Source organism: Paraburkholderia sp. A1RI_3L (genome assembly GCF_048957895.1).
In the GTDB taxonomy this organism is placed as follows: Bacteria; Pseudomonadota; Gammaproteobacteria; order Burkholderiales; family Burkholderiaceae; genus Paraburkholderia; species Paraburkholderia kururiensis.
Genome location: NZ_JARCHA010000002.1, coordinates 400187 through 457406 on the forward strand (window position 1 = coordinate 400187; position 57220 = coordinate 457406).

Here is a 57220-nt window from a genome sequence, read left to right on the forward strand (position 1 = left end):
AGAACGACAGCTGCTTGTCGCGCATCTTCTTGTAGATGCTGAAGATGGTTTTCTCGCGGCCCGTAACTTCGGCCGAAATTTTCGCCTCGGCCAGTGCGCGTTGCACCGACTCCAGAATCTTGCTGACCACCTCGCGCCGATTGCCGCGAGCCGCCTTCACGGCCTTTTCGAGCGTGGCGTAGCGATTCGGATTGAAGTTCGCGAAGCTCAGGTCCTGCAACTCGCGATACGTATTGTTCAGCCCCAGCCGGTGCGCAATGGGCGCATAGATGTCCAGCGTTTCGCGCGCCACGCGGCGGCGCTTTTCCATGGGCACGGCGCCGAGCGTACGCATGTTGTGCAGCCGGTCGGCGAGCTTCACGAGAATCACGCGCACGTCGCGCGCCATCGCGAGCAGCATCTTGCGGAAGTTTTCCGCCTGCGCTTCCTCGCGATTGCGAAACTCCATCTTGTCCAGCTTCGAGAGGCCGTCCACCAGTTCGGCCACCTTCGCGCCGAAGCGCTCGGCAAGCTCGGCCTTGGTCACGCCCTGGTCTTCCATCACGTCGTGCAAAAGCGCCGCCATGATGGCTTGGGCGTCGAGCTTCCAGCCGGCGCAGATTTCCGCGACGGCAACAGGATGGGTGATGTAGGGTTCGCCGCTCTGGCGATACTGACCGAGGTGAGCTTCGTCGCTGAAGTGGAACGCAGCCTTGACTTCCTTGATCTCGTCAGCGGCGAGATACGTGGAGAGCGCGCTCGTCAGGTTCGCGATGGAAACGACGCCGTGCTTGCGTGGCTGCTCCGGCGTGGCAGTCGGTCCGAAGAGGTGACGGAACGACTGTTCGAGGACTGCGTCGATGTAGTTGCGTGCAGACGAGCTCGTCTCGGTTTCCTGTTCCACTTCCGTGGCGGCGGGCGACGGTGTCGTGCTCATGTTCGCCTCCGTATCAGGTGAGTCGCAGTTTAGCCGCAGCGTGGCGCTCGAATGTCTGCACGCGGTGTGAATCAAATGGCAATCGCGGGTGCGATCAACGCGAGTGCCTGCGAGTGCCTTATACCGGCACCTTCTTCAGCATTTCGATCCCGACCTGGCCGGCCGCGATTTCGCGCAGCGCAACCACGGTGGGCTTGTCGCGGCTTTCAATCTTCGGCGTATGGCCTTGTGCCAGCTGACGGGCACGATAAGTGGCGGCGAGCGCCAGTTCAAAGCGGTTCGGAATCTGTTTGAGACAGTCTTCGACGGTGATGCGGGCCATGTTGGTCTTCCTTCTCGATATGGTGTCTATTCTACCTTATGTGCCGGATGCGCCGGGCTGAGGCAGGTGAATGCCGAGCTGAACGAAGAGCTCCGTATGGCGTGCGTACTGGGACGCAAAACGCAGCCGCGTGGCAGCGACGAGGCAACGCAGTTCGGCAAGCGCGCGATCGAAGTTTTCGTTGATCACGACGTACTCGGCTTCGGCCGCATGCGCCATCTCGCTGCCCGCTGCAAGCAGGCGCCGTGTGATGACGTTGGGCTCGTCCTGGCCACGCTTTTTCAGCCGTTCTTCAAGCGCTTCCAGCGACGGCGGCAGGATGAAAATTTCCACCGCGTTGCGAAACTGCTTCTTCACCTGCTGCGCGCCCTGCCAGTCGATTTCGAGCAGCACATCGTGGCCGATCTTCATCTGCTCTTCGATCCACACGCGCGAGGTCGCGTAGTAGTTGCCATGCACCTCCGCGCTCTCGAGGAACTCGCCGGCCGCGTGGCGCGCGAGAAAGTCGTCGACGGTCGTGAAGTGATAGTGCTCGCCGTCGCGTTCTTTCGAGCGGGGGGCACGCGTGGTGTACGAGATCGACAGACGAATCGCTTCGTCTTCTGCGAGAAGCGCGTTCACGAGCGTCGACTTGCCGGCGCCCGAGGGCGCCACCACCATGAAGAGATTGCCCGGATAAACGCCCGCGTACGGGTTGCGGCGCTTGCTCGAATCGGGGCTTTCGCTGCTTTGTCCGGTCATTGCCGAAGTCCTTCCGTCTATATCTGATTGTGTTGGCTACCTGCTGTTACTCGAGGTTTTGCACCTGTTCGCGCATCTGCTCGATGAGGAGCTTGAGCGTCATCGACGCATCCGCGAGTTCCTTGGCCGCCGCCTTCGAGCCCAGCGTGTTCGCCTCGCGATTCAGTTCCTGCATCATGAAGTCGAGCCGCTTGCCGACCTTGCCGCCCTTCTCGATCACGTGACGCGTTTCGTTCAGATGCGCGGTGAGCCGCGAGAGCTCTTCCGCGATATCGATGCGGATGCCGTACATCGTCACTTCCTGGCGGATGCGCTCGGCGATTTCCTCGCGCGACACGATGGTCGCCGGCTGGTCCGCCGCCGCGATACCCAGTGCCTCCTGCAGCCGCTCGACGATCTTCTGCTGATGCTTGGCAATCAGCTCCGGCACGAGCGGCGTGATGCGCGCGACGATCGCTTCCATTTCGGTGACGTTGCCGAGCAGCATCGTGGCCAGTTGCGCGCCTTCGCGGGCCCGCACGTCGATCAGATCGGCAATGGCGCGCTTGCCGCATTCGAGCACCGCCTCGCGCAGCGTGTCGGTAGAGATCTCGCTTTCCGTCAGCACGCCGGGCCAGCGCAGGATTTCGCCCGTGCGCAGCGGCCCCGCGTCGGGGAACGCCGCGAGCACGGTGCGCTGCAGCACGGCCAGTTGTTCGAGCGAATCGCGGTTCAGCGCACCGGCGTTGGCGGCTTGCTCGCTGCGCTGCAGGTTGATGCGGATATCGACCTTGCCGCGCGAGAGCTTCGTCATGAGCATTTCGCGCAGCGTGGGCTCGCAGGCGCGCACGTCTTCAGGCATGCGAAAGTTCAGGTCGAGAAAGCGCGAGTTCACCGTGCGCAGTTCGACAGACACGCTCACGCCGCCGTTACCCTCGCCCGAGGTGAGTTCGCGCGTCGCGCTCGCATAGCCGGTCATGCTGTAGATCATCGTTCGCCTCGCGAAAAGGCCGATGCGCGACGCCAGGATCGCGCATGGCGTTGGATGTGAGGCGCCCGGCGTGTACGAGACGCGGGGCGCGCAAGACCGACATTATCCCATTTTTGGCTACGAAGCCCGGCGCAGGCGGCACGCCGGGAAAAGGCCCGCGGTGGGGCGCCATTGCGCTTCTCCGAACGGCGCTAAAATGCGCAGTTCCCCTTCGCTTTCACACTCCCCACGATGAACGACACCACGAAACGCCCGAGCGGCCGCCGTCCCGACCAGTTGCGCGACGTACGCATCACGCGCCACTACACGAAGCACGCCGAAGGTTCGGTGCTCGTCGAGTTCGGCGACACGAAGGTGATCTGCACGGCCAGCGTGACGGAGCGCGTCCCCGAATTCCTGCGCGACCGCGGCCAGGGCTGGCTCACCGCCGAGTACGGCATGCTGCCGCGCGCCACGCACACGCGCAGCGACCGAGAAGCGGCACGCGGCAAGCAGACGGGGCGCACGCAGGAAATCCAGCGGCTGATCGGCCGCGCGCTGCGCTCGGTGTTCGATCTCGAACGGCTCGGCGCACGCACCATTCATCTCGACTGCGACGTGATCCAGGCCGACGGCGGCACGCGCACCGCGAGCATCACAGGCGCATTCGTCGCGGCGCATGACGCCGTCGCGAAGCTCCTCGCCACGGGACGCATCGAAGCATCGCCCATCACAGATTACGTCGCGGCCATTTCGGTGGGCGTCTTCGACGGCGTGCCGGTGCTCGATCTGGACTACGACGAAGACTCGCAATGCGATACCGACATGAACGTCGTCATGACGGGCGACGGCGGTTTCGTCGAAATTCAGGGCACCGCTGAAGGCGTACCCTTTACGCGCGACGAGATGAACGCGCTGCTCGATCTCGCGCAGTCCGGCATCCGGTCGCTGATCGACATGCAAAAGGCCGCGCTGGAGAACGCTGCGTGACGAACCAGAACGCTCAGACGCCGCACGCAACGAGCGACAGCACGCTCACGCGCGTGGTGCTCGCCTCGAACAACGCAGGCAAGCTGCGCGAATTCTCCGCACTGCTCGGCGCGGCCGGCATCGAGCTGGTGCCGCAAGGCGAGCTGGGCGTGCCGGAGGCCGAGGAGCCGCATCCCACGTTTGTCGAAAATGCGCTCGCCAAGGCGCGTCATGCGGCGACGCTGACCGGCCTGCCCGCGCTCGCCGACGATTCGGGCCTGTGCGTGCGTGCCCTGCGTGGTGCGCCCGGCGTGTACTCCGCGCGCTATGCGCAGCTTGCGGGCGGCGAAAAAAGCGATGCGGCGAATAACGCCCGGCTCGTCGATCAATTGAAGGGACACGACGACCGTCGCGCCTACTACTACTGCGTGCTCGCGCTCGTGCGGCACGCTGAGGACCCGGAGCCGCTGATCGCCGAAGGCCGCTGGCACGGCCTCGTGCTCGATACGCCGCGCGGCGCGAACGGCTTCGGCTACGATCCGTACTTCTTCGTGCCGGCGCTCGGCGCCACGGCGGCAGAGCTGGAGCCGGCCATCAAGAACGCGGCGAGCCATCGCGCCATGGCGTTGCGTCAACTGCTCGCGCGACTGAAGGAGGAAGCGTGAGCGCCGCGTCGACGGGCGCGAACGTCGTAGGCGCGTTCACGATGCCGGGCCGCATTCGCCTCACCTCGCTGCCGCCACTGGCGCTGTACGTGCACTTCCCCTGGTGCGTGCGCAAGTGCCCGTATTGCGACTTCAATTCGCACGAATGGAAGGGCGACCAGTTTCCCGAGAACGACTATCTCGACGCCCTGCGTGCCGATCTCGAACAGGCGCTGCCGCTCGTATGGGGCCGTCAGGTGCATACGGTGTTTATTGGTGGCGGCACGCCAAGTCTGCTGTCGGCCGCCGGGCTCGACCGGCTGCTCTCCGACGTGCGCGCGCTGCTGCCGCTGGACGCCGACGCCGAAATCACCCTCGAAGCGAACCCCGGCACGTTCGAAGCCGCGAAGTTCGCGCAGTTTCGCGCGAGCGGCGTGAACCGGCTCTCGGTGGGCATCCAGAGCTTCAACGAGGCGCACCTCAAGGCACTGGGGCGCATTCACGATGCCGCGCAGGCGCGCCATGCCGTCGAAGTGGCCGCGAACACGTTCGACAATTTCAATCTCGACCTGATGTTCGCCCTACCGCAGCAGACGCTGGCCGAATGTCAGGCCGACATCGAAACGGCACTCGCGTTTGCGCCGCCGCATCTGTCGCTGTACCACCTGACGCTCGAGCCGAACACGCTGTTCGCGAAGTTTCCGCCGGCGCTGCCCGACGACGACGCGTCCGCAGACATGCAGGACTGGATTCACGAGCACATGGCCGCCGCGGGTTACGGACACTACGAGGTCTCGGCGTACGCAAAACCGAACCGGCAGTGCAAGCACAACCTCAATTACTGGCGCTTCGGCGACTACCTGGGCATCGGCGCGGGCGCGCACACGAAGCTCTCGTTTCCGCATCGCGTGCTGCGGCAGGCGCGCTACAAGCATCCGGCCACGTTCATCGAGCAGGCGCGTGCCGGCACGCCGGTGCAAGAAGAACACGAGGTGGGCCCGCACGATCTGCCCTTCGAGTTCATGCTCAACGCGCTGCGCCTCATGGAAGGCTTTCCGGTGCATCGCTTCGTCGAGCGCACGGGGTTGCCCATGACGTCGATCGAACCCGCGCTTGAGGAAGCCGAACAACGCGGCCTCATCGCGCGCGACCACGAAACGATTGCCCCGACACCGCTCGGGCAGCGCTTCCTGAACGACCTGCAGGCGCTCTTTCTCAAAGACGACGCATAAGGCGCGGCGCTACGTTCTGGTGCCCAGCCTGACCACGCTGTCGGACGGCGGTTCCAGGTTACAATGCCGGGCTTCGGAGGTGTGGCAGAGCGGTTGAATGCACCGGTCTTGAAAACCGGCGAAGGGGCAACCCTTCCGTGAGTTCGAATCTCACCGCCTCCGCCAGAACGTCGACAACTACGGGCCGCCAGGCCCGTTTTTGCTTTCTGGCCTCGCCTCTTTCCGCTCTTTCCATCCGCGCTCGCACGCTCTCCAACCGTGGGCACGCGACGCATGCGGCTCCCCACTAAAGCGCCGCGCCTGCCCAGATCACATCGCGGCCATCCTTGAGCTTCGCCCCCGCCTGCTTCGCCGATATCCGTATTGCCCCGGTTTGAACATTGTCGAAATGCCGTGTGAAATGAGCCTGTTCCACAGGAAGTCCTTACAAACTTTTCGACAATCACAATCAAGAGGCCCACGTGTCAGAACAACAATCGGCGGAAATTGCTGCGCGCATCGACCGCCTGCCCCCCTCACGCACCGTGTGGACGATGGTGATCCTGATCTCCCTCGGCGGCGTCTTCGAGTTCTACGACCTGTTCTTCACCGGCTACGTGGCGCCAGGCATGGTGGAGTCCGGACTGTTCAAGCCGGAATCGCTCGGCTTCTTCGCGGCGCTCCAGCCGCTCGCGGTCGCGGGCTTCGGCACCTTTGTCTTCTCCACGTTTGCAGGCCTGTGGATTGGCGCCCTCGTCTTCGGTTTCGTCGCGGACCGCTTCGGGCGGCGCTTCATCTTCACCTGGTCGCTGGTTTGGTACATGGTCTGCACGGCGATCATGGCGTTCCAGACGACGGGTCTCGAACTCAACATCTGGCGCCTGATCGCGGGCATCGGTATCGGCGTCGAGCTCGTCACCATCGACTCGTACATCTCCGAGCTGATCCCGAGCGCCGAACGCGGACGCGCGTACGCCACCAACCAGTTCATCACGTTCCTCGTGGTGCCGGTGGTCGCGTTCCTCGCCTATGCGCTGAAGGGCACACACCCGTTCGGCCTCGACTACTGGCGCGTCGTGATCCTGATCGGGACAGTGGGCGCGCTCCTCGTGTGGATCATTCGCCGCAACGTGCCGGAAAGCCCCCGCTGGCTCGCCCGCCACGGCCGGTTCGAAGAGGCTGGACGCATCGTGGCCGACATCGAACGCCGCGTGGCCGCCGAGAAAGACATCACGCTGCCGCCGCCCCAGCCGGCGCGGCCCGAGAAGGAAGGCCGCGGCTCCTACGCCGAAATCTTCGGCCCGCTCTACCTGAAACGCACGATCATCCTCTCGGTGTTCAACATGGCCCAGGTGATCGGCTTCTACGGCTTCGCCGCGTGGGTGCCGACGCTGCTGATTCACCGCGGCATCCACGTGACGGCGAGCCTCGAATACGCGTTCATCATCGCCATCGCCAATCCGTTCGGACCGCTGCTCGGCACCTGGTTCGCCGACCGGCTGGAGCGCAAGACGCAGATCTGCGCGGGCCTCTTCGTGATGGGCATCGTTATCGCGATCTTCTCGCAGACGTCCGAGCCTTGGCTGCTGATCGCGCTCGGCGTGGTGTTCACGCTGGCCTCGAACATCATGTCGTATGCCTACCACGGCTACCAGGCCGAGCTGTATCCCACGCGCGTGCGCGCCCGCGCCGTGGGCTTCGTCTACTCGTGGAGCCGGATCTCCGCCGCGTTCGCGGGGCTCGCCATCGGCATCCTGCTGCATCTGTACGGCGTGCCGGGCGTCGCGGTGTTCATTGGGGCGTCCATGGTGGTTGGCATCTGCATGATTCTGCTCGGGCCGTCCACGCGGGGTCAGGCGCTCGAATCGATCAACCATTGAGAACGCATCGCACGGAACGCCGGACGGGCGTAAAGGCCCGTCCGGCGGGCGAACGGTGCAGAAACGGCACAGAAACACCGTTGGAATAGAACCGGCAAGCGCTGCAAGGACGCAACGGCGGCGCACGCACATCTAGGTGAAAACCCTTAGATCCGGTATCATGGCGGGCAGTCCTGGAAGATACCGCCATGCCCGCCCGTTTTCAGCTTGTTGAAAGAATCGCGTTTTCGCTCGTCGTGCTCGCCGCGCTTCTCTGCTCGGCCTTCATCGCGTACGAAAGTTCGCCCGAATTCCGCTTCGGTCTGCACGAAGGCAAGGAGCTCGTCCTGAAGAGCACGGAGTACTCGTACATGTGCGCCTCGGCGATGAGCCAGCCCTGCGCGCAGATGCCTGTCGAGTGATTCACGGCGTCGGCACGTCGCTTCTCGTCACGCGACGCTAATCATCCGCTCAAGCCATTCACGGCTGCGCTCAACACCCGATCTTTTTTGTTGCCTACAGGCGCACCTCGCCGAAGCGCAAGCCGCTCTGTACGTCATCGCTCATTGCGCACGCTTCAACGAAGTCGCGCAGGGCGAATGCGGATTGCAACCGCACGAATTTGACCTAGCATCGAATTACGTTCGGCACCTGAGCTTCTGGCGATGCGCCCTTGCGTACGTCACCTTCATTGCTTCATTACGGCTTGTGCGCGAGGCCTGCCGCGCGTCACCCGCGGCGCGACCGCCCTGGTATTCGCCCTCGCCGTGTCGGCCTGCAACTTTACGGTCACGCCACCGGGCCGTCCGGCACTCATCACACCGCCCGCCGCCGTCAACAGCCTCACGCTGGACCAGTACCGGTCCGCCGTCGCCCAACGCATTCTCGAACGCAATCCGTCCTACGTGCTGCATGGTTCGCCGCAAGCGATGCTGCGCTCACTCGTAGTGGTCTCGTTCACCGTGGATAGCCGCGGCGGCGTCGTGACGGAGTCGGTATATCGCACCAATGGCGACGACGAAGCGGAGAGCACCGCGCTCGCCACCCTCAAGCGCGCCTCGCCGCTGCCGCAGCCACCTTCGAAGCTGCTCAATACGCGCGGCCAGCTCGAACTGATGGAAGACTGGCTGTTCAACGACAACGGCAAGTTCCAGTTACGCACGCTCGCCTCGCCGCAGGCCCGAAATTTCAACTGACGCGCGGCCAGCACCCGTCCTCGGCACCCTCCGCGTGTGCCCGCATGCGCCTGGCACGCCTGTCGCACGCTCGTTATAATTTCCCGCGACTTCCCCGCCGGCGCGCCGGCACTTGCAGCGCGCCACCCCACTGCGCCAGCAAGCTCCAACCGCCATGCAGCCACGCCACCCGCGCAGGCCGCGCGTGCGGTCAGAAGCCTGGTCGAGCCTCCACACGCTTCATGCCACGCGAAGCGAGGCAGCCAAAGGGCCGACGAGAATCACAGCAACCGCCATCACGGCAATAACAACCGAACGACAACACACACCCTGCGCCTCGAGCGCGGGGCCGCCACGCCGCGGGCACAGCCGCCGCGTGCCGCCTCGAACAGGAGACACTGCATGTCCACATCGCCGCTTTCTTCCGCACGTGCGGACGCACAGAACGCCGCCGCATCGACCAGAACTTCGCACGTCATCTTCGCGAGCTTCATCGGCACGGCCATCGAGTTCTACGATTTCTATGTCTACGCCACCGCAGCCGCGCTCGTGATCGGCCCGGTATTCTTTCCGCACGGGTCGGCCACGGCGCAGGCGCTCTCGGCGTTCGTTACGTTCGGCATCGCCTTCATCGCGCGGCCGATCGGGTCGTTCCTGTTCGGCCACTTCGGCGACCGTATCGGTCGCAAGTCGACGCTCGTCGCGTCCCTGCTCGTCATGGGGCTCTCCACCACACTGATCGGCTTCGTGCCCGGTTACGACAGCATCGGGAGCCTTGCGCCGATTCTGCTGTGCGTGCTGCGTTTCGGCCAGGGCATCGGTCTTGGCGGCGAATGGGGCGGCGCGGCGCTGCTCGCCACCGAATATGCGCCAGCCGGCAAGCGCGGCTGGTTCGGCATGTTCCCGCAGCTTGGGCCATCGGTTGGCTTTCTCGCCTCGAACGGCCTTTTCTTCGGTCTCGCCCTGTCGCTCTCGGACGAACAATTCCGCAGTTGGGGCTGGCGCGTGCCGTTCCTCGTGAGCGCGGTGCTGGTCGCGCTCGGCCTCTACGTGCGGCTCAAGATCGCCGAAACCCCCGCGTTCAAGGCAGCAGTCGAACGCGAAGAACGCGTGCGCGTGCCGCTCGCGACGCTGCTGACCCAACACGGCGGAGCGACCGTGCTCGGCGCGCTCGCGATGGTGGTCTGCTACACGCTGTTCTATATCTCGACGGTGTTCTCGCTCTCGTACGGCGTCTCGACGCTGCACTTCTCGCGTCCGGCGTTCCTCGGTTTGCTGTGCGTGGCCGTGGTTTTCATGGGGCTCGCCACGCCGCTGTCGGCTTGGGCCAGCGACCGCTTCGGGCGCAAGCCGGTACTCGTCGTCGGCATCGTCGCGGCGATTCTCTCCGGCTTCGCGATGCAACCGCTGCTCGGCAGCGGATCGACGCCGCTCGTGCTGCTGTTTCTCGTAATCGAGCTGTTCCTGATGGGCGTGACCTTCGCGCCGATGGGCGCGCTCCTGCCCGAGCTTTTCCCCACGCGGGTGCGCTACACCGGCGCGGGCGTGGCCTACAACCTGGGCGGGATTCTGGGCGCCTCCGTGGCGCCTTATATTGCACAGTTGCTCGCGGCGCACGGCGGGCTTGCATGGGTGGGCGGCTACGTTTCCGCGGCGGCGGTGGTGAGCCTCGTGGGCGTGCTCTGCATGCGCGAGACCCGAGACGCAAATCTGATCTAGCGCAACCGGCGCGGGGAACGGCAGCCTGCGTGCTTTCCCCGAATTGCAGGGCTCATTGGCGTGCCTATACTCGAAACACGCGGTCCCTCACGCGCGGCGCGAAGCCGCCGCGCGGGATGCGAAGGGACGAAATGAGGGGCCTTGCAGGGAGCCGACCATGAAGTTTCACTTGAGCAATGCCGACGTCGTAGCTGTCATCGCGCTGGCGCTGATCGGGGCGCTGCTTCTCGCTATCCGCTTTCGCCCGTCTACGTGGAAGGGCATTCTGGCCGAGGCGGTCGCGGCGAACGTGGTAGCCATCGGCACGGTGGTTGCGCTGGAAATGCTGCTGGCATGAGCCGACGCGCGGTGCCTGCTTGCCGGCAAGTGTCGTGTAGATATCAGGCAGCGGCAACGGAGCCGAGGCTCATCGGCTCCTCGATACGCGGATCGCCATGCACATAGTCGATCGCATCGAGCACGTCCCTGACCTCGGGCATCTGCCCAGGACCGCCCAGGGAAGTGGAGCGGAACGGCGCATGCACGCCGCAATGGTCCTTCGAAGTGGCCGTGAAGATCATCACGGTGCGCTTCATCAATGCATGGGCGAGATGCACGAACCCTGTGTCCACGCCCACCACGAGCGACGCTTCCTCGATCTTGCGCGCGAGCTCCACGATCGAGAGCTGCGGCAAGACCGTTGCCCCGGGCACAAGGCTCGCAATCTGCACCGCGGCCGCATGTTCGGCCTGGGAGCCCCAAGGCAGGGCGATACGGTAACCGCGCCTTGCGAGTTCACGGCCCAGCTCGCCCCAGCGGGATACGGGCCACTTCTTCTCGTCCTTCGATGTGGCGTGAAAAAACAGCGCGAGCGGTTGTGTGCCTGACGCCATTGGCATGGCAGCTTCAGGCGGCATATTGCGCGGCACCCGAAGATCGTAGACAGGCGGCCCTTCCACCTGGTAGCCGAGCGCCTCACCCGTACTGATGCGCATGCCATGCCACGCGTCGCAATCGGGACGCGGACCGAAGCGACCGTTATAGGCGAACGCAGCACCGCGCTCGCCGAGATCCCTGGAGCGGTAGCCGAAACGCCGCGATGCACGTGCAAGCCAGGCGATGATGGCGCTCTTGTAGACACCGTGGATGTCGATCACGGCGTCATAGCGGTGCGCGCGCAGCTCGGCGATCGACGCTGCGATCGCCTTGAAGTCGGCCCACCGCCGCGCCTTCTTGAAACGCCGCAAGGGCGCACACAGTACGCGGTCCACGCCGCGGTTCCACCGCACGACGTCCGCGAACGCTTCGTCTGCCGCCCAGTCGACCTTGGCGCCCGGGAATGCGCGCTGAATATCGGCTACCACGGGCAGGGCCTGCACGATGTCGCCGAGCGAGGTCACCTTGACGATGAGAATTCGTTTCATTGTTGCGTTTCGTTTTATCGTTTGCCACGCAGATTTTAGCGGACGATCCTTTCATCGACCGAAGGAAATCAGGCTCCTGGATTAAGGGCGCGAAAGCCTTCGTATTACAAGATGTAAATGCGAAGGCTGCCAGAGCGGCCTTTACCGGCCTGCTTTCACATCATGGAAGAGCACGTTGGCACCGAGCACCGAAATGATGCGGCCGGTATACTTGCGCCTTTTCACGGCGGAATACCGATGCGCCGGACGCTGCCCTCCTTCCCTTCCCATGTCGGACGCCGTGCGCGGCGCCTCTGGCGCCAGTACGGCGTGTTCTGGCTAGGCGCCATCGCGGTGGGCTTGATCGCCGTCTTTTACGCACGCCTCATCGATTGGGGGTATGGCGTGTTCCGCAACGCGCAGCACGATCACGCGTGGCTTCCGTTCATCATCACGCCGACCGTCGCCGCGGCTTCCGTGTGGCTCACGCGACGCCTCTTTCGCGGCGCGGAAGGCAGCGGGATTCCGCAGGTCATCGCGACGCTCCACGCCAAACCAGGGGAGTCGGGTGCGCGCCTTCTTACGCTGCGCATCCTGTGCGGCAAGATCGCAGTTTCGTTCCTCGGCATTCTGGGCGGCTTCACGATTGGGCGCGAAGGCCCCACTGTCCAGGTTGGCGCCGCGCTCATGTTCAACTTGCGAAAGCTCTATCCGCGGTCCAACGCCTTGATCGAACGGCAACTCGTGCTGGCCGGCGCGGCGGCCGGGCTCTCCGCGGCATTCAACACGCCGCTGGCGGGCATCGTGTTCGCCATCGAGGAACTCACACGCAGCTTCGAGGCGCGCGCCAGTGGCGTGCTCATCACGGCCATCATCATTGCGGGCGTCATCGCGCTCGGTTTGAACGGCAACTACACCTACTTCGGCACCATTCAGATCGGGGCACATTTTCCGGATCTGCTTGCGGTAGCGGTACTGTTGACCGCCATCGTGACCGGCATCGCAGGCGGCGTCTTTGCGTGGCTGCTGCTCAATACGGCGCGCTGGATCCCGGCACCGCTGCGCAAGCTGCATGGAGAGCAGCCGATAGTGTTCGGCGCGCTGTGCGGACTCGGCATCGCGGTGATCGGCGCCGTGTCGGGCGGCACGACGTTCGGCAGCGGCTATGCGGAAGCGCGCGGACTGCTGGACGGTCACGAGCAGCTTTCTGTGCTCTACCCGTTCCTGAAGATGGCGTCGATGGTGGGGTCGTACCTGCCCGGCATTCCGGGCGGCATTTTCGCGCCGTCGCTCTCGATTGGCGCCGGCTTCGGCAATCTGCTGCACATGGTGTTCGGGAGTTTGCAGCTGCAGATGCTCATCGCGCTCGCGATGGTGGGCTATCTGGCCGCCGTGACGCAGTCGCCCATCACATCGTTCGTGATCGTGATGGAAATGATCAATGGCCACGCGCTGGTGATTTCGCTGATGGCCACCGCGCTCGTTGCAAGCCGCGTGTCGCGGCTCCTGGCACCGCCGCTATATGAATCGCTCTCCGAGCGCTATATGGCGCCGCTGCCGCAGCCGGCTCCAGCGCCTGTGCCGGAAGTTCCGGAGGCACTGAACGTCACCGAGCCCGAGCAGACTGCCGCCGCGTCAGACGCCGGGCCGCGCCGCTGACTCGTAAAGTCTCGATCGGAGACGGTGGGGAGTCGCGAAGAAACGCGATCGGGGCATAACCGGAATAACCCGTGCCCCGGCGCGCCCCAGGCATCAGGCCTGCGGAATCTCGATCTTGACCTCGAGCACTTCGAGGTTGTCCTGACGTTCCAGACTCACGCGAATATCGTCGTCCGAGATCTTCACGTACTTCGAGATCACCGCGACGAGTTCACGCTGCAACGCCGGCAGATAATCGGCAGGCGCATGGCCGCCGGCCCGCTCATGGGCAATGATCAGCTGCAGGCGTTCCTTCGCTACCGACGCGGACTTCTTCTTCTCGCCCAGCAAAAACGAAAGAATCGACATTAGGTGCGCCCCCCTTACTTGGTGCCGAAGAGGCGCTGCAACAGGCCCGGCTTCTGGTAATCGGTAAAGCGAAGCGCCTTGTCCTCGCCGAGGAAACGCGCAACCACGTCCTTGTACGCTTCGGCGACGTCGGTGCCGTCGAGATGGACGGCCGGCACGCCCTGGTTCGACGCGTGCAGCACGGCTTCGGATTCCGGCACCACGCCGATCAGCTCGATGCGCAGGATCTCCTGGATGTCGGTCAGCGAAAGCATCTCGCCTTCGCTCACGCGCTTCGGGTTGTAGCGCGTGATCAGCAGGTGCTCCTTGATGGGCTCCTTGCCTTCGATCGCGCGCTTCGTCTTCGACGACAGAATGCCGAGAATGCGGTCTGAGTCACGCACCGACGACACCTCGGGATTCGTCACGATCAGCGCCTCGTCGGCGAAGTGCATGGCGAGCAGCGCGCCCGACTCGATGCCCGCCGGCGAATCGCAGACGATGTACTCGAAGTCCATGGCGACGAGGTCGTTGATGACCTTCTCCACGCCTTCCTGCGTGAGCGCGTCTTTATCGCGCGTCTGCGAGGCCGGCAGGATGAACAGGTTCTCGCACTTTTTGTCCTTGATGAGCGCCTGGTTGAGATTCGCTTCGCCCTGGATCACGTTGATCAGGTCGTACACCACGCGACGCTCGCAGCCCATGATGAGATCGAGATTGCGCAGGCCGACGTCGAAGTCGATCACGGCGGTCTTGTGGCCGCGCAACGCGAGGCCCGACGCAAAACTCGCGCTCGTGGTCGTCTTGCCCACGCCACCCTTGCCCGAAGTCACCACAATGATTTTTGCCATTCCCTTACCTTGCGTTCGTCAATTTTCGTCTACCGGGTTCGCCGCCCACGCATCGCGCACGCTGCGGCGGCTTCACGTGAGCCGTAACGGTTCGAATATCAGTCTTTCCTCGTCGAGCCGGACCTGCACCGGCTTGCCCTGCACGTCCGCCGGCAACGGATTTTCGGTCGTGCGGTAAATGCCTGCGATCGAGATCAGCTCCGGTTCAAGGCACGTGCAGAAAATGCGCGCGTCGTGGTTGCCGTGCACGCCGGCGAGCGCACGACCGCGCAATGGCGCGTAGATATGGATGTTGCCTTCCGCGATCACTTCTGCGCCGTTGCTCACCATTGCGAGCACGACCAGATCGCCCTTTGCGTAGACGCGTTGCCCAGAGCGCAGAGGTTTGTCGATGACGAGCGTTTGGGCGGCTGCCGCCGAAACAGCGGCGGCGGCTTGAGACTCGGCTTGCGCAGCCGCTGCTGTCTCGCCAACGGCAGACGCGGCCGCGCCGGCCGGTCCCGGGACCTCAGCCACGACTGGCGCTTCACGTTCGTCGTCCGCAGCTTTCGCGCTGGCCGAACGGCGGTCGCGCGCTTCGAGGAACGGCAGCCCGGCTTCGGCCACCCATTCGTGCTGCGCGGCGTCTGCAACAACGCCGACCGGTTTCATGCGCACGCTCTCGAGCAACTGCGCGATTTCGGCAACCGGCACGCGCTCTTGCTCGCCGAGACGACGCACGTCGATCGCCACCACGTCGTTCGCGAAAAACTCGGGCGTCGCCTCGAAGCGCCGGGTGAGTTCGGCGCGCATTGCGTCGAGCTCGGTCGTTTTCACCACGAACAGGAGCGTATCGACGGTCCCGCTCTTCAGTTCAAAGTAAGGCGATTTCCTGGGCGACATGGCGTTCGGCAAAAAATTTTGCGTATTTTACAGGCGTCCTGACGCGCGATCAGTATTTTTAGATGAGCCGGGCCGCCGCGCGCACCGGCAGGCGAGCACGAGCGTCGTCACAGGAGGAAGTTTGCATGGCGGGCTGTGAAGCCACCACGCGCAGAGGCAGTCAGTGCTCCTGCATACCCGGCGCAAAGCGCACGTCGCGCACGAGCAGCGTTTCCCATTGATCGGGCGCCCGTGCAATGCGGACGTGGTCGCCGGTGGGTCCGAAGCCGAGGCGCTCGTAGAAGCGCATGGCGGTGCGGTTCTCGTCGGCCACCCATGCATGGATCTCGCGTGCCCCTTCGCTCGCGAGCCATTCGCTCGCGGTATTCACGAGCAACTCGCCACCGCGCAGGTGGCGCACAGCGGGCGCCACCCACAACTCGCGCACGAACGCGCGGCGCTGCGGTGTGTCGTCGAAGCACGCGCCGATGAGTCCGGCCGGATGACCTTCGGTATAGAGGATGAACGTTGCGGCAGTGCGGGAAACGGCATGCTCGCCTGCCGTGGCCTCGAAGACGGAAGCGTCCGCGCCCAGCGCTTCTTCCAGCGTGTCGCCGAAAGCGTAGGGCGCATCGCGCAATGATGCAGTGCGCAGTTCGCGAAACACGACGCCCTGATTAGCGGCGATGCGGCGAACGGTCAATGAAGGATTCATGCAGACGTGAACCTCGGTAGGACGCTTCCATATAGCTTTAACCGAACGGCGCGGAGAGTCAAATCCCCGCAGGCTCGATCATGAACACCATGCCGCGGCAGTCCGGCGCCAGACAGGCGCGGCCATGACGCGGTCGCCGCTCGCGTCGCCTTACGGCGCTTCGTAGCGGCCCGTGCCGTCCGGCCAGGGCGTAAGGAGTTCGAAGCCGTCGTCGGTTACGGCCACCATATGCTCCCACTGGGCGGAGAGCGAGCGGTCTTTCGTGACCACCGTCCAACCGTCGCGCAGCACGGTGGTACCGGCACGGCCCGCGTTGATCATGGGCTCGACGGTGAAAACCATGCCGGGGCGCAAGCGCACACCCTGCCCCGGTTGCCCGAAGTGGAGCACCTGCGGTTCCTCGTGATAGACCTTGCCGATACCGTGACCGCAGTAGTCACGCACCACCGAAAAGCCGTCGCGTTGCGCGCGCTTCTGGATCGCATGACCGATGTCGCCGAGCGTGGCGCCCGGCTTGACTTCGCGAATGCCGGCCACCATCGCATCGTAGGTGGTATCGATCAACACTTGCGCGACCGTGCTCGGTTGCCCGACGCAGTACATGCGGCTCGTGTCGCCGAAGTAGCCGTCTTTGATCACGGCGACGTCGATGTTGATGATGTCGCCTTCCTTCAGAATCTCCTTGCGATCCGGAATGCCGTGGCAAACCACCTGGTTCACGGACGTGCAGACGGTCTTCGGAAAGCCAAGATAGCCCACGTTCGCAGGCACGGCCTTCAGCGTGTTGACGATGTAGTCGTTACAGCGGGCGTCGAGTTCGTCGGTCGACACGCCCGGTTGCACATATTCGCCGATCATCGCGAGCACTTCGGCCGCAAGCCGGCCGGATAGGCGCAGCCGCGCGATGTCGTCAGGAGTCTTGTAGGTAATGGCCATCTGATGGACGCAAAGAAGTTCGGGCGGCGCCGCACGGCGCCCTGTGCCTGCCCGAGGCACCGTGGCGCATGGGGTGCGCCACGGTGCCTCGGGCAGCACGACAGGAGCAATTGTACAGGGCCGCTGAAGGGCCCTATCTCCTGGCCGATCGGCCATTTTTGCGTGAGATTCAGCACTTCCTCGTCCACCTGCGCTATAAACGAACGCGGGCCGGCACAAGCTTCGGCATAAACTTCGGGAATCCCATCCGCATCGTGGCGGCGCAGGCGACGCCCAACCCCGGCGACCCGTCGCGAAACACCGTTGGAGAATTCATGGCTTCACCCCAGGAAAGCGTCAGCATGGCCGTGTTCTGCGACTTCGAGAACGTCGCCCTCGGCGTGCGCGACGCGAAGTTCGACCGCTTCGACATCAAGCCCGTGCTGGAGCGGCTGCTGCTCAAGGGCAGCATCGTCGTGAAGAAGGCTTACTGCGACTGGGACCGCTACAAGACGTTCAAGGCGGGCATGCACGAAGCGAGCTTCGAGCTGATCGAGATTCCACACGTGCGCCAGTCGGGCAAGAATTCGGCCGATATCCGGCTCGTAGTGGACGCGCTGGACCTCTGCTATACGAAGTCGCACGTCGACACGTTCGTCATCGTGAGCGGCGATTCCGATTTTTCGCCGCTCGTCTCGAAGCTGCGCGAGAACGCCAAGAAGGTGATCGGCGTGGGCGTGAAGAACTCGACGTCCGATCTGCTGGTAGCGAACTGCGACGAGTTCATCTTCTACGACGATCTCGTGCGCGAGCAGCAGCGTGAAGCCGCGCGACGCGAAAAGAGCGAGAAAAGCGCAACGGCAAAGCGCTCCACCAACGACGAGCGCGCAGCGAAGCCCGATCAGGAAGATCGCAAGACAAAGGCCATCGCACTCGCGGTGGACACGTTCGACGCGCTCGCCTCCGAACGCGGCGACAGCGGGAAGATCTGGGCATCGGTGTTGAAAAGCGCGATCAAGCGACGCCGGCCGGACTTCAACGAATCGCGCTACGGCTTCCGTGCGTTCGGCAACCTGCTCGAAGAAGCGCAGGCGCGTGGGCTCCTCGAGATCGGACGCGACGAGAAGTCGGGGACGTTCGTGCAGCGTCCCGGGGGCCCCGACGCGAGCGGAAACGGCGATGCAGTTCATGACATGGACGACACGCACCGCGACGGCGAGCCAAGCGACGTCCAGAAAAGCGCACAACGGCGCCGACAACGCTCACGGTCCAACACCCACGATACCCACGCCACCGCTGGGACGGGTGCGAGCAACGAAGCGGCAGCACCCATGGAGGCGGCGGAACCGCAGCGGACCGAAATCGCCCCAGCCGAGCCGGCAAGGGAAGAACAGGCCGACACGCAAAGCGCGAAGCCCCAGGTCGCTACCCGCGACGAATTGAACGACGCTGCGAAATCCACTCGACGAGGCAAGCGTCCGTCGCGCAAGTCCGCGAAGAAGAGTGACGACGCGACTGAAGTCGACACATCGCCGCGGGCGAAAGAAGCAGCACCGGCATCAGCGTCAGAACAAATCGGGAATGTCGGCGAAACTGCGCCGGTAAAAAAGGCGCGCAAATCGACGGCACGCTCGCGGCGTGCACGCACAAATAGCGGCGACGCGCCAACGTAGACGTCGCAAATCTCTCTCTCGGGGGCTGCCGCCAAACGTTGCGGCAGTCCCCTGCCCTTGCGCCGTGAGCCACTGAAAATCGCGGCCGGCCGTGATGCTGTGCAGCCCTTTCTCGTGGGACTACACCGGCGCGCTCGTCCTCGACCATTACACGAGCGGCAAAACTTCAATCCGGACAGGACGCTGGACGCCGGTCACTAACGATTTGGCGTCGATTTGGCGTTGCAATGCATCCGCAATGGCCACGACCTTGGCACCGGACGCCACGATCAAAATCCCTTTCTGCAGACGCTATGCGGCTCACCACGAGAAACGAGTCTGCTTACGGTGCGACGGCAAGTTCCGATAGCGCCATCGCCATTGGCCGTGCCGCGCTCGCGCAGAACGGTCAGGCAGTGTCGATCGGCGTAGCCAACACGGCATCCGGAAATGGCGCAGTCGCCATCGGCGACCCGAACGCCGCAACCGGTACAGGCGCGGTCGCCCCGGGCGCCAATCCGATTGACGCCGTGAACGTGCAGCAATTGACCGGCGTGCAAAGCAGCGTCAACTCCGTTGCTCGGGCAGCCTACACCGGGATCGCTGCAGCCACGGCATTAAGGATGATTCCCGAGGTCGATCCCGGCAAGACGCTGGCGATCGGGATCGGCACCGGCAACTACCACGGCTATAGCGCCGCAGCACTTGGCTTCAGCGCCCGCATTACGGAGAACCTGAAATCAAGGGTGGCGTGAGCGGCGGCTCCGGAGGCTAGACCTACGGGGCAGGTGCCAGCTATCAGTGGTAGTTCAGTCGTACCGCGGACCGGGTGAATGATTTGCCCGGCCCGCGATTGACGAAGCCTCCGGCACGCTATTGAAGGCATGGGGCGGTTGGCGCATTAGGCGCCAACCGCCCTTTTCCATTTACCCATGCAACGGCGCCAAATCCGGACTGGAAAAACAAAAGCCCCGCAAGTCGCTTGAACTTGCGGGGCTTTCTGTTGAATCCTGGCGGAAAGGGTGGGATTCGAACCCACGATACGGTATAACCGTATACCGGATTTCGAGTCCGGCGCATTCGACCACTCTGCCACCTTTCCGGGATGGATGACTTCACATGCAACGCGCCTTGGAAGGCGCTGAAACCACGTGAAATCGTGCGAGTTTGACTCGGCTTTTGACTTCTCACCAAGCGGGTCGCTGCTTGGCGAAGCGAAGATTATAGAACAGCTGATACGGCTTTCCAAGTTTTTTTTGCGAAACGCGCGTATCAGCCATCCATCCAACGAGCCAGCAAACCATCAAGCGGTTCTCATCTGAGACAACCCGTCAGGCCGCTGCCTCGATACGTTCGAGCCCGCCCAGATACGGGCGCAGCACGGCCGGCACCGTCACCGATCCATCGGCATTCTGGAAGTTCTCCAGCACGGCCACGAGCGTGCGCCCCACGGCGAGCCCGGACCCGTTCAGCGTATGCACGAGTTCCGGCTTGCCCTGCGCATTCCGGTAGCGAGCCTGCATGCGACGCGCCTGGAAAGACTCGGTGTTCGAGCAGCTCGAAATTTCGCGATACGTGTTCTGCGCCGGCAACCACACTTCGAGGTCGTAGGTCTTGGCCGCGGAGAAACCCATGTCGCCCGTGCACAGCGTAATCACGCGATAAGGCAGTTCGAGCTTCTGCAGGATCGTCTCCGCATGCCCGACCATCTGCTCCAGCGCGTCGTAGGACGCTTCGGGCGCCACGATCTGCACCATCTCGACCTTGTCGAACTGGTGCTGGCGGATCATGCCGCGCGTGTCGCGGCCATACGAACCCGCTTCCGAACGAAAGCACGGCGAATGGGCCGTTAGCTTGATCGGCAGCGCGCTCCCTTCGACAATGCTCTCGCGCACCGTATTCGTCAGCGAAATTTCGGACGTCGAAATCAGGTACTGCGTCACGACGTTCTCGCCGCCGCCCTTCTCCACGCGGAACATGTCGTCCGCGAATTTGGGCAGTTGGCCGGTGCCGTAGAGAATCTCGGGGTTGACGATGTACGGCGTATAGATTTCCGTATAGCCGTGCTGCTGCGTGTGCGTGTCGATCATGAACTGGGCAAGCGCACGATGCAGTCGCGCGATCGGACCGCGCAGCATCGTGAAGCGCGCGCCCGAGAGCTTCGCGCCGGTCTCGAAGTCGAGACCGAGCGGCGTGCCCACGTCCACGTGATCCTTCACCGTGAACTCGAACTGGCGCGGCGCGCCCCAGCGGCGCACTTCTACGTTGTCGTTCTCGTCCTTGCCCACCGGCACACTTTCATGCGGCAGATTCGGCACGCCCAGCATCAGATCGGAGAGACGCTTCTGGATCTCGTCGAGCTGCGCCGCCGACGTCTTCATCTCGTCGCCAATGCCGCCCACTTCCGCCATCACCGCCGACGTGTCCTCGCCGCGGCCCTTCATCGCGCCGATCTGTTTCGACAGGCTGTTGCGGCGCGCCTGCAGTTCTTCGGTGCGGGTCTGGATGGCGCGGCGCTCCGCTTCGAGTGCGGAGAACGCCGCCACGTCGAGGGAATAGCCGCGGTCGGCGAGGCGTTTCGCAACGCCGTCGAGGTCTTTGCGCAGCAGCTGGATGTCGAGCATGGGGAGAACGGAGTTTCGTTGTGTGAAAGACGGATTTTAGCGCACCGGCCAGGTCTGCCGGCGCGTGGACGTGTCGCGGGAAGGCAGCCGGCGGTGCCCGGCCGCAAGGGTCATCCCTTCTTCGTCTTGTGCTCGCTGCGCCATTGCGCGTCGAGTTCCGAGAGCCGCGCGAGCTTCTCGCCGATCTTGCCTTCGAGGCCGCGCGGCGTCGGCATATACCAGTGCGGCTCGCGCATGCCGTCGGGCAAGTAGGTTTCGCCAGCCGCATAGGCATCCGGCTCGTCGTGCGCGTAGCGGTACTCGTGGCCATAGCCCAATTCCTTCATCAGCTTGGTCGGCGCGTTGCGCAGATGAACGGGCACCGCCCGCGACTGATCCTTGCCGACGAAGCGGCGCGCCTCGTTGTACGCCATGTACCCCGCGTTCGACTTCGGCGCGACCGCGAGATAGATGATGGCTTGCGCCAGCGCCAGTTCGCCTTCGGGCGTGCCGAGCCGCTCGTACGTCTCGGCGGCGTCGAGCGCGATGCGCGCCGCACGCGGATCCGCGAGGCCGATGTCCTCCCAGGCCATGCGCACGATGCGGCGCGCGAGGTAACGCGGGTCCGCGCCGCCGTCGAGCATGCGGCAGAACCAGTACAACGCACCGTCCGGGTTGCTGCCGCGCACCGACTTGTGCAGCGCGCTGATCTGGTCGTAGAACGCGTCGCCGCCCTTATCGAAGCGGCGCAGGTTTTCGGCGAGCGCGCTGCCGAGCAGCGCGCCGTCGATCTCGGTTGTCTTCTGTTGCGCCGCCGCCCGCGCCACGATTTCGAGGTTGTTGAGCAGCTTGCGGCCATCGCCGTCCGCGGAGGCAATCAGCGCGTTGCGTGCCTCGTCGGTGAACGTAAGGCCGCCCAGCTCGCGTTGCGCGCGATCGAGCAGTTCGCGCTGCTCATCGTCGTCGAGGCTCTTCAGGACGTACACCGCGGCACGCGAAAGCAGCGCGCTGTTCACTTCGAACGACGGGTTCTCCGTGGTCGCGCCGACGAACACGAACAGCCCCGACTCCACGTGCGGCAGGAATGCGTCCTGCTGGCTCTTGTTGAAGCGATGCACCTCGTCGACGAACACGAGCGTCTGGTGCCCATGCGCGCGGTGCATCTGTGCCGTCTCCACCGCCTCGCGAATGTCCTTGACGCCCGAGAGCACGGCGGAGAGCGCGATGAACTCCGCATGAAACGCATCCGCCATGAGCCGCGCGAGCGTCGTCTTGCCGACGCCGGGCGGTCCCCACAGGATCATCGAATGCGCCTCGCCCGATTCGAACGCGACGCGCAGCGGCTTGTTCGGACCGAGCAGATGTTTCTGTCCGATCACTTCGTCGATAGTGCGCGGGCGCAGTCGCTCGGCGAGCGGTACGTTGGCGCGGGTTTCTTCAAACATGGCGATTTCGCGATAATGTCGGCTTTGTGGGTCGCCTTTCAGGCGGCAGGCGCTGGCCGTCGCCGCACTTTGCCGTGTAGTTCGGACAAGGCGGCATGAGGCGGCACAGCAGTCCGACGGTTCAACGGTGCCGCGCGATACCGCAGCGGCCCGTCCGAAACGGGGTAGTTCTGCATTATGACAGCCGGCGCCCAGGGGCGACGGGCGGGACAGCGGCAAGCGCGCTTGCGAAAGCATGCTTCGCGCGCCGGGATGACGGATCGCAGGTCACAACAAGGCCCATTCCCGTCGAGCACCGTCGCAGACAACCGCAGATCTCTTGCCGTCCCGGGCAAATGGCTACGAATCACCGCAAAGCAATAAACCCGCGACCCTTCGTGGTCGCCACGATACGCAAACAGATCGACAGACAGGGAACGTTCTCGATGGCACAAGACCCGCTCGCCGGCGACGCCGGCCCCACCTACGCGCCGCTCACGCCGGTGCCCGATGCACGCCGCCAGTTCCGCACCGGCGACGCCTTCGCACTATGGTTCTCGCTCGGCATCGGGCTCCTGGTGGCTCAGGCCGGCGCGCTGCTCGTGCCGGGGCTCTCGCTGCCGCTAGCGTTTGTCGCCATCGCCGTGGGCAGCGCGGTCGGCGTCGTACTGCTCGCACTCGCCGGCGTAATCGGCACCGACACCGGCCTTGCCGCGATGTCGTCGCTGCGGCCGACGCTGGGCGTGCGCGGCGCCTCGGTGCCCGCCGTGATCAACGCCGTGCAACTCGTGGGCTGGGGCGCCTTCGAGATCATCGTGATGCGCGATTCCGCCGACGCGCTCGCGAGGCAATCCTTCGGCTTCTCGTCGCCGCTCGTCTGGACGCTCGTCTTCGGTCTGCTCGCCACGCTGCTCGCGGTGAGCGGCCCGCTCTCGTTCGTGCGGCGCTTCCTGCGCACGTGGGGACTCTGGCTGCTGCTGGCCGGCGCGGGCTGGCTCACGTGGAGCGTGCTCGCGCGACACGATCTCGCCGCGCTGCTCGCCCGGCCCGGCACGGGCGAGATGCCGCTCGGCAGCGCCATCGACCTCGTCGTCGCCATGCCGTTGTCTTGGCTGCCGCTGATTGCCGACTACACGCGCTTTGGCCGACGCGCAGGCGAAACCTTCCGCGGCACGCTGATCGGCTACGGCATTGCGAACGTCTGGTTCTACGTGCTCGGCGCGATCTACGGACTCGCCGCCGGCGGCGGCGACGCGCTGCTCACCACGGCGCTGGCCCAGGCGGGCGGCGGCATTGCGCTCTTGCTGGTGTTGATCGACGAAGCGGACAACGCGTTCGCCGACATCCATTCGGCCGCCGTCTCGACCGGCACGCTGTGGGCGCGCGGCAGCATTCCGCTGCTGTCGGCCGCGTTCGGGGCGCTTTGCACGTTGATCGCGCTCGTCGTGCCGATGGCGCGTTACGAAAACTTCCTGCTGCTGATCGGCTCGGTGTTCGCGCCGCTCTTCGGCATGGTGCTCGCCGATCACTTCGTGGTGCGCAGACGGCGCATCGACGCTGCCGCGCTCTCAGATTCCCGCGGCCGCTATGGCTACTCGGGCGGCTGGCATCTGAGCGCGTTCGTGGCGTGGGCCGCGGGCATCGCCGCCTATCACGCGATCAACCAGTGGCTGCCGAACGTGGGCGCCACGCTGCCGGCACTGGCGGCCGGCGCGCTCTGCTATCTGGTGCTGGCCGGCGTGCGGCGGCAGGCGTTCGCCTAGGAATCCACCGCACGCAGCGACGTAGCAGCGCAGGGGCGCAGGACGATCAACCGTTGATGACGTCCGCGCCCTTCGGCACGTTGAACTTGAACTGATCCGCCGGCAGCGGCGGATTCTTCTGGATGTTCGAGAACGTGAGCAGCGTCACGTTGCCGAACACGTCGTGCAGCTCCATGGCTTCGAGGTTGCCGTCGCGAAAGCCGATGCCCACGCGCTGGAACTGCGTGTCCTTCGACTTCGGAATCAGCTCGAGCCAGTCGATACCGGCCTTCACGCCCGCGTCGTGCAGCGTGAAGTTTTTCTCCAGATCGTTGCTGCCGAACAGGATGGCCGCCGGACTCGCGCCCAACGCGCCACCCAGCTTGCGCACCGTGACCTGGTTCAGGTCCTTGTCGTAGACGTAGAGGTTGTCGCCGTCGGCCTCCAGCAGTTGCTCATAGGGCTTCTGGTATTCCCAGATGAACTTGCCCGGCCGCGCGAACATGAACGTGCCGCTCGACGTGCCGCCCATGCGCGAAGCCGTGGAGAGCGTGCCGCTTGCGCCCTGCGCGTTGCTCGGCGCCTTCACCTCCTTCTGCACGAACACGCCGCGCGCCGAATGCACCTGCGCGACGAATTGCTTGAGCTGCTCCGTGCCGCTTGCAAAGGCATGCGAGGCGACGAGTAGCGACGCGCCCACCGCCAGATTGCCCGCTACGCGAGGCAGCGCGCGAAGCAGCGCAAGGCTGCGGTGAAACGCTGCCCGCTCAAACGTTGACCGGCGGACGACGCCGCCGTGACTGGAATCGGCACCGGACGATGCGTGATGCTGCATGTGACTCTCCGTGTTGAAACTGGAACGAGGCAAGAAATTGAGGGTGACAGAGACCAGGCGAGGCGGATCGCAACGAAGGCCGTCGGCGCTCATTCGGTCTCGCGCGAGGGCACGAGAATTTCGCGGTTGCCGTTGGACGACATCGCCGACACGAGCCCCGACTGCTCCATCTGCTCCAAGAGCCGCGCCGCGCGGTTGTAGCCGATGCGCAGATGGCGCTGCACGAGCGAGATGGACGCGCGGCGATTCTTGATCACCACCTCTACGGCCTGGTCGTAAAGCGGGTCGGACTCGCCGCTCGAGCCGCCTGCCGCGCCGGCTCCCTCGCCGGCCGAGCCTTCGTCGCCCTCGCCCGCGAGGCCGCCTTCGAGCAGGCCTTCGATGTAATTCGGCTCGCCGTGCTCCTTGAGCTTTTCCACCACGCGGTGCACTTCCTCGTCGGAAACGAATGCGCCGTGCACGCGCACCGGCAGGCCGGTGCCGGGCGGCAGGTAGAGCATGTCGCCCATGCCCAGCAGCGACTCGGCGCCCTGCTGGTCGAGAATGGTGCGCGAGTCGATCTTCGAGGACACCTGGAACGCGATGCGCGTCGGCACGTTGGCCTTGATGAGCCCCGTGATCACGTCCACGGACGGACGTTGCGTCGCGAGAATCAGATGGATGCCCGCTGCGCGCGCCTTTTGCGCGATCCGCGCGATAAGTTCTTCGACTTTCTTGCCGACCACCATCATGAGGTCGGCCAGTTCGTCGATCACGACGACAATGTGCGGCAGCTTCGCGAGCGGCTCGGGTTCGTCGGGCGTGAGGCTGAACGGATTCGGAATCTTCTCTTCGCGCTTCGTCGCTTCGTCGATCTTGTTGTTGTAGCCCGCCAGATTACGCACGCCCAGCTTGCTCATGAGCTTGTAGCGGCGCTCCATCTCGGCCACGGTCCAGTTGAGCGCGTTGCCGGCCTGGCGCATGTCGGTGACCACGGGACACAGCAGATGCGGAATGCCTTCGTAGACGCTCATTTCGAGCATCTTCGGGTCGATCAGGATCATGCGGACCTGCTCGGCGGTCGCCTTGTAGAGCAGCGAGAGAATCATCGCGTTGATCCCCACGGACTTGCCCGAGCCGGTCGTGCCGGCCACGAGCAGGTGCGGCATCTTGGCGAGGTCCGCGCACACGGGCTTGCCGCTGATGTCTTTACCGAGGCCCATCGTCAGCATGGAAGGCGCATCGCCGTACACGCTCGAGCCGAGAATCTCGGAGAGGCGCACCGTCTGGCGGCGCTGGTTCGGCAGTTCGAGCGCCATGTAGTTCTTGCCCGGAATCGTTTCGACCACGCGGATCGACACGAGCGAGAGCGAGCGCGCCAGATCCTTCGCCAGATTGACGATCTGGCTGCCCTTCACGCCCACCGCTGGCTCGATCTCGTAGCGCGTCACCACGGGCCCGGGGTAGGCCGCCACGACGCTCACGTCGACGCCGAAGTCCTTGAGCTTCTTTTCGATCAGACGCGACGTGAATTCGAGCGTGTCCGGCGAAATGGTTTCCTGCGAGGCGGGCGGCGGATCGAGCAGCGCGATGGGCGGCAGCGTGGAGTCGCCCGGCAGGTCGGTGAAGAGCGGCACCTGGCGCTCCTTCTCCACGCGTTCCGAGCGTTGCGGCACGACAGGCGGCACGATGGTGACCGGCTCGTGCTCTTCGATCTTCACGCGGCTCTGTTCGACCTTGCCTTCGCGCTTCACGGCCGCGGCCTCGCCGAGCTTGCGGTCGCGGCCCGCTTCGCGGCGCAGCTTCGCGAGCGTGACGGCCGAGATGATCGAGTCACCCACCTTCTCGGCCACCGAAAGCCACGAGAAGCGGAAATACAGCGAAAGACCGACGGCGAGCAGCACCAGCAAAGCCAGCGTGCCGCCCGTGAAACCGAGCGCGTGCGACACACCGCGCGCCACGGCTTCGCCGATCACGCCGCCGGGCGCGCGCGGCAGTTGCACCTTGAGCGACCACATGCGCAGCGCCTCGATGCCGTCGCAGGCGAGCAGCACCACGACGAACGCCACGGCTTCCGCCAGCCAGCCATGGTCGCGCGGCGCATCGTCTTCGATCGCTTCGCGCGTGATGCGCCGGTAGTTGGCCGAAATACGCCGGGCGAGCAGCACGACCCACCAGTAAGCGGACAAGCCAAAGAGCAGCAGCAGGATGTCCGAGGTCCACGCGCCGACGCGGCCCGCCCAGTTCGAGATGTGGTCCACCTGAGCGGCGTGCGTCCAGCTCGGGTCGCGCCGGCTATAGCTGACAAGCGCCATCAGCAGGAAAACGCCGAGCGCGACCTGCAAAATCCAGCGGATTTCGGTGAAAAGACGCGACATGCGATGCGGCAATGCCTGCGCATTCGTCGCGTTGGTGGCGGTCGTCGAATAGGGAGTTTTGGCCATTGATCCTGGTGGTGCTGATCCTTCATGCAACCGCGGCGCGGGCGTGTGCGCCCGCTACGGCCGGGCAGCCATGGTGACGCTGGGTGCCCGTTTTGCGATCCGGGCTATTGTAAACGCGTTGCAGGGGCCGGGGCTGTAAATGACGGTAACGGCGGCCCGCACGACCGCCTGCGACGCCATGTCGCCGCGGGCCGCTCTCGAATGCCACCTCATGCGCCCTTATCGGGCCGCCGTTGCGCCCGGCGCTATCGCCGCGATCGGAAAGCTTCATGAAGCGGCACCCGGCCCCCACCTTTATAATCGCGGTCTGATACCCAATTGATGTAACACCTGCCGCTGTGCCGGCGCGCCCACGCGCCGGGCGTCCGAAGTGGTCTCACAGGCCACACGGAGCGCGCATTTACCCGAATCTCGTTACGGATTTCGATCATGTCATCACGCAAACACGCCAAAGTCCTGATTCTCGGTTCCGGCCCGGCCGGCTATACGGCCGCCGTCTATGCGGCGCGCGCGAATCTCTCGCCGCTGCTCATCACCGGACTCGCGCAGGGCGGCCAGCTGATGACCACGACCGACGTCGAAAACTGGCCGGCCGACCCGAACGGCGTGCAGGGCCCCGAACTGATGCAACGCTTTCTCGAACACGCGGAGCGGTTCAACACCGAAATCGTGTTCGATCACATCCACACGGCCAAGCTGGACGAGAAGCCGATCCGCCTGATCGGCGACTCGGGCGAATACACGTGCGACGCGCTCATCATCGCCACCGGCGCCTCCGCGCAGTATCTCGGCCTGCCTTCGGAAGAGGCGTTCATGGGCCGCGGCGTATCGGCCTGCGCAACGTGTGACGGCTTCTTCTACCGGCAGCAGCACGTCGCCGTGGTGGGCGGCGGCAATACGGCGGTCGAGGAAGCGCTCTACCTCGCCGGCATCGCGAAGAAGGTCACGGTGATCCACCGCCGCGACAAGTTCCGCGCGGAGCCGATCCTGATCGACCGCCTGCTGGAGAAGGAAAAGGAAGGCGTGGTCGAGATCAAGTGGAACCACGTGCTGGACGAAGTGAAAGGCGACGACTCGGGCGTGAACGGCCTGCGGATCAAGCATGTCCAGACCGGCGAGACGACCGACGTCGATCTGCAAGGCCTCTTCGTCGCGATCGGCCACAAGCCGAACACCGACATCTTCGCGGGCCAGCTCGAGATGAAGAACGGCTACATCATCACGAACGGCGGCCTGAACGGCAACGCGACGGGCACGAGCGTGCCGGGCGTGTTCGCCGCAGGCGACGTGCAGGACCACGTGTATCGCCAGGCGATCACGAGCGCGGGCACGGGCTGCATGGCCGCGCTCGACGCACAGCGCTACCTCGAAAGCATCCACGAAGTGAGCGCGCCGCACGTGATGAGCCAGGAAGCGGACCGCTGAAGCGGGCTCGGGCCCGGCGCGGGCTGCCGGGCTGCGCAAGCTGTCTGCCGCCGGGTCGCTAGAATAGCGTCCTGGGTGTAAAAACAGGCGGCCGGTGCATCGAATAAGGGCCGCAGGCGGATCGCCGCGGCCCTTATGCATTCCGCGCGGCCGCCTCTCCCGGCCGCATTGCGCCGCACCGCTTTCGCACCATCGAAGCACCCGACAGCACCGCGCGTCGTTTTATCGCCTCAGTTATTCGCAGCTATTCGCAGTTCGTCACCGCCATGCCGAAAAACGTCCCTCATCCGGGCGAGCCGAAGCGCCCGCGCGCCACGGCGCAGCAAGCCGCGCCCAACGCAGCGCCGGCCGCACCCGCGGCACCCGCACCTCAGGCGGCGGCCGGCTCGGCAGCCTGCGCGAAGCGCTCAAAACACAAACGCGCCAGCGCGAGCGCGTAGCGCGGCCGCCAGGCGGCGCGCGTGGAAGCCGCCGCCGACAGCGACCTGTTCCGCCGCGAAATCCGGCCAGATCGCGCCGCTCAAGCCGCTGCCGCGCGCGCACCGTGCACCGTCGCGCCGCCCGTGCCGCTGCCCTTGCAAACACAGCGCGACGAAGAAGCCGTGCTACACGAAGCCATTTCCGACGAATTCGACCCCGAAGCCCTGCTCGATACCGACGACACGCTCTACTACCACCGCCCCGGCATCAGTGCCGAGGTCGTGCGCAAGCTGCGGCGCGGCGCGTGGATCGTGCAGGCGCAACTCGACCTGCACGGCATGCGCCGCGACGAGGCGCGCGAGGCGCTGCAGACGTTCATCCGCGAATCCGTGAAGCGCGGCCTGCGCTGCCTGCGGGTGATCCACGGCAAGGGGCTCGGTTCGGTGGGCAAGGAGCCGGTCCTGAAGGGCAAGGTCCGCACGTGGCTCGTGCAGAAAGAGGAGGTGATCGCCTTCTGCGAGGCTCGGGGCCACGACGGCGGATCGGGCGCCGTGCTCGTTCTGCTGCAACCGCAGCTCGCAAGCCCGCAAAGCGCCGCGATCAAACCCGGATTCGAGCCTTGAGCCGGGCCCTCATTCAGGCCTCGAATCAAGCCACGAATCAGGCGTCGGCCCGAGCCTCGAATCCAGCCGCCACGGAGCACCGGTGATTCATCCGCGCCTCACGCTCGCGCTCTCCCTCATGGAAGCGCTCGCCATCTTCGCCTACGCCATCTCGGGCTTGATCGAGGCGCGCAAGCGCCGGCTCGACGCCGTCGGCATGTTCCTCGTCGCGATGGCGAGCGCATTCGGCGGCGGCACCGTGCGCGACGTGCTGCTGGAGCGCCGGCCGTTCTACTGGGTCGAGCATCAGGACTACGTCATCGCGATCTTCGTGCTCTCGCTCTTTGCGCCGTTGCTGCTCAAGTGGGCCACGCGGCTGATTTCGGAGCGCATGCTGCTCGTGGCCGACGCCATCGGCCTCGGGCTCTTCAGCATTTCGGGAACGTCGCTCGCAATCGACGCCCAGTTGCCCTGGTTCACCTGCGTGATGATGGGCGTGGTGACGGGTGTCTTCGGCGGCGTGCTGCGCGACGTGCTCTGCAACGACGTGCCACTCATCCTGCGCGACTCGCGGCCCTATGCGACCTGTGCGTTCGCGGGCTGTTGCCTCTACGTGCTGCTCGCCCGAAGCAGCTTCGACAACGTCTATAGCGTACTGATCGCGACCGCCTTCATTCTGCTGGCGCGGCTCATCACGTTCCGGCTCGACGTGCGGCTGCCGCATTGAGCCGCGCGCGTTTCACACGAATACGGCGCACCAAACGAATCGAGGCGCCCGGCTAATGCCTGGGCGCCTCGATTCACATCACAACCCTCTCTCGCCGATCAAGCGATCCGCTCTTCCGTCGCCGGATCGAACAGCACGGCCTTCGACACATCGAACAGCAGCGTCATGTTCGAGAGCGGCTGCGGGTTCGAACCCGGGTGCACGCGGCTCACGATGCGCTTGCCGTTCACCTGCGCGAACACGAGCGTGTCCGGGCCGGTCGGCTCGATCACGTCCACCTTCACCTCCACCGCCTGCAACTCGCCGCCGTGGCCGTTGTGCGAGCTGCGCGCATCGGTAATGCGCTCGGGACGCAGGCCCAGAATCACTTCGCGGCCCACGTGCGACTTCAGCTTGCCCGCCTCGAACGGCAGGTTCAGCACGGAACGGCCGACGCCCGTGTCGAGCTCGACGCCCACGCCCGTGCCCTGCTCCACCAGCTTGCCCTGAATGAAGTTCATGGGCGGCGCGCCGATGAAACCGGCGACGAACAGGTTCGACGGCGAATCGTAGATGTCCTGCGGTGCGCCGAACTGCTGGACGATACCGTCCTTCATCACCGCGATGCGATCGCCCAGCGTCATCGCTTCGATCTGGTCGTGCGTCACGTAGACGATCGTCGTGCCGAGGCGCTGATGCAGCAGCTTGATTTCCGAACGCATCTCGATACGCAGCTTCGCGTCGAGGTTCGAGAGCGGTTCGTCGAACAGGAACATCACCGGGTCGCGCGCAAGTGCGCGGCCCATCGCCACGCGCTGCCGCTGGCCGCCCGAGAGCTGGCCCGGCTTGCGGTCGAGCAGGTGCTGGATCTGCAGCATCTGCGAGACGCGGTCCACGATGCGGTTCTGCTCGTCCTTCGGCACCTTGCGGATGTTGAGGCCGAACGAGATGTTGTCGCGCACCGTCATGGACGGATAGAGCGCGTACGACTGAAACACCATCGCGATGTCGCGGTCTTTCGGCGAGAGGTTGTTCACCACCTTGCCGTCGATCGAGATCTCGCCCTTCGTGACCGTCTCGAGGCCCGCGATCATGTTGAGCAGCGTCGATTTCCCGCAGCCCGAGCCGCCCACGAGAATCAGGAACTGCCCGTCTTCGATGTCAATGTTGACGCCCTTCAGAACCGGCACCCCGTTCGGGTAGGTCTTGTACACGTCACGGATGGAAAGACTTGCCATGCTGTGAATCCTCTTCTCTCTGATAGGGTGTCAGCCCTTCACCGCGCCGGCGGTGAGGCCGCGCACGAAGTAGCGGCCGGCGATCACGTAGACGAGCAGTGTGGGCAGCGCGGCGATGATGGCGCCGGCCATGTCGACGTTGTATTCCTTCACGCCGGTGGACGTGTTGACGAGGTTGTTCAGCGCGACCGTGATCGGCATCGAATCGACGCCCGAGAACACGATGCCGAACAGGAAGTCATTCCAGATCTGCGTGAACTGCCAGATCAGGCAGACCATGAAGATGGGCAGCGAAACCGGCAGCAGGATGCGCGTGAAGATCGTGAAGAAACCCGCGCCGTCAATGCGCGCCGCCTTCACGAGTTCGGCGGGCACGCTCACGTAGAAGTTGCGGAAAAACATCGTGGTGAACGCGATGCCGTACACCACGTGCACGAACACGAGACCCGTGATGGTGTTGGCCATGCCGAACATGCCTTGCACGCGTGCCATGGGCAGCAGGATCACCTGGAACGGAATGAAACAGCCGACCAGCAGCATCGTGAAGAGCGCGTCCGCGCCGCGAAAGCGCCAGTGTGTGAGCACGTAGCCGTTGAACGCGCCGATCAGCGACGAGATCAGCACCGCGGGCACCACCATGCGCACGGAGTTCAGGAAGAACGGCTTCATGCCGTCGCAGCGCACGCCCGTGCAGGCTTCGCTCCACGCCTTGACCCACGGCGCCACGGTCCAGTGCGACGGCGGCGTCAGCAGGTTGCCGGTACGCAACTGGTCGATGTCCTTGAACGACGTGGACACCATCACGTAGATCGGGAACAGGAAGTAAAGCGCGAACAGGATCAGCGCCGCGTAAATGACGGCGCGGCTGATCGTCATTCCAGTACGCGCCGGGCCGCTCCCAAGCGTACTGGAAGCCCCTGCGGGGGGCAGCGAACGCGGGGGTTGTTGCACGTCAGGCTGCATTGCGGGTGCTCCTCGATTCCATATACATGAGCGGCACGAGCACCGCGACGACCGTGGCCAGCATCATCACCGAAGACGCCGCGCCCACGCCCAGCTGTCCGCGGTTGAACGAGAACGTGTACATGAAGATGGCGGGCAGCGACGACGACGTGCCGGGGCCGCCGGCCGTCAGCGCGACGACGAGGTCGAAGGTCTTGATCGTGATGTGGCAGAGAATCAGCAGCACGGAGAAGAACACCGGGCGCATGCTGGGGATCACGATCTTGCGGTAGATGGTGGGCAGCGTCGCGCCGTCCACCTGGGCCGCCTTGAAGATTTCGCTGTCCACGCCGCGCAGACCGGCGAGAAAGAGCGCCATGACGAAGCCCGTGGACTGCCACACGGCGGCAATCACGATACAGAAGATGGCCTTGTCGGGGTCGCCCAGCCAGTTGAACGAAAAGCTCGTCCAGCCCCAGTCGTGCATCACTTTCTCGAGGCCGAGGCCGGGGTTCAAGATCCACTGCCACGCTGTGCCCGTCACGATGAACGAAAGCGCCATCGGATACAGGAAGATCGCGCGCAGCGCGCCTTCGTTGCGAATCCGCTGGTCGAGCAGGATGGCGAGAAACAGGCCCAGCGCCACGCAGATGCCGATGAACGGGATGCCGAACCAGCCGAGGTTCTGCGCCGACGTCCACCACACGTCGTTCTGGAAGAGTTCGCTGTAGCGGGCGAACCCGACGAAGTCGTAGCGCGGCATCAGTCGCGAGTTGGTGAGCGACAGATAGCCGGTGATAAGAATGAAACCGTAGATGAAGACCAGGCTGATCGCGATGCTGGGCGCGAGCACCAGCTTCGGAATCCAGCGGTCGGCAAGCGCGGCCATGGGCGACGCGCGGCGGGCCGCGGCGTTCTTTCCGTTTCCGCTAAGAGAGGCAGCCACTACTCGACTCCTGAGCTATGCCGGCGCCTCATGCTGCGCCAGCTGATGTGACTCTGTTGCACTGCAACCGCTCAACGAAACGCCCGGTATGCGCGAGCGTACACCGGGCGTTCCGTATTGCACATTTACTTCGTCTTTGCCGCCTTCGCGAGCGCTTCCACCGCGCTCTTCGAGTCTTGCGACGAGTTCATGAACTTCGTCACGACGTCGGTGATGGCGCCAGCCGTGGCATCGGGCTGAGCCATGCCGTGCGCCAGCGACGGCACGTAGCCGCCCGACTTGATGGCCGTCTGCTCATCCGCGTAGGACTTCTTCGCGCAGTCGTCGAACTTGGCCATGGACACGCCGAGGCGCACCGGGATCGAGCCTTTGTAGAGGCTGAACTGTTCCTGGAAGGCCGGGCTCATGATGGTCTTCGCGAGCGCGAGCTGGCCCGGCGTTGCGGCGCTTTGGCCCTTCTGCTGGAAGAACACGAACGAGTCGACGTTGAACGTGTAGGCCTTCTCCGTGCCCGGCACCGCGGCGCAGATGTAGTCGCTACCCGGCTTCTTGTTCGCGTTCGCGAACTCGCCCTTCGCCCAGTCGCCCATGAACTGCATGCCGGCCTTGCCGTTGATGACCATGGCCGTGGCGAGGTTCCAGTCGCGGCCCGTGCGGCCGCTATCGAAGTAACCCTGGATCTTGCGCACCGTATCGAACACCTGGAGCATCTTGTCCGAGGTCAGCGTCTTCTGGTCGAGGTCGACCAGCGCCTTCTTGTAGAAATCCGCGCCCTGCGAGAGAACCACGTCTTCCCACAGCGTCAGGTCTTGCCACGGCTGGCCGCCCATCGCGACCGGCATGATGCCCGCGGCCTTCATCTTGTCGGCAACGGCGAAGAATTCCGGCCACGTGGTCGGCACCTTGCCGCCCACCTTGTCGAGCGCCGCCTTGTTGATGTACAGCCAGTTCACACGGTGCACCGAGAACGGCGCGGCAACGTAGTGGCCGTCCGCGTGCATGATCTTGTCGATTTCAGGCGGCAGGTTCTTCTTCCAGTCCGTTGCGGCCGAATCGATGTTCACGAGCACGCCCTGCTGCGCCCATTCCTGGATCAGCGGGCCCTTGATCTGCGCCGCGGTGGGCGCGTTGCCCGAGATCACCTGCGTCTTGAGTGCCGTCATGGCTGCCGCACCCGCACCGCCCGCCACCGCAAAGTCCTTCCAGGTGTAGCCCTGCTTCTGCATGTCGTCTTTCAGGACGCCGACCGCCTTCGATTCGCCGCCCGAGGTCCACCAGTGCAGCACTTCGACCGACTCGGCCGCCTGCACCGCCGACACGCCACACATCAGACCTGCGGCGCACAGGGCGCCCATGATCGCACGGAATTTCATTGCTTATCTCCTCCAGACACCTGAACAAAAAACGATGAGCCCCTGATGTCGCCAGGGTGCGATGGTTGGTTCAAACAGGCAAAACACTGGGCGGTCGGGCGTCGGTGCTGACCTGCGGATGCAGGGCCGCGTGCCGGTGTCCGGCCGCGGGACGCTCAAGAGATGAGTGGTTCGGAATGCAACTGACTGTCTCCTCTTCTGGTTTTCGCCAGCACCGGGTACGTTGCCCGATCCGGTGGCTGGCCCGAGGTACCGCGTGCGTCACACGGAGCGATCCTTGCATCACGGCGGCCCGGCAGGCGAGCCATACAATGCGCGAGTGCGTTGTCCGTTAACATGCAGGAACGTTCCGCTCCTTCGGGAAAACACGTACACCGCAGGCGGCGCACGGCTTTTTTATCGAATGAGCGTTACCTCTTGATTTGGATTGTAGTTAAACTACAATTCAGTGTCAAAAAAAACTTTATCGGACTACGGCCGCGTCTGACGGCCCTCAAGGACTGGCGACGGAGACTCATGCAAACCGATTCAAGCTTCACCTTCGTGCTGTTCGGCGGCACCGGCGACCTGTCGATGCGCAAGATCCTGCCGGCCCTCTATGAAGCCCACCGCGCGGGCCTGCTCGCCGAAGCCGGCAAGATCGTCGCGGTCGCGCGCCACGAGGACAATCGCGACGCGTACCTCGCGTGGGTCAACGAGCACGTGAAGCCGCATGTCTCGAAGAACGGGCTCGACGAGGCAGCGTGGACGAGTTTTCTCGAGCGTGTGCTCTACGTGAAGCTCGACCTGTCGCGTCCCGAAGACTTCGGCGTGCTGCGCGACGCAGTGGGCACGCTGCCCGGCATCCGCGTGTTCTATCTCGCCACCGGCCCGTCGCTCTTCGTACCGATCTGCCGCGCGCTCGCTTCGGTAGGGCTCAACGAAAACGCGCGCATCGTGCTCGAAAAGCCGCTCGGCTACGACCTGCGTTCGTCGAACGCGATCAACGACGCGGTGGGCGAAATCTTCGCCGAAGGCCAGATCTACCGGATCGACCATTACCTCGGCAAGGAACCGGTTCAGAACCTGCTCGCGCTGCGCTTCGGCAACGCGCTCTTCGAGCCGCTGTGGCGGCGCGAATGGGTGGAGAGCATCCAGATCACCATCGCCGAAGAACTCGGCGTGGAAGGCCGCGGCGACTTCTACGACAACACCGGCGCCTTGCGCGACATGGTGCAGAACCACCTGCTCCAGCTGCTCTCCATCATTGCGATGGAGCCGCCGCATTCCATGGACGCCGACGCCGTACGCGACGAGAAGCTGCGCGTGCTGCGCTCGCTCAAGCCCATCGACCCGCGCGACATCAGCAAGGTCGCGGTGCGCGGCCAGTATCATGCGGGCGGCATCCGCGGCACGCCGGTACCGGCCTACTCCACCGAGAAAGGCGTGAAGCCCGACAGCACGACAGAAACGTTCGTTGCCCTGAAGGTCGAGATCGAAAACTGGCGCTGGGCCGGCGTGCCCTTCTTCCTGCGCACCGGCAAACGGCTCGCCGACCGCGTCGCGGAAATCGTCGTGAACTTCCGCCCCGTGCCGCACTCGGCGCTCGGCGCGACGGCATTGCGGCCCGGCGCGAACCGGCTCGTCATCCGCCTGCAGCCCAACGAAACGATTCGCCTGTATTGCCTCGCCAAGCAACCCGGCGAAGGCATGAATCTCGCCAGCGTCCACCTCGACCTCGCGTTCGACCAGTTCTTCCGCGAAGGCCAGATGGAGGCGTACCAGCGTCTGCTGCTCGACGTCATCAGCGGGCGCCTCGCGCTTTTCGTGCGGCGCGACGAGCAGGAAGCCGCATGGCGCTGGGTCGAGCCGATCCTTGGCGAGTGGGCCAACTCGAACAAACCGCCGAAGCCGTATGCGGCGGGCACCTGGGGACCGGCGGCATCGAGCGCGATGCTGGCACAGCACGGCACCTGCTGGCTGGAAGAAGAGAATTGATGAATTCGCGCGGGGCGATGGCCCTCGCGCGGAACGCGTAACCTGCGTCGTTCCGCGCGGCGGCCGCACTGCATGATCCGCCCCGCACCACAAGAAAGCAGCATGGAGGAGAAGTGATCGAGCTTCACGCTTTCGACGACCCGCGCGTCCAACGCGACGCGCTGGCGAGAGCGGTGGGCGACGCATTACAGGCGTCGCTTGCTGCTCAGGCGGCCGCGCCCGTGACCGGCGCACGCCACGCAACGCTTGCCGTTTCCGGCGGCACGAGCCCCCGTCCGTTCCTGCAGGACCTCTCGACCCATGCCTTCGACTGGGCGCACATCGACGTGACGCTCGTGGACGACCGCTGGGTGCCCGAGACCGACAGCGCGAGCAACGCGCGCCTCGTGCGCGAAACGCTGCTGCAAAACGCGGCGCAGCACGCGCATTTCCTGCCGCTCGTCGACGTCTCGCAGACGCTCGATGCCCACGTGGCCGCGCTCAACGCCGACGCGCAGCGCAAGCTGCCCGACGTCGCGGTGCTCGGCATGGGTGAAGACGGCCACACCGCGTCGATCTTCGCGGATGCGCCCGAATGGGACTTCGCGATCTCGACGCCGCGGCCGTTTGTCGCCGTGCATCCCGGCAACGCGCCGCATGCGCGCGTGAGCTGGTCGCTCAGCGCGTTGAAGCAGGTGGATCGACTGTTCCTGCTGATCGCGGGCGAGCGCAAGCTCGAAGTTCTCCAACAGGCCGCCGCGGTCCAACAAAAAAACGCCATTTCGATGTTGGCGAACGACAAGGGAGTGAGACTCGATGTCTACTGGTGTGCAAACTAGAACAGCCCCCGGCGCGGGCCAGCACGCCGACGGACCGAGGCTGCTCGCCGACATCGGCGGAACCAACGCACGCTTCGCGTTGGAGACGGGACCGGGCGACATCTCGCAGGTCATGGTCTACCCCTGCGCCGAGTACCCGGGCGTAGCCGAGGTCATCAAGAAATACCTGAAGGACACGAAGATCGGCCGCGTGAATCATGCGGCCATCGCGATCGCGAACCCCGTGGACGGCGATCAGGTCCGCATGACCAATCACGACTGGAGCTTCTCGATCGAAGCCACGCGGCGCGCGCTCGGCTTCGACACGCTGCTCGTCGTCAACGACTTCACCGCGCTCGCCATGGCGCTGCCGGGCTTGACCGACGCGCAACGCGTGCAGGTGGGCGGCGGCCAGCGCCGGCCCAACAGCGTGATCGGCCTGCTCGGGCCGGGCACGGGCCTTGGCGTATCGGGCCTCATTCCCGCCGACGACCGCTGGATCGCGCTCGGCAGCGAAGGCGGCCACGCGAGCTTCTCGCCGCAGGACGAACGCGAAGACCTCGTGCTGCAGTACGCGCGCAAGAAGTGGTCGCATGTGTCGTTCGAACGTGTGGCCGCGGGGCCCGGCATCGAAGTGATCTACCGGGCGCTCGCCGCGCGCGACAAGAAACGCGTTGCCGCTTCGCTCGATACCTCGGAGGTCGTCAAGCGCGCGCTGCAGGGCGACGAGCTCTCGGCCGAAGCCGTGGAATGCTTCTGCGGCATTCTGGGCACGTTCGGCGGCAACATCGCGATGACGCTCGGGTCGCTCGGCGGCATCTATATCGGCGGCGGCGTGGTGCCGCGGCTCGGCGAGTTCTTCGAGCGCTCGTCGTTCCGCCAGCGCTTCGAGGCGAAGGGTCGTTTCGAGACCTATCTCGCCAACATTCCGACCTACGTCATCACCGCCGAATACCCGGCGTTCCTCGGCGTCTCGGCAATTCTCGCGGAGCAGTTGTCGAATCGCGCGGGCGGCGGCTCGTCGGCCGTGTTCGAGCGCATCCGCCAGATGCGCGACGCGCTCACGCCCGCCGAACGCCGCGTGGCCGACCTCGCGCTCAACCATCCGCGCTCCATCATCAACGACCCGATCGTGGACATCGCGCGCAAGGCCGACGTGAGCCAGCCCACCGTGATCCGCTTCTGCCGTTCGCTCGGCTGCCAGGGGCTCTCGGACTTCAAGCTCAAGCTCGCCACCGGTCTCACCGGCACGATTCCCGTGAGCCACAGCCAGGTGCACCTGGGCGACACCGCTACGGACTTCGGCGCAAAGGTGCTCGACAACACCGTCTCGGCCATCCTGCAGCTGCGCGAGCACCTGAACTTCGAGCACGTGGAACGCGCCATCGAACTGCTCAACGGCGCGCGGCGCATCGAGTTCTACGGGCTCGGCAACTCGAACATCGTCGCGCAGGACGCACACTACAAGTTCTTCCGCTTCGGTATCCCGACGATCGCTTACGGCGACCTGTACATGCAGGCGGCGTCCGCGGCGCTGCTCGGCAAGGGCGACGTGATCGTGGCAGTGTCGAAGTCGGGCCGCGCGCCGGAACTGCTGCGCGTGCTCGAAGTGGCAATGCAGGCGGGCGCAAAGGTGATCGCGATCACCTCGAGCAATACGCCGCTCGCCAAGCGCGCAACGGTGGCGCTCGAAACCGATCACATCGAGATGCGCGAGTCGCAGCTTTCGATGATCTCGCGCATCCTGCACCTGCTCATGATCGACGTCCTCGCGGTGGGCGTGGCCATTCGCCGTGCAGCGCCGGACGCCGAAGTGAGCGAGGCGGTGGCACGAGCCCGCGAAAGCGCCGACGACGACGCGAGCGCGGTGCTCGACTGGCTGAGCCACGGCGCGGCGTACTCGGGGAAGGACTAGGAACGGCGGGCGGCTGAGCGCATGCCGCTGCCGCCCGCACGATGAAACAACAAGGGCCGTGATGCTTCGTTGCATCACGGCCCTTTTGTTTTGTGTGCCCGGGTCGCTTCCCGGCCATCGCGTGCGCAGTGCGCAGCCTTTAAGGTGCGACGCGTCCCGTCGCCGACCCCGAGACCGGCCGGTCATGCCAGCGCACGAGCAGCAGACGGCCCGTGTAGCACAGCAGCCCTGCGGCGCCGATCGTGAAGCCCATGCCCGTGGGCGTCGTGTCGTGCCAGAGTCCGACCACGATGCTCGCCAGCGCGCCCAGCGCGAGCTGCATTGCGCCGAATACGGCCGCCGCAGCGCCGGCATTGTGCGGATAGCGATGCATCAGGTCGGTCGCGCAGTTTGCCGACAGCAGCCCGACCACGCCCACCACGAAGAACAACCCCGCAACGATCGACCACAAACCGCCCCACCCCGTCACGCAGACGAGTGCGACGAACAGCGACGCGATGCTGCTCACGGTGGCCGCCACGGAGATGAGCCGCAGCGAGCCGAAGCGACCTACGAAATGCGTGTTGAGGAAGTTGCCGATCATGATGCCGAACACGTTCGCGCCGAAGAAGAAGCCGTAGCGCTGCGGCGAGACGTGAAAGTGTTCGATGTACACGAACGGCGTGGCGGAGATGTACGTGAACATCGACGCGAACGCCATGCCGCCGCACAGCATGTGCCCCCAGACCACGGGGTCGCGCAGCAGCCGGCCGTACGCAGCGAACGACTTCAGCACGGCCGGGCTTGCACGCTTTTCGCGCGGCCACGTCTCGGGCACCCGCAGCCACGCGGCGGTAGCGCACAGCGCGCCGAACAGCGTCAGCACGGCAAACACCACGCGCCAGCCACCGAGCAAAAGCAACTGGCCGCCAATCAGCGGCGCAAGCAGTGGCCCGACCGCCGTGACGATCGCGACCATGGAGAGCACGCGGGCCGCGTCGGCGGGTTCGTGGGCATCGCGCGCAATGGCGCGAGCCAGCACCGACGCCGCGCCGGCGCCGAGCGCCTGGAGAAAACGCACGAACACGAGCGAGCCGACCGAGAACGAGAACGCGCAGGCCACGCTCGACAGCGTAAAGAGCGCGATGCCGCCGAGCAGCACCGGCCGCCGGCCATAGGCGTCCGAAACCGGGCCGTACAGCAGCATGCCGATCGAAAAGCCTGCCATGAAGCTCGTGAGCGTGGACTGCGCCACGCCGGGCGCCACGCCGAATGTTTGCGCGATGGCGGGCAGGCTCGGGAGATACATGTCGGTAGCGAGCGGCCCGCACGCGGCAAGCGCACCGAGCAGCAGGATCAGCCGGGCATCGGGCCGGCGTCTGACGACGTGAGACATGGGAATCCGGAAGAATCGGCCCGTTCCCGCAACGCTACGGCGGCGGTTCAGGCCTTGTGAAAGGCGGAGCAGAGCCGATTGTAACCCGGTGCTTAATCCGCACGCGGCTTGCCACTTCGATGCGTTAAGCTCGCGGTTTCCTTCCCCTTGCGCCTCGAAATAGCCAGCATGACCGCCTTCCTGTTGATCTGGAGCCCGAAGAAGTGGCCGTGGCCCGAACTGCCGGACGTGGCGCGGCGCGTTGCCGCAGGCGAAGCCGTCGCCGACGTCTGGGGGTGCGGCTTCGCCCGCGGCATCCTGCCCGGCGACCGCGTGTTCCTGCATCGCGTGGCGTCGGAGCCGCGCGGCCTGTTCGGGTCGGGATACGTCACGCGCGCGCCCTACGAGGTGCCCGATCCCGCCTACAAGCGTGGCTATCGGCTCTGCATCGATTTCGTCTACGACTGGCTCGTCGATGCGCACGAAGAAGTCGTGATCGGGCGCGAGGCGCTGCGCGAACATCCGTTTTCCGTGCAGACCTGGGATGCGCAGAGTTCGGGCACGACCATCAAGCCGATTGCCGAAGGGGCGCTCGAAAAGCGCTGGGCGGCGCTCACGGGCAAGCGGCCCGGGCCGGGGTCGCTGCCGGCGGGGCCGTCGCCCCGGCGGCGGTAGCGCGCGCCACAGGGAGCGGCCCGGCTCGCGGCGCGGGAGTCCGGTACAATTTCGAGGAACTATCCGGTCGCCGCGCCTCGCCGGGCGCGCCCGGGCATCGGCAGCAGGGAACGCGCGGCAAGGCGCACGAAACAAGACGCACCACCCCGTGCACACAAGACGCCCACCGCAGCGACGACGCCCTTCATTCACGCCCGACGCGCATTTCAACGCTCATTCAACGTCACAGCAGGTCAGGTCACTCATGTCCAGCACCCAGTCCAGGAATCAGGCTCTCTTCGAACGCGCACAGCGCACCATCCCCGGCGGCGTCAATTCGCCCGTGCGCGCTTTCCGTTCCGTGGGCGGCACGCCGCGCTTCATCGAACGCGCAGAAGGCCCGTACTTCTGGGATGCCGACGGCAAACGCTATATCGACTACATCGGCTCGTGGGGCCCCATGATCGTAGGCCACGTGCATCCCGAGGTGCTGGAAGCGGTGCAGCGCACGCTGGTGAAGGGCTTCTCGTTCGGCGCACCCACCGAGGCCGAAATCGAGATCGCCGAGGTGATCTGCAAGCTCGTGCCGTCGATGGAACAGGTGCGCATGGTGTCGAGCGGCACCGAGGCCACGATGAGCGCGCTGCGTCTTGCGCGCGGCTTCACGAACCGCAGCCGCATCGTCAAGTTCGAAGGCTGCTATCACGGCCATGCCGACAGCCTGCTCGTGAAAGCGGGCTCGGGGCTGCTCACGTTCGGCAATCCGACTTCGGCGGGCGTGCCCGTCGACATCGCGAAGCACACCACGGTGCTCGAGTACAACAACGTCGCCGCACTCGAAGAGGCGTTCAAGGCATTCGGCAACGAGATCGCGGCCGTGATCGTCGAACCCGTGGCCGGCAACATGAACCTCGTGAAGGCGACGCCGGAGTTCCTCAACGCACTGCGGCGCCTCACGAACGAGTACGGCGGCGTGCTGATCTTCGACGAAGTGATGTGCGGCTTTCGCGTGGCGCTGGGCGGCGCACAGCAACTCTTCGGCATCACGCCGGACCTCACGTGCCTCGGCAAGGTGATCGGCGGTGGCATGCCCGCGGCGGCATTCGGCGGCCGGCGCGACATCATGGCTCACCTTGCGCCAACGGGCGGCGTCTACCAGGCGGGCACGCTGTCGGGCAATCCGGTAGCGGTGGCGGCGGGCCTGAAGACGCTCGAACTGATCCAGGCGCCGGGCTTCTACGAGCGCCTTGGCGCACAAACGGCGCGGCTCGTGGGCGGCCTCGCCGATGCGGCGCGCGAAGCCGGCGTGCCGTTCGCGGCCGATTCGCTCGGCGGCATGTTCGGCCTCTATTTCACGCAGCACGTACCCGAGAGCTTTGCCGACGTCACGAAGAGCGACATCGCGCGCTTCAACGCGTTCTTCCACAAGATGCTCGACGCCGGCGTGTACTTCGCGCCGTCCGCGTACGAAGCGGGCTTCGTGTCGAGCACGCATGGCGACGACGTGATCGACGAGACGATCGACGCTGCGCGCGGCGCGTTCGCCGCGCTCGCTGCCTGATCGATGCCCGCCTTGGCGGCCCTGCCGCCGTGCCTTGCTCGCCCTTACTGAACGCCGCGCGGAGAAACCCAGCCGATGTTCTCGCAAACCGACTTTGTCCACATGCAGCGCGCGCTGACGCTTGCGGCGCGCGGTCTCTACACCACGGACCCGAATCCGCGCGTGGGCTGCGTGCTGGTCAAGAACGGCGAGGTGATCGGCGAAGGCTTTACGCAGCCCGCAGGCCAGGACCACGCCGAAATTCGCGCGCTGAAAGACGCGCGCTCGCGCGGCAACGATCCGCGCGGCGCCACCGCTTACGTCACGCTCGAACCGTGCAGCCACTTCGGCCGCACGCCGCCGTGCGCGAACGCACTGATCGAAGCCAAAGTGGCGCGCGTGATCGCGGCGATGGAAGACCCGAATCCGCTGGTCTCAGGCCGCGGGCTCGGCATGTTGCGCAACGCAGGCATCGACGTGCGCTGCGGCCTGCTCGCAAACGAAGCGGCCGAACTCAACATCGGCTTCGTCTCGCGCATGACGCGGGCACGGCCGTGGGTGCGCATGAAAGTCGCGGCCTCGCTCGACGGACGCACCGGCCTGCCTTCCGGCGAAAGCCAGTGGATCACAGGCGAAGCGGCGCGCGCCGACGGACACGCCTGGCGGGCGCGCGCATCGGCCATTCTCACCGGCATCGGCACGGTCAAGGAAGACAACCCGCGCATGACCGTGCGCGCCGTGGAAACGCCGCGCCAGCCGCGGCGAGTGCTGATCGACAGCAAGCTCGAAGTGCCGCCCGACGCGCACATTCTGGCCGGCCCGCCCACGCTGATCTTTTGCGCCGCGCTCGACGAGCGCAACGCAGAGCGCGCCGAAGCGCTGCGCGCGCGGGGCGCCGAAATCGTGGCCCTTGCCAACGAGCACGGCAAGGTGAACCTGCCCGGCATGCTCAAGGAACTGGCCGAACGCGGCGTGAACGAACTGCACGTCGAGGCGGGCTACAAGCTCAATGGCTCGTTGCTGCGCGAAGGCTGCGTGGACGAACTGCTCGTTTATCTGGCGCCCACGCTGCTCGGCGCAAATTCGCTCAGCATGGTCAACGTACTCGCGCCCGACTCGCTCGAACAGCGCATGCGCTTCGAGTTTCACCAGGTGGAGCGGATCGGCACCGATCTGCGCATCCTCGCGCGCCTCACGCCCGCTCAACCTTCGCACTGACAACACTGACAGGGAACGACACGATGTTTACGGGAATCGTCGCGGCAGTGGGCCGCATCGAATCGATCCGCCCGCTCGGCACCACGCCGGACGCGGGCGTGCGCCTCAGCGTGGACGCAGGCAGCCTCGATCTCGCGGACGTGCAGATCGGCGACAGCATCGCGATTCAGGGCGCCTGCATGACCGTGATCGAAAAGACGGCGCGCAGCTTCGACGTGGACGTGTCGCGCGAAAGCCTGAACCGCACCGTGGGCCTCGCGCAAACCGGCGAGGTCAACCTGGAAAAGGCATTGCGGGCACATGACCGGCTGGGCGGCCATATCGTCTCGGGCCACGTGGACGGTTTGGGCCAGGTCACGCGCTTCGCGCAGGTAGGCGAGTCGCACGAGTTGCGCGTACTGGCGCCGCGCGAGATTGGCCGCTATCTGGCGTACAAGGGCTCGATTACGGTGAACGGCGTGAGCCTGACCGTCAATTCGGTGGAAGACCGCGCCGACGGCTGCGAATTCTCGATCAACCTGATTCCGCACACGGTCGAGGTCACCACGCTCAAGCATCTGGCGGCAGGCACACGGGTGAATCTCGAGGTGGATCTGATTGCGCGGTATGTGGAGCGGATGCTCGGGACGTCTCAGGATGGCTATAAACCGTTGAAATGATTCAGTTCTTGGCGCGCTGACTGTCTATTGTTGTATCGCTGAATCTCGCTGAATCTACAGTTTGGTGGCGGTATTTCTGACGTATACGGCCGTTGTCTGCGGTTCGTATACCGTCACACCTCCAGGAGACGCGTGATCGACATGCTGAATTCGGCTGCCTGCCATGCCGGCATTGGGGCTGGGTAACTGGACGCGACTTTGTCGAACGACACTATCGAGAGTTGGAGATCCGTACGCTGCACCCGGCAGAAAAGCAGTCTGCAAGTTTCTGACCTTCCCCCTCTGAAGTATCCCACTGTAAAGTTAGTGGCAAGGCCGCAGGAAAACCCTTGTCATGAAGAGGTCCCGGTTCAGCGAAGAGCAGATAATCGGGGTGCTGAAGGAAGCCGACGCAGGCATGAAGGTCGCAGACCTGCGCCGCAAGCACGGCATATCGGATGCGACGTTCTATAACTGGCGTAGCCGCTACGGCGGCATGGATGTGTCGGAAACGCGACGATTGCGGCAACTGGAGGAAGAAAACCAGCGGCTCAAGCAGCTGGTGGCCGACCAGGCACTGGACATCCGGGTTCTGAAGGACGTTCTCGGAAAAGGAGTGAGTTCGCCCGCGCAGCGCCGGGAAATTGTGCAGCAGGTGATTGACCAGCACGACTATTCGGAGCGCCGGGCGTGCGCGCTCATTGGCGTGAACCGCCGGACGTTCCGACGGCCGGTGCTGCCTGACGCCGACCGCGAAGTTCGGCAGGCTGCGCGAGCTGGCACAGGAGCGGCCACGGTTTGGTTCGCCCCGCCTGCATGTGTTGCTCCGCCGGGAGGGTCTGGTCCAGAACCACAAGCGCACTGAGCGGCTGTACCGCGCAGAAGGCTGTCGCTTCGCCTGAAACGTCGAAAGAAGCGCCCGGGTCATCTACGCGCGGTAATGCCGGCGCCCGGCGGCGCAGACGAAAGCTGCGCGATGGACTTTGTTGCTGACGCACTGGTGCATGGCCGACGCATTCGCATGTTGACCATCATCGACGCGTGGAACCGCGAGTGCCCGCACATCGAGGTCGACTTCTCGCTCACCGGTGTTCGCGTGGCGCGTGTGCTCGAGCAGTTGCGGCAACGCGGACGATGCCCCGGCCTGATTCAGGTGGATAACGGACCGGAGTTCGTCAGCAAGGCGCTCGATGCCTGGGCGCACGAACATGGCATCAGGCTGCAGTTCATCCGTCCAGGCAGGCCGGTGGAAAACGCGTACATCGAAAGCTTCAACGGCCGACTGCGCGAAGAATGTTTGAACCAGCATGCGTTCGTCAGTCTCGATGATGCGCGCAGGCGAATTGAAGCGTGGCGCACTGACTACAACTCGGTGCGCCCGCATAGTGCCTTAGGGCAACTGGCGCCGGACCAATTCCGGCAACTGCATTAACCGAAAACCGGCAAGCCCAGTAACTTACGAGTGGTGTACTCGAAGGGGTAAGGTCACCGGCTGCCTGACATCATGAGGGATCGCTCAGGCTCGATATCAGATGACATCCACAGGTTGCGCGATGGCCATGTCGCGCGATCGGAATACCATCGTCCGTCATTGACGTGTCCCCCTCGATGATGACATTCGGCTTCGTGTCAGGGTGTTTCGGGCAAGACACTTCGTCGCCCTTACGGGCGACGAAACGACCATCGAAGCTCATGGTGGACGACGCAGTGATAACTTTTCCACCATGATCAGTATCGTCGTCGATGCGTATCAAGTTCATCATTGATGTGTCGAAATCAAGAACGCAATATCGGCCGAACCAGATGCAGCTCAACGTGGCTGACAGCCATCAAGAGTCTTCGTTACCGGCGCCACCTTCTCGCCGTCGTCGCTCAGCACGAACATCCTTTCGCGGCACTCGCCCGGTTTTCCGGGGATTTGCTCGATGTGGTACTGGGCGATCACCAACCTGCTGTCCGGGTGACTAAGCAATTCAGTTACGTAGTTACGTCCGTCACTGGTCTTTTGCGGCTTTTCTCCATCCGACGAGAACATGTCCAGAGCCTTGGAGTCCTTGCCCGTGGCCAAGTCCGACAACGTGTAGTAACGACACTCCGTTCCGCAACTGTGGAGCCCAATGTAGTACTTGCCCGCAAAATTAACCCTTGGAGGAGAAACCTCCTTCCCCATGTCGTCCCTCCACGTGTCGCCTGATTTGACGTAATAAGAGGGAATGCGAATATTCCCGTTGTATATCGGCGAGGGATAGTCCGAAAACTTGGGTGCGGCGGCACCTTCGGCCGTGAAGGCCTGGGAATTGCAGGATACGATGCCTAGAAAGACCATGAAAAAGAACCTTGCGCGCATTGCAACTCCGGTCATTTGATCAAATCATCCAACCCACCGACAGGAACGGCCAGATCGCTATTTCCGCTCAATTCATCATCGAGATACGTAGAAAATTTCTGATTGACGGTGTCCATACTTACACCACCCTGGCCGTACATATCCCCGGGCAAACTGGCCCATTCCTTGTTACATCCGTCATCGAATATAGCTCTCTGAATATCACCTTTCTTTATATCTTCAATTGCGTTTCTCTTGAATTTCAACAAAACCACGCAAAATCGATCTTGCGATGCAGGTGTGAAATTATCGATCCCATACTGCTGTCGATAACTTATGAACGTTGGATCGTCCCATGTGTAGCCCATGACCTGGTACGCTCCCGCAGCGGTCGATTTCAGCGTTTTGCCACGACTGTTTGTCCGCGTTATGAGGATCTTCGGGTGATCACTGAAATCTCGACTATAGTTCTTGATAAATGACTCCCCGCCGAACAGTCTTTCGTAACCGGCCTCTCCTTCAGTCCCCTCCCCCACTCGAATCATTCGAAGAAAAGCGCGAACACGCGCCTCTTCCAAAGTTAAGTTTTTCGACGCAAAATTCCCGATCAGCCCGATCGGATGGATATGATATACGACTGGCAAATCTGGGAAACCATTAACGGTGGCGACTTTATTCCACCACTGAAGTTTCTCGATACGCTCGAGCTCGCTTTGCCAGATCTGCTTGTGCTCCTTCATGAGCGCCGACAACTGGTCCCATTTCCCCATACTGCCGCCCCATTCGCTTTCGTAGCGCACGATCAGATGTGATAGTGCTTCTGCCAGCCACGGAATCTCCTGCGCCTTCGCCAGCTCGGCTGCGGTTAATGTGCCGTTTCCATCGTGGTCGATGGCCTTTTCCAGCTTGGTAATGAGTTCGCTGCTGTTTACGCCCAACGCTGAGGGCTTGAATTCGTCTTCCTCCCCGTCCAGCAGTTCTTTGGTCACGTAGACCGCCCGCTTGAACGAGTCGACGATCGAGATGCTGGTGTTATCAACGATCTCAAATCCGGGCCATGCCCACTGGCTCTGCCACGACGTGTTCGGATGACCTTTATCGCACACCCAGCCTGTAGTGCTGTCGCCCTTTCCGGTCCCGATGGTGATTTTCCACCAGTGCTGCCGTTGGTCGTCTTCGGCCGATTCGATCTGTTGCAATTCGCTTTGTGTGAATACGTCCTGGAACGTTGCTGCCGGCCCTTTGGCATTCGCAAGCTTCAAAGGGAATTCGTTCCAGCCGTCGGTGACACGCTCGGTTACCTGGCCGCTCAATGATCGCTCGACCCACAGCGGATTGCCCTTCGGCGTGCCGTTTGCCTTGTGTTTCGCATGATGAGTATGCGAATGACCGGAGGTGCCCGACGTAGGCATCTGCATTGGTTGCACCCTCACCCACGGGCCCTTCGAAGGGCTGCCTGCAACGGGTTTGAGCGTGAGGCCAATATCGATGGTCTGGTCGGGTTCCGACGGGGTCACCAGCATTGCCCCCGGCGACACAACCAGCATAGTCTTCGGGAGACTATCGGCCCGAGAGCGGCACCTGTCGATGAATGCCTTGAGCTTGTCGCCCGCGAAGACTTCCAGATGCAGTAGCGGCCTGGAAGCCTGTGGAGGTAATTGCGTTGATTCGCGATATCGCAGGAAATGTCCAAGATGGCCGATCTTGTCGCCCGCCTTGACCGGAAACGGCGTGTCAAGCACGACGACTGCATCGAGCGGATTCGGCGTAATCTTCGAATCCAGTTCATCGATATAGACCCAGCCTGTTGCGGCGGTGACGGGAGGGTCCTCGCTCTCAGTTGCGGCAACGGGACTACCCTTCTGCACTTTATCGATGCGCGCCCAGCCGCTCTTTGCGGTGCCGACAACTGTGATTTCGCTACCGCGAGGCAACAGTCCGATGATCTTTCCCTGCGGAAGTTCACGGATATGAAGGCCTGTGATGGAGGGTGTCTGAACCCGTACCTGAAAGTCGTTGGCGATCAGGTCGCCGATGGGGTCCCCACTCACAGATTCCGGCACTCTCGCCGCTGCCTGCGTATCTTTCGCCTTGCTACCCACCACGAAGCATCGGTCACCTTTCCAGAAAGGCATTCGCTGGACGGCGGGTGTGCCGTTTGCCGTATCAGCATCTTTGCCGGTCGACTGGTAATGCGCCCAGTCGAGCAGGTGCATGTAGAGGCTGTAGAACTCCAGAACGTCGTCCGAAGGCGGCTCCGCGGTAGTTGCCGGCAGTGCGGATGTCGAGGCGCCTTGGGCACTAGGCGCTTGCGACAATGATTGCGTTCCAGAGGAAGTGGATGGTGGTTGTGACGTAGGAATGGCGAGCTTGTGCCGTACCAGCACGAAGCTCGTTGAGTACAGCCCCTTCCTGCCATCCGGATAGTCCAGTTCCGGATACTTGCTGTCGAGCCTGTAGGCGACGATCTCGCCATCTGCGATGACGCTGACGCCTTCGTCCTGCTTCAGCATCCCTTCGGTACCTTTGCCGAAATGGATACCGCCATGCCAGATGCCGTTCGCCCCGAGCGGAAAGAAGCCATCTTCGGCCTTGCCCAGTGCCTCGAAACAGGATTGGGCACCGACTGCTCTCGCGTTGTTCGGTGCGAACGGATAACTCCAGTTCCTGAGCGGCTGGAGCGGCTGGGGCGCGGCAGTCGTCGGGGGCGGCGCCGGTTTGTTATGCGTATCGTTCTTCGTGCTCATGGTCTGCGATCATTCTGTGGGTACCGGGTTGCGTTGCGGACAGGCTTCGTCCCTAGCCCGAGTAGTCCAGCAGGTGCCCCGGCTTCGTCGCAATGTCACCCGGCGTCGCGAGGTTGCCCGTTAGCTTCGAGGAAGCCGCCGACGGCTTGTCCCACGACCCGCACTTTTCGAGAATCTGTCCCGCCGTGCCGTTCTCGATCAGGTTCGGTCCGATCTTGATGTACGAGCCACCCGCGCCGATCCACACCTCCTTCTCTGCGGTCAGCACGAGCCGTCCGTTCGCGCTCGTGATCTTCAGATCCTTTAGCGCAGTGAGCGCCATCCCGTCGGTCTGCGCCTGGATTTCCACCATGCCCTTCGCCGCGAACAGCTTTATGCCCGCGTTCTGCACGAACAGACTGATCTTCTCCGCTACGCTCGCGACCAGCGACTTGCCGGCGGCAAGGTGCGTGTTCTGGCCGCTCACCACGTTCACGTGTTGGTCAGCGGTGATCTGGGCCGACTGCTGCGTGGAGACCGCCACACCAGCCGGGCTTGCCATCAGCAGCACCGGTTTCGCGAAGCAGTTCGCATTACCCGCGCCGCCGCCGGCCGTGCGCCCGCCGGATGCGTTCCCTGCCACGCTCTGCTGGGTGGCGTCGGTAAACGCCCGCAGAGCCTCCTGACCGGCCTGCAGGCTCTCGGCACGGGCCGCAACGCTTGCCTGTGACAGCGTTTCGACCAGCGACTCCGAACTCACGAGCTGCCGGCTGGCCTGCGTCGCATTCAGCGGCTGGGCGACCGACGTGGCGTGTGTCGAGACGTACAGCCCCTGACCGGCGCGGATCGCGCCATACGCGTCGGATTTCAGGTCGAAGCCATTGCCGATGAAAGCGCCGCGCGTGTTGTCCGCGTGCTGTACCAGGTACCCCAGATGCAGGTGCGACTGGCTGCTCGTCGAGTACAGGTGAATGCGGTTCTGGCCGGTGGAATCGTCGAAGAGCAACTGGTTGTAGCCGTTGCCTCCGTATTCCTTCGACCGGTGTCCCGACAGCAGCCCGTTAGTGTTCCAGACCGGCGGCGTCGAGCCGCCGTGCATTCTGCTCAGGATGACCGGCCGGTCGCAGTCACCTTCCATGAAGCCGAGGATCACCTCATCGCCCGTACGCAGCGGAAAGTGCCCGCCCCGGCGCGATCCGGCATCAGGAAACGCAGCGCGTATCCAGCATGACGCAGTCTCGTTCCGGCCGTTGCGGCGGTTCCACGGTAGCCACACCTTCACCCGGTTCAGTGAATCGGTGTACACCTCCTCCTTCTCCGGACCGGCGACGATGCCCGACTGTAGCTGCATAATCGGCTTCCTGTGCTCGAAGGGACTCCTGAACGCAACGCGCCGACGCTGTGCCTCGATCTGCACCAGGAAGTGGCCTTCGCTGCCGTCCGCATGGCTCACCGTCGCGCCACGCTTCGACGTGACGGCCTGCGCAACCTCTGCACCAAGGCTGCCCGGCAGGTCCGCAATGCCGTCGAGACCAGGGAGGTTGTTGCGGATTGTCCAGTCGACCGCAAGGATCGCGAACTGGCGGTCCTGCTGCGTGCCGGCATCGTGCACAGGATGACCCTGCAGTTCGAACCAGTACCCCGGCATCGCGCTGCGCAGCCCGCCCGTGCCGTGAAAGCGCTTCATGCGCGAAAGCCGTTCCTCTAGCCGGATGCCGAGCAGCCGCTCACGCTGGTCGCGGCTCGAACCGGTATAGGCCCCGGTGTAGTCGTACACCTCGCCCTGTGCGGGTAACCCACCGTTGGCCTCGCCGACTGAACCGCTCGCCTCGTTGGTCAAGTCCTCACGCTTGTAGTTGAACGTGCGCGTGGTGAGCTGTTCGCTGTCGATCTGCAGCCGCTCGTTCCACTGCGTGAGGCCATCCGTTTCCTCACCGATGCCACCGCGAGCAAACCAGACGGTGCGCTGGGCGAGCTGCGGCGCGTGGTACAGGTCGTCCATCAGAACGAGGGTGTGCGATTTGCCGTCGCTGGCCTGCTCGAAGTAGCCAAACAAGCCCATTTCTTCGAGGCTGCGGTGCACGAAGTTCCAGTCGTACTCGTACTGCACACGGTTTGAATAGGACGGCAGCGAGCGGCTGAGCTGGAAACGGTAGGCGCCTTTGGCCTGCGGGTGCTCGTCGAACACGTCCGACAGAATCTGCTCGCCGCCCTGCTCCTGCCAGTCACGCATATCCCGGCGCAGGCGCAGGTAGTACATCCATGACGAGAAGCGCAGCTGGTACCAGGTCAACGGACCATCCGATCCCAGCCGGCTGAAATGGTGGACATAGCCGTGATGGGGCAGATAGCTTCCGTCGGTCTGCTGAATCCACAGCGTGACGGCCTGGCCGATCAACGCCTTGAGCTTCACGCGATCGCCACGTGCGCTGACGGCGTCGACCGTGAATTCGTAATCGCGGCCCAGCCGTGAGGAACCCTTGACCTGAAGCGGAATGAGCCAGTCTTCCCCGAGCGACGTGTCTAGCCTGATCAGCCGGTTAGCCTGCACATATCCATCGCGCATCGCCCTGTATAGCGCGCCAGTCATTTTTACCCCTTTTCTTTTCTTTATCGTTAAATCTTGAAATTAGTCCAGTAAAAAATACATTCCAGAAGCGAGCCTATCTTTACATCGCTGCCATTATGGCTCTTTGATCGGCGCAACCAGAGCGCATTTTAAATGCACGGCAGAAAGTCGCAATAGATGGCCTATTCAAGCGCTCCGGCTGAGAACGTAGCCATTGCATCAATCGGAGAACGGTTATCGAGCGAAGACGTGTGCCGATGCGGATTTCCGAAACCGATATTGGAACGTGCGTCGTCCCAAGGAGACCTTTGACGCGCGTTACGTCGTCGCCGTAAAGAACGCCAACGGCAAGCCGGGGCACTCCCAAGCCTTCATTGGGGCATCGACAAGACAGGCGAGATCAGTCCAGACGGAATCGTGCCGGCCGTCGCGCTAAATGACTTCTGCGACGCGGACGATTATGAGGGCCGCGGGGAGAAGTACAGCCTGGGCGCACAATGTACCGAGAACGCGGGCACCCGCGAGCGCCGTGATCGCCCGCCTGAAGCAGTTTTCCGATAGCCGGCCTTCGATAACATCGTCGGTCATTACGGAAACCTGCGGGTCGATGACGACTGTCAGGACCACAGTCGCGAAGCCGTTGATGACCGATGAAAGATTAGCGCATGTCACTCTGAGCTCGGGCTTCAGATAACCGGCATACAGCGATGCGAATACGCCGACTGTCCAGATCGCCATTGCAACGACATTCAGCACGATGACCTTCCAGGACAGACCCGTATTACCTGCCAGTTGCGTAACGTTGTGGCGGGAAGGAACGCGCGCGCCGATACGCAGGTAGCTGAAGCCGGCACGGCTGAATGCGTCCAGCAGTAGACGTGGGATCGAGCGGTACATCTGAAAGTGATCGACCGCCCGGCTGAAATACCGCTGGAACGTGGGAATCAGGAATGATCCGGCAATGGTTGCCACAGTGGCGGTCAGCAGAAACAGCCGAAAATCGGCGAGCACCCCCCCTTCCCATGTGATGCGCAATGTCCACTTCGACGCGCTTGGCAATGAATGGCCCCTGAAAGGAATTGGCCGTCCTGGAAACCAGCGCGATGATCCCGAAAAGGGAAAACGACAAGGCGATGCGGCGCGTGCGAACGCCAGCGATCCGCACTGCATAGGCCAATGTCGCGATCACGTGGATTACGAATGTAAGCCCGCATATGGCCCAGAGTTGAGTGTCCATGCAATTGCGGAGCGCGTGGCGGAGCTATGAGTGTACCCGAGCAAGGTGCGGCGCGATCGCGATGATCCAGTTCGGCCGCTCCTTCTCACCATAAGCCGTTGGCCGCTGCCGAGCGCAGGCGGTAGTTACCGACCCGAAACGGCCAATCAGCTTTGCAGCTAACGGCCGTTCAGCATCAGGCTTTGGCGCTGGTAGGATTCACGTCTGGTCGGATGAATCGGAGCGATTCAGCAAATGAAATTCGAGATCGAAGGGAAAGCGGAAATCATCTCGCCAACTCCACAACAGATCACCCGATCACTGCAATCGCTGCGAACTTATGGCAAATCTTCTTATGCGTCGTTGACTGACGCTCGTGGTAGCTACGTGCAGGTAGCGGGTGGCAGTACTAGTTGCATGATCGAGCGTTACGAGTTTGGTGCGCAGCGGTGGAGGGCATTCCACGACAAACCGTCACCCGTGCGCCCCGATGGCACAGTCTTGGTCTTCCGGGCGGGCAACATTCCAATGCGCTCAGATGAATGGTTCATGGCCGACCAAGTTGTCGAAGTATTTCCGGCCTTCTTCAACGGTGTCCCGTACCCACCATTTGTTCATTGGCGACCAGCGCTGGGCCTTTAAGGAACAGAAGGCAGCAGCCGGGAGGCGGGTTGGCCTGGGTCTATACCTCAGTACTGTCGTCGATTCGAAGCTAGAATTCGAATAACCAAAGCTGGCTGACGGCCAGCGTGCATGTACCAGAGGTCATGGCGGAGCAGGATACGGTTCGCCGTCATCACCTTGAACTTTCGCTCTCATCCCCCTAGCGATATCCTCAAGCTTGCGAACCGCTTCGACCGTCGGATCCTTTGTGTAGAGCTCACCCAGCTCCACGTTGTACCAAAGCGGGAACGCTGCGCTTCTGACTGTAACGAGAAAGTCTGTCGGACCGTTCGCAGGATCATTCACTACTTGCGGGTCGACACGGACGTATGCCTTCCATTGCTCGAGTGTGATCCTCGGGCCCGTTGTGTCCGCCCAAAACGACTTCCGGTGATGTGAACGTCGTACCCGGCCCAAGCATGGCTGCCGGCCATGAAGGCAAGCAGTGCAATCGTAATGCGCATTTACCTGCAACCCACCGATCTAACATTGTCTGAATTGTCGGCGATCTCCAGCCGTCCGTCGACCAGCCGTTTTTGGCCGCTCCGACACCGTCGTCACACATCGCGCGCACCCGCTTCACCACATGCTTACGGCCGCGGCAGCGAGCGATCGGCTTTGCAACGCTTTAGTGGAAGCGCCTTTGCCGAATAGATCCGTACGACGTCACCTGTGCCCTTGCCGACTTCCATATCGATGCAGGCGCATCCGTGGCCGTGCCCGCCCGCATTGGTGACGACCCAATCATGCGTGGTCGTGTCAGGCAGATCATCGAACCCGGGTACCGGCCTCCCGCCCATAACAGATAGAGTCCAACTTCCATCCTTGTCGTCAAGCCACCAGTTTGCGGGCGTCGGGTTCTGTAACCAGCCACAGCGATTTTCTCGAATCCCTGCAACCGAACAAGTACAAAAGGATGCCGCCAAAATGCAAACGAAAAACGGGCACACTACCCGACTAGCATTCATAACAAGGTGAAGATTTATGGTTCGACTGCAACGTCCCGGTCGTCGCCCATCCCATGATAACCGCCCTGAAACATGACGGTCACATGGCGGGGGGGACCCGCACGATAGACGTTTCCGAAGATAGGGGTGGACACGACGCCCGTGCCACAGGGAAATTTCATTTCCTTGTCGATTCGTCCACTTCTGAGATTGACGAGTCGCAAGCGGGCCATTGACAGCGGGCAATCCTTGGAAGAATCATAGACACCGAGCAATAGATGATTTTTTGTGTGATACCACATTGGGACTTCAACGACACCGTCTAATCGAACAGGCTGCAGGCCGGTGTCGTTGAGACTTCCGACCTGATGGAGCGCGATCGGTAGAACGCGTTTGTCGTCGCGCCACTCGCCGGATGCCCCAGTACCAATTATTTTCAACGTTATAGGGCAAGGGACGGGGTGCGTTGCCGAAGCGGCCGGCACGGTGGGTGAATCTGCCGAGGAAGTTGGCGCGTTTGCTTCGCACAACTGTATCGTTCCATCGGGTTGGCGTTTCCCTTGCAACGGAATCGGAATGCGGTGGGTATCGTAATAGTAACTGCCGTCGACGCGCCGCTGTCCTGGCTCGTCACGGTGGACATCATCGTAGGTCTGCAACGACACATGAATAGGCAGGCTACCGATCGTGCCGGCGTAGTTGTCAATGTCGTACCATCCAGCAAGTGCCAACGAGGTCGCGGCCAGGAAAAACACGCATAGAGCAAGGCGAGCGAGATTTCGTTTGTTCTTCATCAGTTGCTTTCGATTCCCACCAACGGTAAGTCTGTGGATTGTCGACGATTCTAGCCACGCTGTCGAAAGTCGCAAGATAGCCGAGCTTGACCCAACGATGATACGCGCGCAGCACTGCCGGAAAACGCAACGCCGAAGACAGCCGCCGACCCGGAAGAGACCTTCGAGCCTGCTAATAGCGGCCATTTGCACCTCGTAGGTAGCCACCACCTAAATCGGGCGGTCGGCAACCGCTAAGCGGAAACAATGAAGTATCTGTCACCGTCGAAATTCGTTGCGTCACTCATTGACCGCTGGTCGCTCTCCGTCCCGGTTCAAGCATACTGACGAGTCACTGTGA

Annotated in this window: 48 protein-coding genes, 2 tRNA genes and 3 pseudogenes (2 of these 53 cut by a window edge); 25 read left to right on the forward strand and 28 right to left on the reverse strand. The window is 63.7% G+C overall.

The window, feature by feature from the left end; genetic code table 11:
- The 4 genes from PXJ20_RS07910 to PXJ20_RS07925 all read right to left on the reverse strand — a co-directional run.
- A protein-coding gene (locus tag PXJ20_RS07910; RefSeq protein WP_126876702.1) for a RelA/SpoT family protein crosses the window boundary here: on the reverse strand, positions 1–916 show its 5' portion. The gene continues 1451 nt to the left of window position 1, outside the view; only the first 916 of its 2367 coding nucleotides appear in the window; its start codon is at positions 914–916; the stop codon falls past the left edge of the window.
- Positions 917–1034: 118 nt separating this feature from the next.
- The gene (gene rpoZ / locus PXJ20_RS07915; RefSeq protein WP_006999799.1) at positions 1035–1238 is read right to left on the reverse strand and encodes a DNA-directed RNA polymerase subunit omega; all 204 of its coding nucleotides are present in this window, start codon (positions 1236–1238) and stop codon (positions 1035–1037) included.
- Positions 1239–1274: 36 nt separating this feature from the next.
- Positions 1275–1979 carry a guanylate kinase gene (gmk, locus tag PXJ20_RS07920; RefSeq protein ID WP_017774540.1) on the reverse strand — a complete coding sequence of 235 codons (705 nt, stop codon included), beginning with the start codon at positions 1977–1979 and terminating at the stop codon, positions 1275–1277.
- 46 nt (positions 1980–2025) lie between these two features.
- Positions 2026–2949 carry a YicC/YloC family endoribonuclease gene (locus tag PXJ20_RS07925; RefSeq protein ID WP_017774539.1) on the reverse strand — a complete coding sequence of 308 codons (924 nt, stop codon included), beginning with the start codon at positions 2947–2949 and terminating at the stop codon, positions 2026–2028.
- A 231-nt stretch (positions 2950–3180) separates the two neighbouring features.
- On the opposite strand from PXJ20_RS07925, the gene rph reads away from it, so the two are divergent.
- The 9 genes from rph (at position 3181) to PXJ20_RS07970 (ending at position 10842) form a co-directional block, all read left to right on the forward strand.
- Positions 3181–3918, forward strand: a complete 738-nt coding sequence (gene rph / locus PXJ20_RS07930) for a ribonuclease PH (protein ID WP_026121380.1) — start codon at positions 3181–3183, stop codon at positions 3916–3918.
- The gene (rdgB, locus tag PXJ20_RS07935; RefSeq protein WP_413212310.1) at positions 3915–4562 is read left to right on the forward strand and encodes an RdgB/HAM1 family non-canonical purine NTP pyrophosphatase; all 648 of its coding nucleotides are present in this window, start codon (positions 3915–3917) and stop codon (positions 4560–4562) included. The genes rph and rdgB overlap by 4 nt, the downstream gene beginning before the upstream one ends.
- A gap of 41 nt (positions 4563–4603) precedes the next feature.
- A complete protein-coding gene (hemW, locus tag PXJ20_RS07940; protein ID WP_233411322.1) occupies positions 4604–5773 on the forward strand; it encodes a radical SAM family heme chaperone HemW in 1170 nt (389 codons plus the stop codon).
- A gap of 75 nt (positions 5774–5848) precedes the next feature.
- Positions 5849–5938: transfer RNA gene (locus PXJ20_RS07945), tRNA-Ser, on the forward strand.
- A 368-nt stretch (positions 5939–6306) separates the two neighbouring features.
- Positions 6307–7632, forward strand: a complete 1326-nt coding sequence (locus PXJ20_RS07950; RefSeq protein WP_176048907.1) for an MFS transporter — start codon at positions 6307–6309, stop codon at positions 7630–7632.
- 188 nt (positions 7633–7820) lie between these two features.
- Positions 7821–8033: a hypothetical protein gene (locus PXJ20_RS07955; protein WP_017774534.1), complete on the forward strand. Its 213-nt coding sequence runs from the start codon at positions 7821–7823 to the stop codon at positions 8031–8033.
- A gap of 243 nt (positions 8034–8276) precedes the next feature.
- Positions 8277–8807: an energy transducer TonB family protein gene (locus PXJ20_RS07960; protein ID WP_017774533.1), complete on the forward strand. Its 531-nt coding sequence runs from the start codon at positions 8277–8279 to the stop codon at positions 8805–8807.
- Positions 8808–9188: 381 nt separating this feature from the next.
- Positions 9189–10505 (forward strand): MFS transporter, encoded by a 1317-nt coding sequence (locus tag PXJ20_RS07965; protein WP_413212311.1) that lies wholly within the window; start codon positions 9189–9191, stop codon positions 10503–10505.
- Positions 10506–10662: 157 nt separating this feature from the next.
- Positions 10663–10842, forward strand: a complete 180-nt coding sequence (locus PXJ20_RS07970; protein WP_017774531.1) for a hypothetical protein — start codon at positions 10663–10665, stop codon at positions 10840–10842.
- Positions 10843–10885: 43 nt separating this feature from the next.
- Here the strand turns inward: PXJ20_RS07970 and waaC are convergent, their stop codons facing one another.
- A complete protein-coding gene (gene waaC, locus PXJ20_RS07975; protein ID WP_421029712.1) occupies positions 10886–11908 on the reverse strand; it encodes a lipopolysaccharide heptosyltransferase I in 1023 nt (340 codons plus the stop codon).
- A 237-nt stretch (positions 11909–12145) separates the two neighbouring features.
- Here waaC and PXJ20_RS07980 point away from each other — a divergent pair, with 237 nt between their 5' ends.
- Entirely contained in the window at positions 12146–13546 is a 1401-nt protein-coding gene (locus PXJ20_RS07980; protein ID WP_421029713.1) for a chloride channel protein, read from the forward strand.
- Positions 13547–13639: 93 nt separating this feature from the next.
- Here the strand turns inward: PXJ20_RS07980 and minE are convergent, their stop codons facing one another.
- The 5 genes from minE to map form a co-directional block, all read right to left on the reverse strand.
- Complete coding sequence (minE, locus tag PXJ20_RS07985) at positions 13640–13894, reverse strand: cell division topological specificity factor MinE (protein ID WP_017774528.1); 255 nt, start codon at positions 13892–13894, stop codon at positions 13640–13642.
- Between the two features lie 14 nt (positions 13895–13908).
- The gene (gene minD / locus PXJ20_RS07990) at positions 13909–14724 is read right to left on the reverse strand and encodes a septum site-determining protein MinD (protein ID WP_017774527.1); all 816 of its coding nucleotides are present in this window, start codon (positions 14722–14724) and stop codon (positions 13909–13911) included.
- 72 nt (positions 14725–14796) lie between these two features.
- Entirely contained in the window at positions 14797–15606 is an 810-nt protein-coding gene (gene minC / locus PXJ20_RS07995) for a septum site-determining protein MinC (protein WP_421029714.1), read from the reverse strand.
- A 160-nt stretch (positions 15607–15766) separates the two neighbouring features.
- Positions 15767–16300, reverse strand: coding sequence for a GNAT family N-acetyltransferase (locus PXJ20_RS08000; RefSeq protein WP_277596726.1), 534 nt, complete (start codon positions 16298–16300; stop codon positions 15767–15769).
- A 150-nt stretch (positions 16301–16450) separates the two neighbouring features.
- Positions 16451–17236, reverse strand: coding sequence for a type I methionyl aminopeptidase (gene map / locus PXJ20_RS08005; protein ID WP_421029715.1), 786 nt, complete (start codon positions 17234–17236; stop codon positions 16451–16453).
- A gap of 314 nt (positions 17237–17550) precedes the next feature.
- On the opposite strand from map, the gene PXJ20_RS08010 reads away from it, so the two are divergent.
- Positions 17551–18888 carry an NYN domain-containing protein gene (locus tag PXJ20_RS08010; protein ID WP_421029716.1) on the forward strand — a complete coding sequence of 446 codons (1338 nt, stop codon included), beginning with the start codon at positions 17551–17553 and terminating at the stop codon, positions 18886–18888.
- 293 nt (positions 18889–19181) lie between these two features.
- Positions 19182–19622 carry a YadA-like family protein gene (locus PXJ20_RS08015; protein WP_421029717.1) on the forward strand — a complete coding sequence of 147 codons (441 nt, stop codon included), beginning with the start codon at positions 19182–19184 and terminating at the stop codon, positions 19620–19622.
- 256 nt (positions 19623–19878) lie between these two features.
- Here PXJ20_RS08015 and PXJ20_RS08020 read toward each other — a convergent pair.
- The 3 genes from PXJ20_RS08020 to PXJ20_RS08030 form a co-directional block, all read right to left on the reverse strand.
- A tRNA-Ser gene (locus tag PXJ20_RS08020) sits at positions 19879–19969 on the reverse strand.
- Between the two features lie 229 nt (positions 19970–20198).
- Positions 20199–21491 carry a serine--tRNA ligase gene (gene serS / locus PXJ20_RS08025; protein WP_126876712.1) on the reverse strand — a complete coding sequence of 431 codons (1293 nt, stop codon included), beginning with the start codon at positions 21489–21491 and terminating at the stop codon, positions 20199–20201.
- 110 nt (positions 21492–21601) lie between these two features.
- Positions 21602–22915 carry a replication-associated recombination protein A gene (locus tag PXJ20_RS08030; RefSeq protein ID WP_026121377.1) on the reverse strand — a complete coding sequence of 438 codons (1314 nt, stop codon included), beginning with the start codon at positions 22913–22915 and terminating at the stop codon, positions 21602–21604.
- Positions 22916–23340: 425 nt separating this feature from the next.
- On the opposite strand from PXJ20_RS08030, the gene cytX reads away from it, so the two are divergent.
- On the forward strand, positions 23341–24657 hold the full coding sequence (gene cytX, locus PXJ20_RS08035) for a putative hydroxymethylpyrimidine transporter CytX (protein WP_199540298.1): 1317 nt from the start codon (positions 23341–23343) through the stop codon (positions 24655–24657).
- A gap of 46 nt (positions 24658–24703) precedes the next feature.
- Here cytX and lolA read toward each other — a convergent pair whose 3' ends face one another.
- Both lolA and PXJ20_RS08045 read right to left on the reverse strand, forming a co-directional pair.
- Positions 24704–25471, reverse strand: coding sequence for an outer membrane lipoprotein chaperone LolA (lolA, locus tag PXJ20_RS08040; RefSeq protein WP_421029718.1), 768 nt, complete (start codon positions 25469–25471; stop codon positions 24704–24706).
- 89 nt (positions 25472–25560) lie between these two features.
- Complete coding sequence (locus PXJ20_RS08045; RefSeq protein ID WP_421029719.1) at positions 25561–27894, reverse strand: DNA translocase FtsK; 2334 nt, start codon at positions 27892–27894, stop codon at positions 25561–25563.
- A gap of 429 nt (positions 27895–28323) precedes the next feature.
- On the opposite strand from PXJ20_RS08045, the gene trxB reads away from it, so the two are divergent.
- From trxB to PXJ20_RS08060, 3 genes and pseudogenes are all read left to right on the forward strand, one after another.
- On the forward strand, positions 28324–29319 hold the full coding sequence (gene trxB, locus PXJ20_RS08050; protein WP_017774516.1) for a thioredoxin-disulfide reductase: 996 nt from the start codon (positions 28324–28326) through the stop codon (positions 29317–29319).
- A 266-nt stretch (positions 29320–29585) separates the two neighbouring features.
- Positions 29586–30362, forward strand: a pseudogene (locus PXJ20_RS08055) (Smr/MutS family protein).
- An 85-nt stretch (positions 30363–30447) separates the two neighbouring features.
- Positions 30448–31068 (forward strand): trimeric intracellular cation channel family protein, encoded by a 621-nt coding sequence (locus PXJ20_RS08060; RefSeq protein WP_026121375.1) that lies wholly within the window; start codon positions 30448–30450, stop codon positions 31066–31068.
- 98 nt (positions 31069–31166) lie between these two features.
- On the opposite strand, the gene PXJ20_RS08065 is transcribed toward PXJ20_RS08060, so the two are convergent.
- From PXJ20_RS08065 to PXJ20_RS08080, 4 genes are all read right to left on the reverse strand, one after another.
- The gene (locus PXJ20_RS08065; RefSeq protein ID WP_017774513.1) at positions 31167–32285 is read right to left on the reverse strand and encodes an ABC transporter ATP-binding protein; all 1119 of its coding nucleotides are present in this window, start codon (positions 32283–32285) and stop codon (positions 31167–31169) included.
- 30 nt (positions 32286–32315) lie between these two features.
- Positions 32316–33161 (reverse strand): carbohydrate ABC transporter permease, encoded by an 846-nt coding sequence (locus PXJ20_RS08070; protein ID WP_017774512.1) that lies wholly within the window; start codon positions 33159–33161, stop codon positions 32316–32318.
- 76 nt (positions 33162–33237) lie between these two features.
- Positions 33238–34173 (reverse strand): carbohydrate ABC transporter permease, encoded by a 936-nt coding sequence (locus PXJ20_RS08075; protein ID WP_026121374.1) that lies wholly within the window; start codon positions 34171–34173, stop codon positions 33238–33240.
- A gap of 125 nt (positions 34174–34298) precedes the next feature.
- Entirely contained in the window at positions 34299–35546 is a 1248-nt protein-coding gene (locus PXJ20_RS08080; RefSeq protein ID WP_017774510.1) for an ABC transporter substrate-binding protein, read from the reverse strand.
- Between the two features lie 516 nt (positions 35547–36062).
- Here PXJ20_RS08080 and zwf point away from each other — a divergent pair.
- The 3 genes from zwf to PXJ20_RS08095 all read left to right on the forward strand — a co-directional run bounded on the left by zwf (position 36063) and on the right by PXJ20_RS08095 (position 40235).
- Complete coding sequence (gene zwf / locus PXJ20_RS08085) at positions 36063–37523, forward strand: glucose-6-phosphate dehydrogenase (protein WP_017774509.1); 1461 nt, start codon at positions 36063–36065, stop codon at positions 37521–37523.
- Between the two features lie 113 nt (positions 37524–37636).
- On the forward strand, positions 37637–38341 hold the full coding sequence (gene pgl, locus PXJ20_RS08090) for a 6-phosphogluconolactonase (protein WP_126876715.1): 705 nt from the start codon (positions 37637–37639) through the stop codon (positions 38339–38341).
- A complete protein-coding gene (locus PXJ20_RS08095; RefSeq protein WP_421029721.1) occupies positions 38319–40235 on the forward strand; it encodes a bifunctional transcriptional regulator/glucokinase in 1917 nt (638 codons plus the stop codon). The genes pgl and PXJ20_RS08095 overlap by 23 nt, the downstream gene beginning before the upstream one ends.
- A gap of 139 nt (positions 40236–40374) precedes the next feature.
- Here PXJ20_RS08095 and PXJ20_RS08100 read toward each other — a convergent pair whose 3' ends face one another.
- The gene (locus PXJ20_RS08100) at positions 40375–41610 is read right to left on the reverse strand and encodes a Bcr/CflA family multidrug efflux MFS transporter (protein WP_126876716.1); all 1236 of its coding nucleotides are present in this window, start codon (positions 41608–41610) and stop codon (positions 40375–40377) included.
- A 168-nt stretch (positions 41611–41778) separates the two neighbouring features.
- Here PXJ20_RS08100 and PXJ20_RS08105 point away from each other — a divergent pair, with 168 nt between their 5' ends.
- The 5 genes and pseudogenes from PXJ20_RS08105 to PXJ20_RS08125 all read left to right on the forward strand — a co-directional run bounded on the left by PXJ20_RS08105 (position 41779) and on the right by PXJ20_RS08125 (position 47071).
- A complete protein-coding gene (locus tag PXJ20_RS08105; RefSeq protein WP_413212324.1) occupies positions 41779–42264 on the forward strand; it encodes a hypothetical protein in 486 nt (161 codons plus the stop codon).
- Positions 42265–42508: 244 nt separating this feature from the next.
- A complete protein-coding gene (gene hemL, locus PXJ20_RS08110) occupies positions 42509–43804 on the forward strand; it encodes a glutamate-1-semialdehyde 2,1-aminomutase (protein ID WP_277596736.1) in 1296 nt (431 codons plus the stop codon).
- 75 nt (positions 43805–43879) lie between these two features.
- Positions 43880–45001, forward strand: coding sequence for a bifunctional diaminohydroxyphosphoribosylaminopyrimidine deaminase/5-amino-6-(5-phosphoribosylamino)uracil reductase RibD (gene ribD, locus PXJ20_RS08115; protein WP_421029722.1), 1122 nt, complete (start codon positions 43880–43882; stop codon positions 44999–45001).
- Positions 45002–45024: 23 nt separating this feature from the next.
- Positions 45025–45660: a riboflavin synthase gene (locus tag PXJ20_RS08120; protein ID WP_421029723.1), complete on the forward strand. Its 636-nt coding sequence runs from the start codon at positions 45025–45027 to the stop codon at positions 45658–45660.
- A gap of 334 nt (positions 45661–45994) precedes the next feature.
- Positions 45995–47071: pseudogene (locus tag PXJ20_RS08125) on the forward strand (IS3 family transposase).
- 70 nt (positions 47072–47141) lie between these two features.
- Here the strand turns inward: PXJ20_RS08125 and PXJ20_RS08130 are convergent.
- The 5 genes and pseudogenes from PXJ20_RS08130 to PXJ20_RS08150 all read right to left on the reverse strand — a co-directional run bounded on the left by PXJ20_RS08130 (position 47142) and on the right by PXJ20_RS08150 (position 54497).
- Positions 47142–47402 carry a PAAR domain-containing protein gene (locus PXJ20_RS08130; protein ID WP_081601851.1) on the reverse strand — a complete coding sequence of 87 codons (261 nt, stop codon included), beginning with the start codon at positions 47400–47402 and terminating at the stop codon, positions 47142–47144.
- Positions 47403–47449: 47 nt separating this feature from the next.
- Positions 47450–48001 (reverse strand): hypothetical protein, encoded by a 552-nt coding sequence (locus PXJ20_RS08135; protein ID WP_233425699.1) that lies wholly within the window; start codon positions 47999–48001, stop codon positions 47450–47452.
- Positions 47998–50712 carry a glycoside hydrolase family 104 protein gene (locus tag PXJ20_RS08140; RefSeq protein ID WP_421029724.1) on the reverse strand — a complete coding sequence of 905 codons (2715 nt, stop codon included), beginning with the start codon at positions 50710–50712 and terminating at the stop codon, positions 47998–48000. The genes PXJ20_RS08135 and PXJ20_RS08140 overlap by 4 nt, the downstream gene beginning before the upstream one ends.
- A gap of 52 nt (positions 50713–50764) precedes the next feature.
- Positions 50765–53281 carry a type VI secretion system Vgr family protein gene (locus tag PXJ20_RS08145; RefSeq protein WP_421029725.1) on the reverse strand — a complete coding sequence of 839 codons (2517 nt, stop codon included), beginning with the start codon at positions 53279–53281 and terminating at the stop codon, positions 50765–50767.
- A gap of 411 nt (positions 53282–53692) precedes the next feature.
- A pseudogene (locus PXJ20_RS08150) lies at positions 53693–54497 on the reverse strand (lipid II flippase Amj family protein).
- A 234-nt stretch (positions 54498–54731) separates the two neighbouring features.
- Here PXJ20_RS08150 and PXJ20_RS08155 point away from each other — a divergent pair.
- A complete protein-coding gene (locus tag PXJ20_RS08155) occupies positions 54732–55118 on the forward strand; it encodes a hypothetical protein (RefSeq protein WP_421029726.1) in 387 nt (128 codons plus the stop codon).
- Between the two features lie 611 nt (positions 55119–55729).
- Here the strand turns inward: PXJ20_RS08155 and PXJ20_RS08160 are convergent.
- From PXJ20_RS08160 to PXJ20_RS08170, 3 genes are all read right to left on the reverse strand, one after another.
- The gene (locus tag PXJ20_RS08160; protein WP_421029727.1) at positions 55730–56107 is read right to left on the reverse strand and encodes a DUF4087 domain-containing protein; all 378 of its coding nucleotides are present in this window, start codon (positions 56105–56107) and stop codon (positions 55730–55732) included.
- 14 nt (positions 56108–56121) lie between these two features.
- On the reverse strand, positions 56122–56880 hold the full coding sequence (locus PXJ20_RS08165) for a hypothetical protein (protein ID WP_421029728.1): 759 nt from the start codon (positions 56878–56880) through the stop codon (positions 56122–56124).
- Between the two features lie 279 nt (positions 56881–57159).
- Positions 57160–57220, reverse strand: the final stretch of a protein-coding gene (locus PXJ20_RS08170) for a hypothetical protein (RefSeq protein WP_126876722.1). It continues 500 nt past the right edge of the window; 61 of the gene's 561 nt are visible here — the last part of the coding sequence; its start codon lies off the right edge, out of view — the gene reads right to left on this strand; it ends in the stop codon at positions 57160–57162.

Excerpts from the sequence above, each read along its gene's own strand:
- map (WP_421029715.1), bottom strand. The coding sequence starts at position 17,236 with ATGGCCATTACCTACAAGACTCCTGACGACATCGCGCGGCTGCGCCTA.
- PXJ20_RS08155 (WP_421029726.1), top strand. The coding sequence starts at position 54,732 with ATGAAATTCGAGATCGAAGGGAAAGCGGAAATCATCTCGCCAACTCCA.
- PXJ20_RS08065 (WP_017774513.1), bottom strand. The coding sequence starts at position 32,285 with ATGGCAAGTCTTTCCATCCGTGACGTGTACAAGACCTACCCGAACGGG.
- ribD (WP_421029722.1), top strand. The coding sequence starts at position 43,880 with ATGTTCTCGCAAACCGACTTTGTCCACATGCAGCGCGCGCTGACGCTT.
- PXJ20_RS08120 (WP_421029723.1), top strand. The coding sequence starts at position 45,025 with ATGTTTACGGGAATCGTCGCGGCAGTGGGCCGCATCGAATCGATCCGC.
- PXJ20_RS08015 (WP_421029717.1), top strand. The coding sequence starts at position 19,182 with ATGCGGCTCACCACGAGAAACGAGTCTGCTTACGGTGCGACGGCAAGT.
- minD (WP_017774527.1), bottom strand. The coding sequence starts at position 14,724 with ATGGCAAAAATCATTGTGGTGACTTCGGGCAAGGGTGGCGTGGGCAAG.
- PXJ20_RS08160 (WP_421029727.1), bottom strand. The coding sequence starts at position 56,107 with ATGAATGCTAGTCGGGTAGTGTGCCCGTTTTTCGTTTGCATTTTGGCG.
- rph (WP_026121380.1), top strand. The coding sequence starts at position 3,181 with ATGAACGACACCACGAAACGCCCGAGCGGCCGCCGTCCCGACCAGTTG.
- minE (WP_017774528.1), bottom strand. The coding sequence starts at position 13,894 with ATGTCGATTCTTTCGTTTTTGCTGGGCGAGAAGAAGAAGTCCGCGTCG.
- gmk (WP_017774540.1), bottom strand. The coding sequence starts at position 1,979 with ATGACCGGACAAAGCAGCGAAAGCCCCGATTCGAGCAAGCGCCGCAAC.
- PXJ20_RS08080 (WP_017774510.1), bottom strand. The coding sequence starts at position 35,546 with ATGAAATTCCGTGCGATCATGGGCGCCCTGTGCGCCGCAGGTCTGATG.
- PXJ20_RS08100 (WP_126876716.1), bottom strand. The coding sequence starts at position 41,610 with ATGTCTCACGTCGTCAGACGCCGGCCCGATGCCCGGCTGATCCTGCTG.
- PXJ20_RS08070 (WP_017774512.1), bottom strand. The coding sequence starts at position 33,161 with ATGACGATCAGCCGCGCCGTCATTTACGCGGCGCTGATCCTGTTCGCG.
- serS (WP_126876712.1), bottom strand. The coding sequence starts at position 21,491 with ATGCTCGACATCCAGCTGCTGCGCAAAGACCTCGACGGCGTTGCGAAA.
- hemL (WP_277596736.1), top strand. The coding sequence starts at position 42,509 with ATGTCCAGCACCCAGTCCAGGAATCAGGCTCTCTTCGAACGCGCACAG.
- PXJ20_RS08045 (WP_421029719.1), bottom strand. The coding sequence starts at position 27,894 with ATGGCCAAAACTCCCTATTCGACGACCGCCACCAACGCGACGAATGCG.
- PXJ20_RS07965 (WP_413212311.1), top strand. The coding sequence starts at position 9,189 with ATGTCCACATCGCCGCTTTCTTCCGCACGTGCGGACGCACAGAACGCC.
- PXJ20_RS08165 (WP_421029728.1), bottom strand. The coding sequence starts at position 56,880 with ATGAAGAACAAACGAAATCTCGCTCGCCTTGCTCTATGCGTGTTTTTC.
- zwf (WP_017774509.1), top strand. The coding sequence starts at position 36,063 with ATGCAAACCGATTCAAGCTTCACCTTCGTGCTGTTCGGCGGCACCGGC.
- PXJ20_RS08010 (WP_421029716.1), top strand. The coding sequence starts at position 17,551 with ATGGCTTCACCCCAGGAAAGCGTCAGCATGGCCGTGTTCTGCGACTTC.
- PXJ20_RS07955 (WP_017774534.1), top strand. The coding sequence starts at position 7,821 with ATGCCCGCCCGTTTTCAGCTTGTTGAAAGAATCGCGTTTTCGCTCGTC.
- hemW (WP_233411322.1), top strand. The coding sequence starts at position 4,604 with ATGCCGGGCCGCATTCGCCTCACCTCGCTGCCGCCACTGGCGCTGTAC.
- PXJ20_RS07960 (WP_017774533.1), top strand. The coding sequence starts at position 8,277 with ATGCGCCCTTGCGTACGTCACCTTCATTGCTTCATTACGGCTTGTGCG.
- PXJ20_RS08140 (WP_421029724.1), bottom strand. The coding sequence starts at position 50,712 with ATGAGCACGAAGAACGATACGCATAACAAACCGGCGCCGCCCCCGACG.
- PXJ20_RS07950 (WP_176048907.1), top strand. The coding sequence starts at position 6,307 with ATGGTGATCCTGATCTCCCTCGGCGGCGTCTTCGAGTTCTACGACCTG.
- PXJ20_RS08030 (WP_026121377.1), bottom strand. The coding sequence starts at position 22,915 with ATGTTTGAAGAAACCCGCGCCAACGTACCGCTCGCCGAGCGACTGCGC.
- rpoZ (WP_006999799.1), bottom strand. The coding sequence starts at position 1,238 with ATGGCCCGCATCACCGTCGAAGACTGTCTCAAACAGATTCCGAACCGC.
- PXJ20_RS08105 (WP_413212324.1), top strand. The coding sequence starts at position 41,779 with ATGACCGCCTTCCTGTTGATCTGGAGCCCGAAGAAGTGGCCGTGGCCC.
- PXJ20_RS07925 (WP_017774539.1), bottom strand. The coding sequence starts at position 2,949 with ATGATCTACAGCATGACCGGCTATGCGAGCGCGACGCGCGAACTCACC.
- PXJ20_RS08000 (WP_277596726.1), bottom strand. The coding sequence starts at position 16,300 with ATGAATCCTTCATTGACCGTTCGCCGCATCGCCGCTAATCAGGGCGTC.
- trxB (WP_017774516.1), top strand. The coding sequence starts at position 28,324 with ATGTCATCACGCAAACACGCCAAAGTCCTGATTCTCGGTTCCGGCCCG.
- PXJ20_RS08135 (WP_233425699.1), bottom strand. The coding sequence starts at position 48,001 with ATGACCGGAGTTGCAATGCGCGCAAGGTTCTTTTTCATGGTCTTTCTA.
- waaC (WP_421029712.1), bottom strand. The coding sequence starts at position 11,908 with ATGAAACGAATTCTCATCGTCAAGGTGACCTCGCTCGGCGACATCGTG.
- PXJ20_RS08095 (WP_421029721.1), top strand. The coding sequence starts at position 38,319 with ATGTCTACTGGTGTGCAAACTAGAACAGCCCCCGGCGCGGGCCAGCAC.
- lolA (WP_421029718.1), bottom strand. The coding sequence starts at position 25,471 with ATGCAGCATCACGCATCGTCCGGTGCCGATTCCAGTCACGGCGGCGTC.
- PXJ20_RS08130 (WP_081601851.1), bottom strand. The coding sequence starts at position 47,402 with ATGATGAACTTGATACGCATCGACGACGATACTGATCATGGTGGAAAA.
- PXJ20_RS07970 (WP_017774531.1), top strand. The coding sequence starts at position 10,663 with ATGAAGTTTCACTTGAGCAATGCCGACGTCGTAGCTGTCATCGCGCTG.
- PXJ20_RS08145 (WP_421029725.1), bottom strand. The coding sequence starts at position 53,281 with ATGACTGGCGCGCTATACAGGGCGATGCGCGATGGATATGTGCAGGCT.
- PXJ20_RS07980 (WP_421029713.1), top strand. The coding sequence starts at position 12,146 with ATGCGCCGGACGCTGCCCTCCTTCCCTTCCCATGTCGGACGCCGTGCG.
- cytX (WP_199540298.1), top strand. The coding sequence starts at position 23,341 with ATGGCACAAGACCCGCTCGCCGGCGACGCCGGCCCCACCTACGCGCCG.
- minC (WP_421029714.1), bottom strand. The coding sequence starts at position 15,606 with ATGTCGCCCAGGAAATCGCCTTACTTTGAACTGAAGAGCGGGACCGTC.